Here is a 55,771-nt window from a genome sequence, read left to right as displayed (position 1 = left end):
CGCCCGCCGAAACTGACGCGGAAGCGGCCATCGGCGTGATCGACCCCGCTGACCGGAACGCCGCAGGCCATCTCCACCGCGCCCTTGGCGCATTCTTCCAGCAACAGCGCAACGATCTGCCGCGCCGACCCGTCGCAGAACAACTGGCCCAGCGTCTTTTCATGCCAGGCGATGCCGTAAGCATCGACCAGATCGATGAAATCGCGTGGGCTGAAGCGCGCCAGCGCGGATTTGGCGAAATGCCGGTTGCCCGAAATGTAGCGGTCCGGGGCGGTGTGGATATTGGTGAAATTGCAGCGCCCGCCGCCCGATATGATGATCTTGCGGCCCACTTCGGGGGCATGATCGATCACCAGCACCCGCGCCCCGCGTTGCCCGGCGGTGGCGGCGCAGAACAGCCCGGCGGCCCCTCCGCCCAGGACGATAGCGTCGAAGGCTTCGCTCACGCGGGCTGGACGGTGGCGGCGGGGACCAGTTCCAGCGCCAGCGCCTCGGCCACGCGGATGCCGTCGACGGCGGCGGAAAGAATGCCCCCGGCATAGCCCGCCCCTTCGCCCGCAGGGTAGAGTCCGCGTGTGTTGAGACTCTGGAAATCGCGGCCGCGGGTGATGCGGACGGGCGATGAGGTGCGCGTTTCCACGCCCGTCATCACCACATCGGGATGATCGTATCCCGGCACCTGCCGGCCAAACACCGGCAGCGCCTCGCGAATGGCGTCGATCGCGTAGTCCGGCAGGCAGGCCTTGAGGTCGGTCAGGTGAACGCCGGGCTGATAGCTGGGCGTGACCACCCCGAATTCGCTGGACGGCCGGTCCGCCAGGAAATCGCCCAGCTTCTGCCCCGGTGCCTTGTAGTTCGAGCCGCCGGCGACGAAGGCCAGTTCCTCGAACTTCCTCTGCAGGGCGACGCCGGCCAGCGGGTGGCCGGGGAAATCGCGCTCGGGCGTGATATCGACGACGAGGCCGGAATTGGCGTTGAATTCGGCCCGCGAATACTGGCTCATGCCATTGGTGACGACGCGGCCTTCCTCGCTGGTGGCGGCGACCACGCGGCCGCCGGGGCACATGCAGAAGGAATAGACGGTGCGGCCGTTGCTCGCCTGATGGCTGATCGCATAAGCGGCGGGGCCGAGGATCGCGTTGCCGGCATGGGGGCCATAGCGGGCCACATCGATCCAGCTTTGCGGGTGTTCGATGCGCACGCCGATGGCAAACGGCTTGGCCTCCACATGGACGCCGCGATCATAGAGGACCTGGAAGGTATCCCGCGCGGAATGGCCGACCGCCATTACCACGTGGCTGGCGGGCAGGAATTCCCCGTTCGACAGATGCAGCCCGACCAGCCGCCGCTCGCCGTCACTGTCCTGCGCGATCTCGAAATCATCGACGCGGGTGCCGAAGCGGTATTCGCCGCCCAGCTTCTCGATCGCTTCGCGCATGCTCATCACCATGGTGACAAGGCGGAATGTGCCGATATGCGGGTGCGCTTCGGTCAGGATGTCTTCGGGCGCACCGGCCTTGACGAACTCGGTCAGCACCTTGCGGCCGAGATGGCGCGGATCCTTGATGCGGCTGTAAAGCTTGCCGTCCGAGAACGTGCCGGCACCGCCTTCGCCGAACTGGACGTTGCTTTCCGGGTCCAGCACCGAACGCCGCCACAGCCCCCAGGTGTCCTTGGTCCGCTCGCGCACAGCCTTGCCGCGTTCGACGATGATCGGGCGCAGGCCCATCTGCGCCAGCACCAGCGCCGCCAGCAGACCGCAGGGCCCGGCCCCGATCACCACCGGACGCGGGCCGGCATAATCGGCAGGCGCGCGCGTGACGAAGCGATAGCCGGTATCGGGGGTACGACGCAGGTGCGCATCGCCTGCCTGCCGGGCGAGCACCGCTTCCTCGTCGGCCAGTACCAGATCGAGAGTGTAGACCAGCCGGATCGCGTTCTTGCGGCGAGCATCGTTGCCGCGCCGCACCACCGTCAGGCGTTCCAGCTCTGCGGGTTGCAGGCCGAGCCGGTCGCACACCGCGCGATCGAGGTCAGCCGGCGCGTGGTCCAGCGGCAGGGTCAGGTCGGAAAGGCGAAGCATCGGGGATGCCCATAGCCGCGAAGTTGCCCGGGGGCCACTCCCCCCAAGCGCACGCCCACCGGTCGGCCGGGCCGACCGGTGGCGCGGCGGGTTATTCGGCCGCTTCGGCCTTTTCGGCAACGGCAGCCTTGCCGCTGTCGTCGGTCAGGTCCTGCACGGCCTGATCGGCGTTGACGAAAACGTCTTCGCCCTTGGCCTTGCGGCCGATCGAATATTTGTAGATCACATAGACCGAGGCGCCTCCGACGGCCCACCGAAGCAGCTTCATTTCTTATTCCCTTCGTTTCACTCGCTGCCCCGTTAAGCGGCAATGGCCCCTGACCGTTCCCGGCAAGGGCCTGCCATACGCCACAGACAGCAGTTCGTCACGCTTGCCGCCGTGGGCGACCCGCCCGGCCATCAGACCGGACACCCCACGGCATCTGCGCAGCACTTTAGTGCATTGCAACAAAACCGCCACAGGTTTCAAGTACCCCCTGCGCGCGCCCTCCTGCGACGGGGATTACGGCCGCACTTGTGTTTCGCCCCCGGGCCGGGTTAAAAGCAATCGCCTGAAGTACCGGGAAAAATCGCCTGGGTGTCAACCGCAGTCCCAAATGTGAACCAAGTTTCAACAAAGCGGTTTGCCAATCTCGGCCGAAGGGTTTAGCACAGATGCTTGTGGCAGAAATCGACGAAACCGAACCGAACGAGCCGTCTGCGGACGACAAGATGCCGCGGACAGAGCGCGGCCGCAGGACCGCGCGCAAGCTGATCGATGCCGCCGCGCTGGAGTTTGGTGAACACGGTTTTCACGACGCCTCGATCACTGGCATCACCCGCCGCGCCGGCACCGCGCTCGGCAGCTTCTACACCTACTTCAGTTCCAAAGAGGAAATCTTCCACGCGCTGGTCGAGGATCTGACCAGCAAGGTCGTCGAAACCTCGGCCATAGAGGACGAGCCCGCGCGCCCCATGCTCGACCGCGAGCGCGAGATTTCGCTGCGCTATCTGGCGTTCGCGCGCGAGCACAAGGAAATCTACCGGATCATCGACCAGTGCGAATTTGTCGAGCCCGAAGGCTTTCGCAACCGCTATGAACTGATCGCCCAGCGCATCTTCGAACGCCTGCAGGACGGCATCGCGCGCGGCGAACTGCGCAGCGACCTGACCGAGGCGCATGCCTGGGCAATCATGGGCATGTCTTCGATGCTGGGGCTGCGCTACGGATCGTGGGGCAACGATGAATCGCTGGACGAAATCGCCGATATCGCCAATTCCCTGCTCCGCGACGGTATCGCCCTGCCCCAGGGCAAGGCGGATTAACTCCCTCCCCCGGCGCAGTCCTCTTGCGGGACAGGCGCGGGACGGCGCTGGCATCCGATGCGGATGTGGGCGACAACCGGACACTTGCTCATGAAACCTGGGTCCAACGCCAAGTGAACGCTCGCATCCTGCTGTTTTCCGGCATAGCCGCGCTGGCGGCGATCGCTGCCGTGCTGTTCGTCGCGGCGCGGCCCGAAGCGCCGCTGCCCGCCTCGCTCGCCGAAGCCGGGCTGAGCCGGAGCAAGGCGCCTGCCGCGCCGCAGGCTGCCGCCACCCCTGCTCCCAAGCCGGTCGATACCGGGTTCGTGATCAAGCGCATCCTGCCGATCTCGGGCCCGATCAAGTATGGCGACTGGCACTGGGACGAGGAAGGCGTACCGGCCGGGCCGATCGTGCTGACGGTGGATCTCGATGCCCGCGTTCTTTCGGTTTTCCGCGCCGGTTATGAAATCGGCGCCACCGCCGTCCTGCTCGGCACCGAGGATCATCCCACCCCGCTCGGCGTGTTCCCGATCACCCAGAAGGAGAAGGTCCACTTCTCCAGCATCTATACCGGCGCGCCCATGCCCTACATGCAGCGGCTGACGAATGACGGCATCACCCTCCACGGCTCGCAGGTCGAACTGGGCTATGCCAGCCACGGCTGCATCGGCATGCCGGAGAAGTTCGCTGCCAGGCTGTTCGCCACCACCCACATCGGCGACAAGGTCTATGTAACGCGCGGCAAGCAGGTGGGTGTGGGGGATTCGCTGGTCGGCGGGTGAAGCCGTCAGTCGCGCTTGCGGGCAGCGCGAACGGGGGCCTTGGCAAAGCTCCAGCCCGATGCGTTGGGCCGCACCACCAGATTGCCGATCGACGATGGCCGGCCATCGACCAGCGCATCGAACAGCCGCGCCACGGCCCCGCCGCGCGGTTCCTCGCCATCGAGTTCGCGCACGATCCGGCCGATCACCCGCAGCACGATCGCGCGCGGGGCATAAGGCCGGTAGAGCAGGCCGAACGGCTCCTTCTTGACCATCTGGCGATATTCCATTGCCGCCGCCCATTCGATCGCGGCGTCGGCATCGGCGAGGTGCCCGGCGCTCTGGGCGATGGCGGCGACATCCAGCCAATCGGCCCCCGCCAGCGCCGCGCGGATGCGGGCGCGATCGAAGCGGGGATCGGCGTTGGACGGGTCCTGTGCGGCCGCAAGCCCCGCGCTATCGACCACCGCGCCAAGATCGCTGCGCCGCCAGCCCAGCACCGGGCGCAGCAGATCCAGCCGCGCACCCGGCACGGCTCCACGCGCCCGCGCACCCGCAAGCCCGGCGACGCCGCTGGCGCGGTTGAGCCGCATCACCAGCGTTTCGGCCTGATCGTCGGCATGGTGCGCGGTGGCGATGGCGGCAAGACCGCGATCCGCCGCCCACCCCGCCAGCGCCGCATAGCGCGCACTGCGGGCTTCGGCCTGAACATTTCCCTCCGCCACATCGACCGGCAATGTGGCGTGAGGCACCCCCAGCCGCGCGCAGACCGCAGCGACTTGCGCAGCCTCCTGTGCACTGGCCGCGCGCAACCGGTGGTCGACCGTCGCCGCCTCGACCCGCCCCGGCAAGGCCATCGCCGCCAGCAACAGCAGCGCCAGACTGTCCGGCCCGCCCGAAACCGCGATGCCCAGCCGCGCGGTCTCGGCATCGATCGCCCCCGGCCAGATGGTGCCGAGATCGGCGCGGAAGCGGGAGACGCTATCCGACGAGGGGATCAGCGCGGGATCAGGAACAGGAGAGGCCACTGCGGGTGGAATCGTATAGGCCCTTCAGACGCCCCGCCGCTTCGCTGGCGTAAGTCTCGCTGAACTCGGCCAGCGCGATGCAGGCGCGGTTGGTGTCCTTGAGCTGCTTCATCGACACGGCCAGGTACAGCAGGCTGTCCGACGCACGATCGCCGCGCTTGTCGGCCAGATAGTTCTGCCAGAACCACTTGGCCGCCTCGCTCGCATTGCCTTCATCGAGATAGGCACGACCGAGCAGGTTGCGGGCATAGCTGACGCGGGCGTGCTTGGGATACTTTTGCAGATAGGCTTTGAGCTGCTGTTCCGCCTCCGGGTAGAACTTGGCTTCCCACAGGCGGAAGCCGTAGCTGTACTCATCGTCGCCCGCATCGGCCGTCTGCGGCTTGACGATGGCCTTGACCGCTTCGACGCGGGCCGAACTCGGGGCGACCGGCTTGGCGGCCGGAGCCGAAGCGGTGGGCTTGGGCGTCGGTGTGACGACCGGGGCGGGCACCGGAGCGGCCGCAGGCGTGAAGCCGGGCCCCACCGCGCTGGTCGCCGCAGGCGTGGAGGCGGGCGGGCTGGTAGCAGCCACACCGGCCTGAAGCTGGCTTCCCATGCGCGCTTCGATCAGGTTGATGCGGTTGGTGTTCTGTTCGACCTGCGAGGTCAGTTGCCGCATTTGCGCTTCGATCGAATCCATGCGGGTCAGCAGGTCAGTCACCGCCGTGGTGGCGGGCGGCGGCGTACCGGTGGCGGGCGCAGCGGCCTGACCGGTGGTCACCTGCGGTTCGAAATACTTGCCGTCAGGGCCGGGGAAGACCTTGCGCTGCAACGCGCGGACTTCGGATTCCACCTTGTCCAGCCGTGCCTCCGGGGTGCCCTGGGCCAGCGCCGGATGAGCGGCCAGCGTCAGCGCCACGATCGCCGCGCCCGAAGACGGGGTTCGGGCGGTCAGCCATCGCCGCGCGGGTCTGCCGTTGAAGGTCATCGCCAAACCATCTCCATTCTATCGTGCGGTGCGTCGCCTTCTGGCGTCGGGCGACCGTACCGGACCTTAACCATATGAAACCGGTCCGGACGCCATGCCCGACCGGTGGGTGCATTGTCGAGCCGTGGCTATGGGGTTTCGGTGGAAACCGCCGGAGCCGCAGCCGGGGGTTCGGCTGCCGGCGGGCCAACCGGAGCGGCCGCCGTCGGCTCGGGGGCCGGGACGGTCCGCTCGCTCACCGTCGTGCGGGGGCGCGACGGCGTCCGCAGGGTCTGCGGCAGGGTGTAGATCGGCGGCACCGTCGGCGCGGCGGAAGGCACCGCGGCGGGACCGGAGGACTTCGCCAACAGCGCCTGCGGGGCAAGCGAGACGTTGCTGATCGTCATCGGCTTGTCCGCCAGCGGCGGCAGGGTGCGGCCGCCAACGCGGATCAGCAGTGCGTCGGGCCGCCCGGTTCGCAAGGCCGCGCCTTGCGCGCCGGCGGGAACCGCCCAGACTTCGCCGCTTTTGAGTTCCCGCTCGATCAGCTTGGCACCGCTGCCATCGGTCACCTGAATCCAAATGCCGTCGGCGATGGCGGTGATCGATACCGGATCGGCGGGTGTGACCGGCGCGGCCGCTGCGGCAGGCGCAGGCACGGCCGGCGGCGGCGCGGCGGGGGCATCCGACAGCAGATCGGGCATCTGCGCCTCGGGCGAGAGCAGTCCGCTCCAGAAGGTGCCCAGGACCGCCAGGACGAGCGCGCCGACACCGGCAGCGAGCAGCGCCAAGCGGCGCGGCGGCACCCGGGCCGGATCGCCCGGCTCGAAATTGGACGGCATGCGCACTTCGCGCGGTTCCTGCGCGTCCATCTGCCGCTTGACCCGCGCGGCGATCTCGCCCTCATCCAGCCCGACATGGCGGGCATAGGCGCGCGCGAAGCCGACCGCATAGGTGCGCCCGGCAAGATCGGCGAAACGGCCCTCCTCTATCGCCAGGATATGGCGTTCGGCAATTTTCGTCTGCGCCGCGATATCGGCGCGCGTCAGCCCCGCAGCCTCGCGCGCCTGTCGCAAATCATGCCCGACCCCGGAACTGACCGACTGCACTTGTGACTGTTCCATCCCGCTCCTGGTGCACCACGATCCGCCCGAACCCTGACCTTAATGACTTGCAAGGCATACGCAAGCCGCGCGTAAGGCCGGATGAAGGCGGCGAACGCAGCGCCGCCTCGCCCCACCCCGCAAGCCCGCGCCGGGGAAACTTCAATCGATTGGCAGGCCCCGCGCCGTCGCCCATTCGCTCATCGTCGCGCGCATGTCGGCGGGCGGGTGGTCGAGCCAGCCGGAGACCGCCGTCTGCAACTCGGCCAGGTCGATCATCCCGACCAGTTCCTTGATCGGGCCGACCGACGCCGGGGTGATCGACAGGCGATGAATGCCAAGGCCCATCAGCGCCAGCGCCTCCAGCCGGCGTCCGCCCATTTCGCCGCACACCCCGATGTCCACCTTGTGCCCTTCCACCCCGCGCACCACGCGGCGCACGAAGCGCAGGATCGCCGGGCTCAGCCAGTCATAGCGCTCCGCCAGCTTGGGGTTGGACCGATCGGCGGCGAACAGGAACTGGGTGAGGTCGTTCGTGCCCAGCGACAGAAACGAAATCTTCGGTGCCAGCAGATCGAGCTGTTCGGCCAGCGCCGGAACTTCCAGCATCACGCCATAGCGGATCGCTTCGGGCAGGGTCTTCTTCTGGCCGCGCAGGTACTGGATCTGGCCGTCGAACACGGTCTTGGCGGCATCGAATTCCCACGGTTCGGCGACCAGCGGGAACATGACGTTGAGCGTCCGCCCCGCCGCCGCCTCGATCAGCGAGCGCGCCTGGACCTTGAGCAGGCCTTCGCGTTCAAGCGCCACTCGCAGTGCGCGCCAGCCCATCGCGGGATTTTCCTCACCCTCGCCATCATCGTGGCGCAGGTACGGCAGGGTCTTGTCGCCGCCGATATCGACGGTGCGGAACATCACCGGCTTGTCGCCCGCCGCGTCCAGCACGTCGCGATAGAGCCGGGTCTGGCGTTCGCGCGCAGGGAGCGTGGCCGAAACGAGGAACTGGAACTCGGTGCGGAACAGCCCCACCCCGTCAGCGCCCGTCAGGCTGAGGTTGCTCATGTCCTCGCGCAGGCCGGCGTTCATCATGATCGTCACGCGCTTGCCATCGCGGGTGACCGGGGCGACATCGCGCAGTGCCGCATAGGTCGCCTGGCGTTCGCGGCTGCGGGCGAACCGTGCCTCGAACGCCTCGACCGCGCCGGCGGAGGGGCGGACCATGGCCAGCCCCTGGTCGGCATCCAGCAACAGGGGATCGCCTTCGCGCACCATCGCCCGCAGCGAGCGGACCCGGCCGAGCACCGGCACGCCCATCGCCCGCGCCACGATCACGACATGGCTGGTCAGCGAACCTTCCTCCAGGATGACGCCCTTCAGCTTGCGCCGATCGTATTCGAGCAGTTCGGCGGGCCCCAGGTTGCGGGCGATCAGGATCGCGTCGCTGCGCAGGCCCAGGCTGGCGGCGGTGCCGATCTGGCCCGAAACGATCCGCAGCAGCCGGTTCGCAAGGTCTTCCAGATCGTGCATCCGATCGGCCAGCAACGGATCGTCGATCTGGCGCATGCGCATGCGGGTGCGTTGCTGCACCCGTTCGATCGCGGCCTCGGCGGTCAGCCCGGAATCGATCGCTTCGTTGATCCGCCGGGTCCAGCCTTCATCGTAAGCGAACATGCGATAGGTCTGGAGCACTTCCTCATGCTCGCCGCCCACGCCGAACTCGGCCTGGTTGGCCATGCGGTCGATCTGTTCGCGCATCTTGTCGAAGGCGTGGATCACCCGGCTGCGTTCGGCTTCGGTGTCCTCGGCAACGATATGCTCGATGTTGACGCGCGGCTGGTGATAGACGGCGGCACCGATGGCGAGCCCCTTGACCAGCGTCAGCCCGGACAGTTGCTGCGGCCCGCTCATCGCCGCGCTCAGCGCCCGCGCATCGTCCTCGTCGATCAGGTCGGCATTGGTAATCAGTTCGGACAGCACCATCGCCACCGTCTGCAACGCCTCGATCTCGACTTCCTCGTAGCGGCGCGGTTCGACATGCTGGACGCACAGCACGCCCACCGCACGTTCGCGGTGGACGATGGGAACGCCCGCGAAGGAGTGGAACTTGTCCTCGCCCGTTTCGGGGCGATACGAAAAGTCGGGATGCGCGGCCGCCTCGGCAAGGTTCAGCATGCCGGCCTTTTCGGCGATAGTTCCCACCAGCCCTTCGCCCACGCCCATCCGGGTAACGTGGACGGCTTCCTGGGCCAGCCCGCGCGTGGCGAACAGTTCCAGCATCCCTTCGCGCAGCAGGTAGATCGAACAGACCTCGCTATCGAGGCATTCGCCGATCACCTCGACAACGGTGTTCAGTTTCGCCTGCGCATTGCTGCGCGAGGCCATGACCTCGTGGAGGCGGGTAAGAATGTTTCTTGCTGCGGCAACGGCACTGCTCATGCCCAAAGGCCTACCCTAAAGTGCCCGAAATGCAAAACCGCTGAATGCCGTGAGCGACCGGATCGCCGACAGGCCGTGTACTCAGGCCGTCAGACCCGTGTGCCGACCCCGCTTCGCGGGGCCGGCGTTATATGGGGGGTGTCCCGCCCTCCGGGCGGGATCAGGCCGGGTCAGTGCCGGCCGATTTCATCCTTGAGGCGCAGCTTCTGCTTCTTGAGCGCCTGGATTACCGCATGGTCGGGCATAGGTCGGCACATTTCCACGTGAAGCTGCCGATCGATCCCGGCGTGCTTGAACTGAAGGGCGCTGACATGCGAACTATCCATGGATGGTTCTCCTCTTTGTTATGGGGCGCGCCGCATCTCCGGCTTGCCAAAGTCACGACCCTTCGTTTTCCGAAGGGCCGGTCTTTTCGAGGCAGTGTTTCGTGCAGCCCAAGCCTTGCGAAACATTATGTCCCGAAAAGGCGACTCGGCATCTTTTGAGACCCGGCGCAAGGATGATGGAAACACAATCGCGCGCTCTTGCGAAGAGGGAGAATGGTTCATATCGATAAGTCGCGTTATCGCTGCGCCGGGCGGGATTCGTCGCCGCCGCGCCGATGGCCGGCGGTGGGTGCCGTTTTTGCCCGACATGAATGCTGAGGAGCCGCCGGGTTGACCGAAGAGGAGATGCGCAAGCGGCTCGAAATTTTGCGGGTGGAGCATCGCGACCTCGACGCCGCGATCGAGGCGCTGGAGAAGGCCGGGGCATCGGACCAGTTGCAGATCGCCCGTCTCAAGAAGCGCAAGCTGCGCCTGAAGGACCAGATCGCGCTGATCGAGGACTATCTGATCCCCGACATCATCGCCTGAGATTCCGTAGAATTCCGAGGTTTTCTGCCGGTCCGGCACTCCGGCGCGCGCGCGCCCGAGGCGGTAATCGAGTCTGCCCGCCGCTTGTGAGTCCTAGTGGATATTAACCAAAATCTGTGTCATCCCGGCACGGCGGCAATGTTGCGGCGGATTGTTCATTTTTTAAGGTTGCCGCCGAGTCGCCGTTAAGAAATATGAACCTCCATGGCACACCGGCTGACCATCTCCCCGCGCATCATCGAAGCGCTTTATTGCGAGGCTCTCGTCCTCTCGGACGACGTGCGCAACGTGTTCAGCTTGTCCGGCCGGCTCGACACCGCCCGCACGGATGAGGACCTCGCGCGCATCGCCCTGTCGAGCGAGGGTCTGCGCACCACCACCCGGATGATGCACGCGATCGCCTGGCTGCTGAACCACCGGGCCTATCACATGGGCGAGATCAGCGCCTTTCAGTTGCGTCATCATGGCCGCCTCTCGGCCGAAATGCGCGAGTCCGATCCGCGCCAGTTCGACCTGATCGACGCCGACGTGCAGGACCTGATCGAGCGCACGCGCCGCTTCTATGACCGGCTGCTGCGGCTTGACCGGGGCTGGCGGCAGATGCCCGAGCCCGCCCAGACCAGCGCCATCCAGCGCCTGCGCGACCGGATCGAACGCCGCCTCGCGGTGTGACCGCGCAGGCGATGCGCGGAGCGTCCGCGAAGCTTACCCGACAAGGTTAACGGCTTTACCGCCGCGCGCAGCAACACCGAATGGCTCGACACGCCGGGCCGCAATCGCCATATCGCCCCGATGGCCGATAGCCCCAAAGACCCCCGCGAGATCGCCGCGCCCTATGCCGTTGCCGAACAGGTCGGCCCGCTGGTGCGCCGCGTGCTGGCCCACAATCCGTCGGCGTTCACCTATACCGGCACGCAGACCTATCTGGTCGGCGGGGCCGGCGATGTCGCGGTGATCGATCCGGGCCCGGACGAAGTCGAGCATCTCGATGCGCTGATGGCGGCGATCGGCAGCGACCGGGTGGCGGCGATCTGCTGCACCCACACCCACCGCGATCATTCACCCGCCGCCGGTCCGCTCAGCCTGCGCACCGGCGCGCCGATCATCGGCTGCGCACCCTTGACGCTGGACGATGACGGCCCCCGCGCCGATGCCGCCTTCGACCCCGACTATGCCCCCGCGCGGGTGCTGGCCGATGGCGAGCAGCTTTGCGGCAATGGCTGGACGCTCACCGCGGTCGCCACGCCGGGCCACACCTCGAACCACCTGTGCTTTGCGCTGGAGGAAACCGGCGCGCTGTTCACCGGCGATCACATCATGGGCTGGTCGACCACCGTCGTCTCCCCGCCCGATGGCGACATGACCGCCTACATGGAAAGCCTGGCCCGGCTTTACGAGCGAGAACAGGACACGGTCTACTATCCGGCGCACGGCCCCCAGGTCGACAAGCCGCGCCAACTGGTGCGCGGGATGATCGGCCATCGCCGCAGCCGGGAAAAGCAGATCCTGCGCCAGATCGAGGCCGGCCATACCGCCATCCCGCAGATGATCCCGCAGATGTACAAGGGCGTGGACCAGCGCCTGTGGCCGGCCGCCGGACGGTCGGTCCTCGCGCACCTCATCGATCTCGAAAAGCGCGGTTTGGTCCGTCAGGCGGACGCCGACTGGACGCTCGTCGGCTGACCGCATTTTCCCCTTGGGTCCGGGGCGCTCCATCCCTAGATAGGCGCGGTTCGGGGCTTCTGCGCCAATCACAGGACTTCAGGGGATATCCGCCATGACTGCCATGCCCGCCAACCTTTCCGGTCTCGACCTGCGTGCCGAGATCGAACGGCTGCGCAAGGAACGCAACGCGGTCATCCTCGCCCACTATTACCAGAAGCCGGAACTGCAGGACCTTGCCGATTTCGTCGGCGACAGCCTGGAACTGTCACGCAAGGCGGCCGAAACCGATGCCGAGGTGATCGCGTTCTGCGGCGTCAAGTTCATGGCGGAAACCGCCAAGATCCTTTCGCCGAACAAGATCGTGGTGCTGCCCGACGTGGAAGCGGGCTGCAGCCTTGAAGATTCGTGCCCGCCGGAAAAGTTCGCCGCCTTCCGCGCCGCGCATCCCGATCACATCGCCCTCACCTACATCAACTGTTCGACCGAGGTGAAGGCGCTGTCGGACATCATCGTCACCAGTTCCAGCGCCGAGACGATCCTGTCGCAGATCCCGGCCGACCAGAAGATCATTTTCGGCCCTGACCGTCATTTGGGCGGCTACCTGTCGCGCAAGTTCAACCGCGAGATGCTGCTGTGGCCCGGCGTCTGCATCGTCCACGAGGCGTTCAGCGAGACCGAACTGCTCAAGCTCAAGGCCCAGCACCCCGGTGCCCCGATCGCCGCGCATCCCGAATGCCCGCCGACGATCATCGATCACGCCGATTACGTGGGATCGACCAGCGGCATCCTGCAGTTCGCCAAGACGATGCCGGGCGATACCCTGATCGTGGCGACCGAACCGCACATCATCCACCAGATGGAAAAGGCGGTGCCGAACAAGACTTTCATCGGCGCGCCGGGGGCCGACGGCAACTGCAACTGCAACATCTGCCCCTACATGGCGCTCAACACGATGGAGAAGCTCTACATCGCCCTGCGCGACCTCGCCCCGCGCATCGAGATCGACGAACAGCTCCGTCTCGACGCCAAGAAAAGCCTCGACGCGATGCTGGCGATGGCCAGCGGGACGGTGGGCAAGGGTGACTTGGGGGCGCGGTGAGGGGATAGCCGGGCGCGCTTATCCGGCAATGACGCGGCGCACCATCTCCGGCTCCGCTTCTATCACCTTGAGATAGGCGCGCACGGCCGGCGGCGGCATGTGGCGCGCCAGTTCATATTGCCGCAGGTTTGCCACGGGGATGCCGTAAACGGCCGCAAACTCCGTTTGGCTCAAGCCGAGACGATGGCGCAGGATGCGAAAGCGCCGCCCCATGCGCGCGCGTTCGAGACCAGCGACCGAGACATCGAAATCCTCAGGGTCATTCGGATCGGCCGGGATCGCTATAGTAGTCTCTTTGTTCACCTGCATTGCTCCTGCGCACCGAAATCAGCCGGATAACGCCGTTTCGCCTCATACCAAGTCTCGATAATTTTGACTCATGTCGCTCTCTCCCCTTCAGGGGAGAGATACGCAGGCTTGGCGGCTTGTCCGCCTAGCCGGAGTAGAGAGGGGGCGAAGTGGCACCATCCCCCCTCTCCCAACCCTCTCCCCTGAAGGGGAGAGGGCTACGAGTTCGGATCAACGAGCCTTGGATCACATAGACAGTCGTAATCAGCTTCCGGTCCACCAGTCCGATCGCCTTGTAACGGTCTTCACCGTCGCTCGGCCGGAACGAGGGGACAAGTTCGTGATACGGATCCTCGAACACCCGCATGCCGAACGCCAGCCGCAGGCCGTGCTTGAACCGGTTGGCTTCGTCCTTGGCGGGATCGAACGTGAACTCCATGCCGCGTGACTATGTGAATCACATATAGCATGGCCAGTTAACTTGCGTCCATCGCGGTCCCGTTTTCCTACAGCCCGGGTTTCGTGCGATCGTGGCGGAACCGCTCATTCTCACCGTGAAGCCATTCGTAGAGGAAATAATCCGGGAGGAGTGTAACTTTCGAAAATGACAATTATAGTTAGTATTTTCAAATGGATAATGGCCAATCTTAAAGTTTACATGGTGTAACCTTTGTAACCTTTGGCCCGCCTTTTTCACGCCCGGTCACCGGCCCGCGCCATCACCAGCGCTGTCGCAAGCAGCACCATGCCGATCACGTCCTGTACCGAAAGCGTCTCGGCAAAGGCGATCCAGCCGACCAGCGCCGAGATTGCCGGCTGGGTCAGCAGCGCCACGCCGATCATCAGCGGCGAGAAATAGCGCAGGTAATTGATGAGCAGTCCCTGCCCCACGATCTGGCTGGAAAAGGCCAGCAGGATCAGCGGGGTCCAGTCATGCGGCAGGATCGCCTCTCCGCGCAGGGTGGCGATGGCCAGCAGGACCGGCGCGCTGGCCAGCATGGACCCGGCCAGCACCGTGACCGGCGGCAGTTCGCGCCGCGCGGAATTGAGCAGCAGGACGTAGACGGCGAACAGCAGCCCGGCGAGCAGGCACATGAGATCGCCGGTCAGGTTGGCATGGCCGATCTCCAGCGACCCCACCATCAGCAGCGCCGCTCCGCCCAGCGCCGCGCCAATGGCCAGCAGTTCCGGCAACCGGGGCGGACGGCGCGCGGCGATGACGCCCCAGGCCATCAGCACCAGACTGCCGGCATTGCCGAACAGCGCCGCATTGCCCAGCTTGGTCTTATCGATACCGATGTGCCAGGCGGCGATGTTCAGCCCAAATATCCCGCCCGCGCAGAGCAGGACCACCAGGCGGCGCGGGGCGATGCGGGCAAGGCCGCCGGGTTCGCGCCAGGCGACCAGCAGCAGGATCGGCAGCGCCAGCGTCACCCGCCAGAAGCCGGCGGCGACCGCGCCGGTATCCGCCCAGCGGACCAGCAGGCCGCCGCAGGCCAGCATCATGTTGGCCACCAGCAACGCCACAAGCTGGCGGGTCTTCCAGGTGCGTGGCGGCGGAGTGTTCGTGCTCATCGCGCCGCCCTAGCCGCCCCTGTTCCGGCAAACCATCGGTTTTTCGCAGATGGCCGACTGTGCCTGACACGGCAGCCTTGCCGTGCCTTGCGCGTTGCGGCATCCGGGGCAGGCAAGGGGAACCCGTAAACGATGCTCGCCAGACTGCGCTCCGACTGGTTCGCGATTCGCGCCAGCTACTGGTTCTGGCCGGCGCTGTTCGCGCTGGCCGGGTTGTTGCTGGGATTCGGGATCGTCCATGTCGATCGCAGCGGGGCGAGCCAGTGGCTGGCCGAACGGCACTGGATCGTGCCCGCACGGCCCGACGGCGCGGCCAACATGCTCTCCGTCCTTGCGGGGTCCGTGATCGGGGTCGCGTCGACGGTGTTCTCCATCACGATCGCCGCCGTCGCCTATGCCAGCGGCACCTTCGGCCCGCGGCTGCTGAACAACTTCATGGAGGACAAGGGCAACCAGTTCAGCCTCGCGACGTTCGTCGGCACCTTTGTCTATGCGATCACCGTGCTGCAAAGCGTGCGCAGCGGCGATGGCGACCAAAGCGCGTTCGTGCCGCAACTGGCGCTGACGATCGCCTGGCTGCTGCTGCTGCTCAGCGTCGCGGTGCTGGTCTACTTCCTGCACCACGTCCCCGATTCCATCCGCATCAACTCGGTCCTCGAAGCGATCGGCACCCGGTTGCTGCGAGAGATCGTGTCGCGCTTCCCCGACGAGGGCACCGGCGAGCCGCAGGCATTGGGATGGCCGGGCGGGGCGCAAGTCGAGGCGCAGGCCGCCGGCTATATCCGGGTGATCGACTTCGGGGCGCTGGATACGCTGGCGCGGCGGCACGGGTTCACCATCTGGCTGACCGCGCGGCCGGGTGATTTCGTCCACGCCGGGATGCCGCTGGCGACGATCAGTGACGACGCGGCAGTGGCGCAGGCGGCCCCGCACATCCGCGCGACCTTTGCCTTGGGCGGATCGCGCACGCCCGAACAGGACCTCGAATTCTCGATCGACGAGCTGGTGGAGATAACCCTGCGCGCGCTATCGCCGGCGGTGAACGATCCCTTCACCGCGCTCAACGCCCTCCACTGGCTCGGCGCGGCGACCGTGCTGCTGGGCCAGCGCGACCTTGATCGCGATGCCTGGAACGAGCCCGGCCGGCACTGCCCGGTGCAGCCGCTGCGCGACGGTTTCGATCACTTCGTTTCGCGCGGTTTCGGTTGCGTCCGGTCCGGCGTGGCGACTTCGCCGATTGCCTGCCTGGTGGCGTTCGACACCTTGCGATCGATCCTGCTGGGGCTGGATGCCGAACACCGGCGCAAACTGGTGCTGGCGGAAGCCGACCTGCTGCTGGAACAGGCGCTGCTGCACCTCGACGGGCCCAGCCGCGATCAGGTGATCGAACGGCACGCCAGCGTGCGCCGGGGCCGTTCGACCTGACGATCAGGCAGGCGTCGCGGGCCCTTCGCCCTTGTCACCCCGCGTGCTGAGCAGCGACCAGCCGACCCCGCCCGCGATCAGCGCGAGGGTGACGCCAAGGCTGATCAGCGGCGGGAACTTGGCCCCGCCCAGCACGAAATCGGCGATCAGGATCTTGCCGCCGATGAACACCAGCACCAGCGCCAGCGCATACTTGAGGTAGTGAAAGCGGTGGACCATCGCCGCCAGCGCGAAATACAGCGCCCGCAGGCCCAGGATGGCCATGATGTTGCTGGTGTAAACGATGAACGTATCATCGGTGATAGAAAAGATCGCCGGGACCGAATCCACCGCGAACACCAGATCGGCCAGGTTGATCACCACCAGCGCCAGGAACAGCGGCGTCGCCGCCCATGCCACCCGCCCGGCGGCATCCGGTGTCTTCACGAAAAAGTGCGCGCCGTGGTGCTCCTTGGTCACGCGCATGTGGCGCGAAATCCAGCGCACCGCCGGGTTGTTGCCGATATCGGGATCGTGATCGGAGGTGAACAGCATCTTCACGCCGGTGAAGATCAGGAACGCCGCGAACAGGTACATGACCCAGTAGGCATGGCTGATCAGTGCCGCGCCACCTGCAATCATCGCCCCGCGCAGGACAATCACCGCGACGATACCCCACAGCAAGGCGCGGTACTGGTATTTCGGCGCGATCGCGAAGAAGCCGAAGATCATCGATATGACGAAGACATTGTCGATCGACAGCGCCTTTTCGATGAAATAGCCGGTGAAATACTCGACCGCAGGCGTGCTGCCCTTGGCCCACCAGATCCAGCCGCCAAAGGCCATTGCAACGGCGATGTAGAACACCGAAAGCTTGAGCGATTCGCGGATGCCCATCGCCCGGTCGTCCTTGTGGAGGACGCCGAGATCGAACACGGTCAGCAGCAGGACAAGGCCGGCGAACGCCAGCCAGAACCAGGCCGGGGTACCCAGCCAGTCAACAAACAGGAAAGTCATCGGAAGCGCTCCGGATGAAGGAGGGAAGTGCGCCGGCGGGTGCACGGGGGACACACACCGCCGGCGCGGGGATCCAGGCGGTCAACTTGCGTCGCGGGGGCTACGACTGAACCAGCCCGTCCCTGAATCTTGACCCTGCCATCCGGCGTTTCCTCTCAAGCCCCGCGATCTCGAACGGATCGGGCAGCTTTCTGCTGCGTGCCAGATCCAGCAGGCGGTCTACGCGCTGGAGAGCTTCGAGCAGACGATACATGCGTTCGGTCATTTCATTTCCCTATCGACCTAGAGTTCAGGTTCGATCGGAAGAGTGATGCCGTCTTGCGCTTGTGGGGTTCTGTTTTGCCCCGCGACCAATCGTCAACCAGCATCGGCCTCAACCGATGCGGTCCGACATCACGCCAGGCGGATCATGATAATCCACCGCTTGGCGCCAGAGGGGCCCGGCCCGCCCTGATTTTTTATGACGCATCCGGGAGATTTTCAAGGGTTTCGGGTCCGAATAGGCGGAATTTGTCACGTGCGGCGCTCGCTTCGTCGCATGGTTTCCACGGCCGGTCGCCGGGTTAACCGGGCAACTGACTGGAAGGATGGCCAAACCCCGGCTGGCCGCGCGTTCTTTGCCAGGCGCTGCGAACGAGGCGATTATTGGCAGATCAGACCCTTCGGCTGTCCGAATCGTCCACCCGCGCCGTCCCCGCCCTGCGGCACCTGCCTCGGAACCGGGGATTGCCCGCTACGAACGGTGCCAAACCGATTCTTTGCGCCGTGGGCGCTTGCCCCTCAGTCAAACTTCCCATAGCCTAGAAGCCATGACCCCGGTCTTGTCCTCCCTGTTACGGCTGCGCCTTGCGGCGCTGATGCTGCTTGCGGCCATTGGCCTGCAAGCGGTTGCGCCCGCGCAGGCCGGGGTACTTGATCGTCAGGAAGGCCCGGTGTGGAGCGTTTGGACAGTGGGCGTGGCGATCGCGCCCGTCCGCAAGGTCCAAGCCGAAGCGGCTGTGCGAACGCTGGTCGATCCGCTTGTGCCAACGGCGCAAATGCCGCTTCAGCCGGTTGAGTTCGTATCCCCGCGGGCCTGTGCGCACCCCGCGTTCATCCGTCCGCAAACGCGCGGGCCGCCGCCCCGGCAGCATCCTGCCCGCGTCCCTGACTGCATGGCTCCTCCCCTCTCCTGAATGACAGCCCGGCGCTTGCGCTTTTCGCGCGAGGGCCCCGTTTGCATGCATTCAGGAAAGGTCGGCCGATGCCGAAACACTACAAGTCTGCCGGGAGCGATCGCGATGCCATCGCGGCGCTGCTGGCGCGCTATCCAGCTATCGATCAGGAGGAACTGCAGTTCCTGCGCCGCTGGTTTCTGAAGACCGCCTCTGCCCAGGAAGTGGGCCTGCTGGCTTCGGAAGCGTCCATCCAGCCGCAATATCGCGCCTTTCGCGCCGAGCACATCGATCGTCTGAACGCCCGCGATTTCGGGGTTGCGGCGCTGTGGCTCGGTGCCATTACATCCGTCCTTGGGTCTATCGCTTATCTAGCGCCCTGAGGACGGGGCCGGGACGCGGGGTCCCCCCCCCAATACCCCTCCCGCGTCCCGGCCAACACCTGTCACGGACATGCGCAACCGCGCATGAGTCACCGTCTGCCGCCCGCCTGATTCCCGTGCGACGTTCCGCCATTGGGTTGTCGAAGCGTCGGGCGGGCCGGCAGGCGGTGGCGCTTACAGCAGGTGGCCGGTGCGGTCGCGCTTGGTTTCAAGATAGCGGGCGTTGTGCGGATTGGGTGGCAACTGGTGCGGCACCCGCTCCAGCACATGCACCCCCACTTCCTGCAGCGCAGCGACCTTGGCGGGGTTGTTCGTCATCAACCGGATCGCCCGGACGCCGAGCAGGTCCAGCATCCGCGCGGCGACCGGAAAGTCCCGCGCCTCAGTCGGCAGGCCGAGGCGGTTGTTCGCGTCCACTGTATCGAAGCCCTGATCCTGCAGGCGATAGGCGCGCAGCTTGTTGATAAGGCCGATGCCGCGCCCCTCCTGCCGCAGGTACAGCAGCACGCCCCAGCCTCCGCACGATGCCTCGTCAGCCATCGCCCGCAGGGCCGCATCGAGCTGCGGGCCGCAATCACACTTGAGACTGCCGAGAATGTCGCCGGTCAGGCATTCGGAGTGCAGCCTGACCAGCGGCGCGCGATCGCCGTCCTGCCGGCCGATGACCAGCGCGACATGCTCACGCAGATCATCGCGCGCCCGGAACGCGACGATTTCCGCTTCCTCGCAGGCAGCAACCGGCAGGTGCGCGCGCGAGGCGACCAGCAAGTGACGCGGGTCCTTGAAATCGTCCAGATCGGCAGGCGCAACGCGCTGCGCTGCGACTTCCGGCAGGTCGGGACCGACCAGAAACGCCGGCAGGATACCGGCCAGGCGGGCCAGTTCCATCGCGGTGCGGGCGGCGGCCGGATCGGTGAGCGGCTGGGCCAGGAACGGCCCTTTCATCGGATGCAGCAGATCGAGCGCGGGATCGGCGACCGCGCGTGCGGTTTCCAGATCGAACGGCGCGCCGCCCCGGATCAGCACCGGCGCTTCGGGCACCGCCGCCTCGCGCTGGTTCGCGAGCTTGAGGGTGATCGCCCGCGCCGCCGAGATCAGCATCCGGGGGGCCGATGCACCGGGCGCGAAGCCGGTTTCCGCCGGGAGCAGCAGCGGCCCCTCGCCCACGGCAATCGGCCAGCCGTGACGCAAGGCGTCGATCGCCAGCGCCACCCGCCGCGCCGGATCGCCGGGCAGGTCGCCGCTCAGAGGTCGAACTCGGTGATCAGCGGCACGTGATCGCTCGGGCTTTCCCAGCGCCGCGTCTCCTCGATGAAACGGTGCGCCCGCGCCTGCGGTGCGAGGTCGGGCGAGGCCCACATATGATCCAGCCGCCGCCCCTGGTCCTTTTCGCGCCAGTAGCTGCGATAGGACCACCAGGAATAGTTGCGTTCCGGGGCCGGGATGAACCGGCGGCCCAGATCGACCCAGCCGTGGGCATCGCGAAAAGCGCCCAGCGCCTCCACCTCGATCGGGGTGTGGCTGACGACCTTGAGCAGCGCCTTGTGATCATAGACGTCGCATTCGAGCGGGGCGATGTTGAAATCGCCGACGATCAGGGTGGGCCGATCGATCTTGTCGGCCCAGCGGGTCATCCGGCCAAGAAAGTCCAGCTTCTGCCCGAACTTCGGGTTCACCGCGCGGTCGGCGATGTCGCCGCCGGCGGGGATATAGACGTTTTCGAGGATTAGCCCCTGCCCCGCACCGTGCAGTTCGACGCCGACGTGGCGGGCCTCTCCGTTGTCCTGCCAGTCATGGCGGCTGAATTCGGTGAAGGGGATCTTCGAGACCGTGGCGACGCCGTGATACCCCTTCTGGCCGTGGATCGCGCGGTGGGTATAGCCCAGCCGTTCGAACATTGCGTGCGGGAACAGCGGTTCGGCCACCTTGATTTCCTGGAGGCACAGCACGTCCGGAGCCTGCTCGGTCAGCAGACGCTCCACCTGATCGATGCGCAGGCGGACGGAATTGATGTTCCAGGAGGCGATCTTTACCATGCAGCGGGCTTTAGGGATGCGGGCCCGGTATCGCAAGGAGATGGGCCGAGCGGAAGCCGCACGAGCCGAAAAGAAAAAGGCGACTATGCGGTAGCCGGTAAATGTCAGCGCCTTTCAGAGGCTGTTTTTGGCGGTTCCATTTTTATGTTATGGCCCCGGCCATGACCGGTTCTAAAGCCACCCAGTCCACCATTTCAAGCAAGCTGTCTGCGAGTACGAAGCCCGCTGGGATAATTGGCTGGGCAGGATTGCGCAGGTGAAACCCGTGCCGGAGAAGCCGGAGTGAAGACTTGGGTCAGCCCGATTGGGGGCACCATAGCCACTTACGGGATCGTCGCCAATTTCGGTTGGCTGGGGCTACTGATCTCGCTCCCCATCTTCTTTGCGCTGCCATTCGTCTGGCATTGGGCGAAAGAGCGATGGGACCGGAGAAATTCAATCCGCTGATCGCGAGCTTGCAATGTATCAATCGGCAAAGAAAAACCCTCGAGCCGGGGGCAGGGGCTCGAGGGTCCTTCTCGCGTTCGTCACGCTTGTCAGGCGACTTTTGGGTGACATGGGCAACAGGGGGGAAACCAGTCACCAGCCGTTCTGACAAGACCTATTTAGGTACTCGCGGCTTTCTGCCAAGTGAACGAAATCCGCCGCTTTGTACCAATTTGTCGCACGCCCGCCTCAGGCAGCGACGGGGCGTTCCGCATCATCGACGAATGTTGGGGCGCGGGTCTGTCCAGCGAAAGGTGCTGTCAGGAACGGCAGCGCCGTAGCGCTGGTTGGCGAGCTGGATGGTGGTGCGCTGATTCTGCGAATCCAGCGCCACCCAGTACGACAGCTCCAGCCCGCCCGGCGCGGCGGCATTGCGGGTGAAGATCAGGGTGATGATGCCGTATTCAGGGTGCGACTTGTCGCGCACTTCGATGCTGGTGACGTTGGCGCTGCCGGTCGGCACCACGCGGCCATACTTCGACACGTCGCGGCCGGGATCGAGCAGCGCGCCCAGCGGGCTGTTCTTGATCGGCCAGCGCTGCACCTGACGCACATCGTAATCGACGAAGGTCAGCGCCCGGCCATCGCCGACGATCAGCATCTTGGCCGAAGGTTCGTACTGGAAGCGGATGCGGCCGGGGCGTTTGAGCGTCAGCTTGCCCTTGACGGTGCTGCCGTTGCGATCGGTCTGGATGAAATCGGCGGTCATCGTCGAGATGCCGCGCAGCGCCGCCACGGCCGCATCGAGCTGCCCCGAGGCGGGAGCGGCCACGGCCGGCGCGGCGGGAGCGAGTGCCGAAACGCCCAGCGCGGCCGCCGTCATCGAGAGACAGGCAGCCGCGCCGGCGATCTTGCGAAAGAGAGGAGTGTTCGGTTTCATGCAATCTCCGCTACGGCCACGGCGTTGAACCGCCCGTTAACCCGCGAAGTCGTGAACCCGCAAAGACGCGAACCCGACGGGCCGCGGCCCTTCGTTACTTGATCTTGGCTTCCTTGAACTCGACGTGCTTGCGCACGACGGGATCGTACTTGCGAAAGCTCATCTTCTCGGTCGTGTTCCGGGGATTCTTCTTGGTGACGTAGAAAAATCCGGTGTCGGCGGTCGAGACCAGACGGATCTTGACGGTTGCGGGCTTCGCCATGGCGGTATCCTGTACTCTCGTTTCAGCCGCCGTGGCTGGCGGGCCGGGAAAAACAACGGGCGGCAACAGCGCGCCGCCCTTCAAGGCTGCGGCCCATGCTTCAGCGGCGTGGCAAAGTCAAGCCGGACCCGCCGGTCAGGGCACCGGAAACGGCTTGATCGGCGCAATAATGCCGAACTTCTCTTTCGCCGGCTTTTCGTCCAGCGGCTTCATCTCCAGCGCGGGCGGATCGACGCGGGTATCGGGCAGGCGATCGAGCAGGTCGCGAATCAGGGTCAGCCGGCCAAGGCGCTGGTCGTTGAAGTCCACCAGGGTCCACGGCGCGTGCCTGGTATGCGTCGCCTCCAGCATGGCTTCGCGCGCCTTGGTATAGGCCCCGTACTGCTCGCGCGCGGCCAGATCGATGGGCGACAGCTTCCACCGCTTCAACGGATCGTCCAGCCGTTCGTGCAGGCGCTTTTCCTGCTGCTCCTGATCGCAGGCCAGCCAGTACTTGAACAGCAGCATGCCGTCATCGATCAGCAGCTTTTCGAACACCGGGGCATGGCGCAGGAACGCGTCCACGTCGGGCCCGGTGGCAAAGCCCATCACCTTTTCGACCCCGGCGCGGTTGTACCACGAACGATCGAACAGCACGATCTCGCCCGCCGCCGGCAAGTGCGCGGCATAGCGCTGGAAGTACCACTGCCCCTTCTCCCGCTCGCTGGGGGCGGACAGGGCGACGACGCGGCACTGGCGCGGGTTCAGCACGTGGGACATCGCCTGGATCGCCCCGCCCTTCCCGGCGGTATCGCGCCCTTCGAACAGGATGCAGATGCGCGCGCCGGTGGCGGCGACCCAGCGGGCCATGGCCACCAGCTCTTCCTCCAGCGGTTCGAGCAGGGCCTCGTATTCCTTGCGTTTCAGCCCTTCTCCCACCGCGTGCCCCTTTCCGGTCAGCCGGCGACCTGGCCGAGCAGGTACAGGCCCAGCGCCCCGGCGACGATGCGGTACCACGCGAACGGTGCGAAGCCGGAGCGGCTAACGAAGGCCATGAACGCCTTGATGACCACCAGCGCCACCACGAACGAGACGAAGAAGCCGATGCCGATCTGGGTCCAGCCGACCGGCCCGGTGCCCGCCATCAGTTCATGGCGCGCGCCGAGCAGTTCAAGCGTGGTCGCACCCATCATCGTCGGCACCGCCAGGAAGAAGCTGAATTCTGCCGCCGTGCGCCGCTCGATGCCCATCGCGAGCGCGCCCATGATGGTCGCGCCCGACCGGCTGACGCCCGGCACCATCGCCAGACACTGCGCCGCGCCGACGCCCAGGCACTGGATCGCCGGCAGTTCGGCGACGCCGGTCAGCGGCCCCGGCTTGGCCACCTTCTCGATCGCCAGGATGCCGATGCCGCCGATAATCAGCGCCCAGCACACGATCGAGGCGGAGCCGAGCATGGCTTCGATCTGGTCCTTCAGCGCCAGCCCCAGCACCGCCGAGGGCAGGAACGCCAACAGCACATTGCGCACGAAGCGCAGCGATACCGGCTGCAGCTTCAGCAGCCCCATGCCGACCGCCCAGAAGGTGCGCCAGAACTGGACGATGACCGCCAGAATCGCGCCCAACTGGATGACGATGTTGAACGTCGCCCATTGCGCGGCATCGAAACCGAAGATGCGGGTGGCAAGGATGAGGTGCCCGGTCGACGAGACCGGAAGGAACTCGGTGAGCCCCTCGACGATGCCGAGGAGGATTGCGGTTGTGTTCAGATCCATCGCGCAGAGGTCATGCCGCAGTGGCAGGCCAAGTCAAGGCGCGGCATGCTGCGTCCGCGAAATATACCGTGGGTGGAACTTGTGATTGGGGCTCTCGCGTTTCGCTTCGTCGTCGCCGGCCAGCCTTTTGCCTTGGCGGGGTGGACGAGTTCAGTGGTCAGGGGAATGAACGAGTGGGGGGGAGCGGACTGGCAGGTTGGGTGCAGATGAAACGGATTATCGGACTTTGAGTGATCGGGCACTAACTGCCCTTCGCATCTTCGGGCTTCTCATTGCTTCAGCAAATTTGCTACAGCCCGAGCTTGTAAACCGCGGATATTCACCGAATAATTTTGTGTGAAGGCGCGCCATAAGCCCGGTATCAGGTGGTATTTTCCGGAGATCAAGTCTAACCTTCTCGCCGACATGGGGATTCAAATCGCAGTTTGTCTGACTGTCAATCCGATATTCTTTTAGTCGTTCGCCAAACCATATGTGAGTTGGCCTAATTATAGCCGTTGTTGTAGAACCGAAGATGGAAGTCGAGGAACTAATCACTTCTCCGTCCAAGGCTACAGATGCGCTATCGAGACGATTGATTTCCGCCTCCACCATCTCCGCGTTGCTGGGGTAGAAGACACATTCGCAAGCGAGCGCGGGCGTTTGAACAAGCACGCCCGCAAAGATGAGCATCCACAGTTTCAAGCCGTCATCTCCTCTGGCGAAATGTTCGCAGTTGATGAATAAAACTTGGGACATCTTTGGCAACATCTGGGCGAGAACGATCGATCAAATTTGTCCACACCGCTGAGTTGGCCGGCCGGAGCGAAAGTGACGAAGGTTACACGGTGTAAATTTCGGATTGCGCAATTTATCGTTTTTTATCAATAGTTAGTTCGCCAAAACAACGAAAGTTACACTTTACGGGCGAAAACTTTCTTCGACTGCCGGAATTTGGCCATGACCATGGGAACGACCCGCACGGATCATGCCCCAAAGCGCAGTTTGTAGGAAAGAGCGATGCCGCCTGCGCATCGGCCTGTCGCTAGAGCCAAGCGCGTGAAATCTGAATCACTCTCCGTTCGGAAATTGTGGTGCTGATTAAACGCACGATGCTCTGGCTGTTTGGGCATGCGGCCGAAGGTCGGGCGGCAATCCAAGGCGGTTTGAGCCGCTCTAGATTGCTTCACCCGCTGCGCGGGTTGGCAATGGCGAACGCTGAAATCGTGGACTTTGGCGCTTACCAGATCCGCACGCGCTGTTCGGGCGGCAGGTACAGGGCATCGCCCGGCTTGATGTCGAACGCCTTGTACCATTCATCAAAATTGCGCACGATGCCGTTGATCCGGTAGTGCGGCGGCGAGTGCGGGTCCATGATGAGGTACTGGCGCGCCAGTTCCTCGCGCACCTTGGAACGCCACACCTGCGCCCACGACATGAAGAAGCGCTGATCGCCGGTATACCCGTCGATGACCGGAGCCTCTTTGCCGCCGAGCGACAGCTTGTAGGCGCGGTAGGCGAGACTCAGGCCACCCAGATCGCCAATGTTCTCGCCCATGGTCAGGTGGCCGTTGACGCAGGTCTTGCCATCATCGAACGGGCAGAACTTGTCGTACTGGGCGGCCAGCTTTTCCTGCAGCTTCTCGAAATTGGCCTTGTCGGCGGCAGTCCACCAGTCGCGCAGGTTGCCCTGCCCGTCGGCCTTCGCGCCTTCGTCGTCAAAGCCGTGGCCCATCTCGTGGCCGATCACCGCGCCGATGCCGCCGTAATTGACGGCCGGGTCGGCGGTCAGGTTGAAGAACGGCGGCTGCAGGATCGCGGCGGGGAACACGATCTCGTTATAGGTCGGGTTGTAATAGGCGTTGATCGTTTCGGGCAGCATGAACCACTCGGAGCGATCGACCGGCTTGCCGATGCGGTTCATGTCGTAGCTGGTCGACCAGCGCGACGCGGCGATATCGTTGCCAACCGGATCGGTGGCCGAGAAGGCCAGTCCTTCGTAAGTCTTGAACTTGTCCGGGGCGCCGATCTTGGGGGTGAAGGCTTCCAGCTTGGCCTCGGCCTGCTCTCGCGTGGCCGGGCCCATCCAGCTCAGCGTCTGGAGGTTGCTGGCCATGGCCTTGCGCAGGTTGGAGACCAGATCCTGCATCGCCGCCTTCTGCGCCGGCGGGTAATACTTGGCGGCATAGATTTTGCCGAGCAGTTCGCCCGCCTGCCCTTCGACGGCGGCAATGCCGCGCTTCCAGCGCGGGCGCTGGACCGGCTGGCCGGTCAGCGTCTTGTTGAAGAAATCGAAGGTGGCGGCATCGATGTCGCTGGGCAGGACCGAGGCATGATCGCGCACGAAGCGCATGGCGAGCCAGGCCTGCCAGGTCGCCACCGGCTGCGACTGGACCAGCCTGAACGCCGCCGGGAGCCCGCCGCCGATCAGCCCCTTCGCCTGCGCCGGATCGATCTTGGCGGCCTTCAGTTCCTCAGCCGTGGGCGGCAGGTCCAGGACCAGCACATAGGACGGCTTGTTGGCGCCCATCCCGTTCAGGAAGGCATCGAACAGCGCCGGATCGGCCAGCGTGGCGAAGTCCTTGGCTTCCACCTTGTTGTAGGTCAGATCGCTGTTGCGCGCGACGGTGCGGTCCCAGTCGGTCTGGGCAAGCTGCGTCTCCAGCGCCAGCACCGACTTCGCGGCCCCGGCAGCATCGGCATAGCCGAGCTTGCCGAACACCAGCGTCATGTAATCGACGAACTTGGCGCGGATGTCCTGAAAGCGCTGGTCGTTCTTGAGGTAATAATCGCGATCCGGCAGCGACAGCCCGCTCATCCCCATGTTGAGCGCGTAGATATCGCTCTGCTTCTCGTCGGCTCCGACATAGGCCCCGATCGGCGAGGCGAAGCCGGGCGTGGCGAACAGGGCGATCAGATCCGCAGGAGTCGCGGCCGCATAGATGCGCTTGAGATAAGGCGTCAGCGGCGTCATCCCGGCGGCGTCAATCGCCTTGGTATCCATGAACGCGCTGTAGGCAGCGGCCACGCGCGCCTCATCGGTGCCCGGCTTGGGCTTGGCGGCGACCAGACCATCCAGGATACCGCGCAGGCGCTCTTGCGAGAGGTCGTTCAGTTCGTCGAACGAGCCGATGCGGGTCTTGTCGTCCGCCAGGACGGTGGCCTTCTTCCAGCCACCGTTGACGTACTCGTCGAAATCATCGCCGGGCTTGACCGCGCTGTCGATCCACTGCGTCTGGACGCCGAACGCGCCCCATTCGACCGGCTTGGCGGCATCGGCGGTCGCCTGCGTCTCAGCCGTAGCCGGGGACTCGGCCCGGGCGGCTTGGGTACCCAGAATCAGGGCGCAGGCGGCCACCGAGCCGAGGCAGGACTGGCGGAAAAATCGGGTCATCGAAAAATCCCTTGGCAAGGCAAGGCGGCGCACGGCGATGCGGCGCGGCGTTGCGGGCAGCGAACCGCGCGCAACATAATTACCCCGCCGGGTAACGCCAGCCTAAAAGTGAACCGGATTTCAGATTCATCGCCCGCCGCCCCCGGAAGGTCCGGTCAGTCCAGCGGCGGGATGTGGTGATGGTCGAACTGCAGCGACGCAAGGCGGGCATAAAGGCCGCCGGCAGCGAACAGGCTTTCGTGCGTGCCTTCCTCGACGATCCGCCCTTCGTCCATCACGATGATGCGATCGGCCTTGCGCACGGTGGCAAGGCGGTGCGCGATCACCATGGTGGTACGATGCTCCATCAGCCGTTCCAGCGCGCCTTGTACCAGCATCTCGCTCTCGGCGTCCAGCGCGCTGGTCGCCTCGTCGAGCAGCAGGATCGGCGCATCGCGCAGGATCGCGCGGGCGATGGCGATGCGCTGGCGCTGGCCACCCGAAAGCCGGGCCCCAGCCTCACCCAGAAAGGTGTCGAGCCCGTCGGGCAGCGCGCGCAGGAAGTTTTCCGCGTTGGCGGCGCGCGCCGCCTCCCAGATTTCCGCGTCGCTGGCGTCCCATTTGCCGTAGCGCAGGTTGTCGCGCGCGTTGGCGGCGAAGATCACGTCTTCCTGCGGAACCAGCGCGGTGCGGCGGCGGATGGCGGCGGGATCGGCCTGGGCCAGCGGCACGCCGTCGATCTTCACCACGCCCGCCTGCGGATCGTAGAACCGCTCGGCCAACTGGAACAGCGTCGATTTGCCCGCGCCCGAGGGCCCGACGACCGCGACGGTCTCACCCGGCTCGATCGTCAGGCTGAATTCGTGCAGCGCCGGCAGGTCGGGGCGCGCCGGATAGCGGAAGGTGACCTTTTCGAACGCGATCTTGCCGCGTGCCGGTTCGGGCAGTTCGAGCGGCCGCGCAGGGGCCGCGATCTCCGGGGTTTCGGACAGCAGTTCGGCCAGCCGGCTGGCCGCGCCCGCGCCGCGCACCAGATCGCCGTAGATATCGGTCAGCGCGCCGAAGGCCCCCGCCACGATCACGGCGGTGGCGACGAACGCGGCCAGCGTGCCGCCGGTGATGTTGCCGCTGATGACGCCCAGCGTGCCGTACCACAGCACCAGCGTGATCGCGCCGAAGATCAGCAGCATGACCACCGCCGTCATCACCGCCCGCACCCGCACGCGATAGCGCGCGGTCAGGAACGACTGCTCCACCGTGGTGCCGAACCGGTCCAGCTCGCGCCCTTCCTGGTTGAACGCCTGGACGATGCGCAGCGCCCCCAGCACTTCGGAGGTCAGCGCGCCGATATCGGCGATGCGGTCCTGGCTCTGGCGCGATGCCGCGCTCAGCTTGCTGCCGAACCAGGCGATCGGGCCGATGATCAGCGGGATCGCCACCAGCAGCGCCAGCGTCAGGCCGGGGGCCAGCGCGAAGAGATAGATCGTCCCGCCGATCGCCAGCACCGCGTTGCGCAGCGCGATCGAGACGGCGGTGCTGATGACCTGTTCGATGATCGTGGTATCCGCCGTCATCCGCGAGGCGATTTCCTTGGGGCTGTTCACCTCGAAGAAACTGGGGGCCAGCCCCAGCAGGTGGCCCTGCACCCGGCGGCGGATGTCGGCGACGATCCGTTCACCCAGCCAAGTGACCGAATAGTAGCGGATCGCGGTGGCGATCGACAGCACGATGACCACCGCCAGCAGGGTGAAGAACCAGCGGTTGACGATCCCGGGATCGGACCCGCGCGACAGGCCTTGATCGATGATGTGGCGGAAGGCGTAGGGAATGGCGAGCGTGGAGGTGGAGGTGACGACCATCGCCAGGAACGCGGTGGTGGCGCGGCCGGGATATTGCAGCATCTCCGCCACGACCATCCGCAGCGGGCCAAGGCTGGGCCGCTTCTTGACCGCTTCGGCCCCGTCAGGCGCGATTTCGGCGGCGGCGGGCTGAGCGGGGGGCGTTTCCAGGCTGGCCTGTGCGTTTGTCATGCCGCGCCCTCTACTATCCCGTCCCGATCAGGGAAAGAGCCCAAGGTGCCCGGCAAGCATAGTGCAATGGATTTAATGCCATAGCGGTTTCAAGACCCTGCCGCGAACCCGTCGGCCCTGTTTGCGTTGCACAATCGGCTTGGGAAGCCCACATAGCTTCCCGAAATCCGGCGCAACGGACAGAGTCGCCCAGGAGATATTGCTTGCTTTACAACGCCTATGAATTGCAGCGCACCATGCTTGGCAACGCCGCCGCATTCGCTTCGGTCGGTGCGGAGCTGCTGACCAACCCGGCGCTGCCGATCGGCTACTTCGGTTTCGGCCCATATCTCGCTTCCGCGCTCGACGTGTTTGCCCACGCTGCCGCGCCGCGCGGCAAGCCGGCGTTTGATATCGAAGCGGTCACGGTCGGCGGCAAGACCCACACCGTCACCGAATCGATCGTGCTGCATCGCCCGTTCGGCAACCTGCTGCGCTTCGACCATGCCGGCCTGCCCGAAGACGCGCCGCGCCTGCTGATCGTCGCCCCGATGAGCGGCCATTTCGCGACCCTGCTGCGCGGCACCGTGGCGCGGATGGTGGAAAGCTGCGTGGTCTACATCACCGACTGGGCCGATGCGAAGATGGTGCCGCTTTCCGAGGGCACGTTCGACCTCGATGACTACATCGATTACGTGATCGGCTTCCTCGAATTCATCGGTCCCAACACGCACATGCTCGCCGTCTGCCAGCCGTCAGTGCCGGCACTGGCAACCGCCGCGATCATGGCCGGGGCCGAAAACCCCTGCCGCCCGGCCTCGCTGACGATGATGGGTGGTCCGGTCGATACCCGCGAAGCGCCGACCTCGGTCAACGACGTGGCGATGGACAGGCCGCTTTCGTGGTTCGAACACCATGTGATCACCACGGTGCCGATCACTTATCCCGGATCGGGCCGCAGGGTCTATCCGGGGTTCCTGCAACTGACCGGGTTCCTGGCGATGAACCTGGGGTCGCACATGATGAGCCACTACGCTATGTTCAACCACCTCGTCACCGGCGACGGGGAAAGCGCCGCGGCGACCAAGGCGTTCTACGACGAATACCGCTCGGTCTGTGACATGACCGCGGACTATTACCTGCAGACGGTGGAGCATGTGTTCCAGCGCCATTCGCTGCCCAAGGGCGAACTGATCCATCGCGGCAAGCGGGTGGACCTGGGGGCTATCCGCGACACCGCGCTGCTGGCGGTGGAGGGGGAGCGGGACGATATCTCGGGCATCGGCCAGACCCGCGCCGCGCTGCACCTGGCCACCGCGCTGCCCGAAGCGCGCAAGAAGTACTATCTGGCCGATGGCGTCGGCCATTATGGCATCTTCAACGGATCGAAGTGGCGCAACGCCATCGCCCCGGTGGTAGAACAGTGGATCGCGGCCCATCGCAACGCCGTCCCTTCGCCCAACTGAGCGGTCGCGGCGTCCCGCCTGACGCAGCTATCTGGAAATCCTGCCACAATGGCGCTATCTTGAAGCGATGGATCGCAAACTGGAACGGCGGACAGTCTTGGCGCGGGGGCTGGCACTTGGTGCCGGGCTGACCGTTCCTGCGCTGTTTCCGGGCCGGGCGCTGGCGCAAGTGGCAAGCTGGGACCTCGTCCCGGCAACCCCGCCGCAACCGGGTTTCGGCCCCGATGTGACCGCCGTGCCGCCGGCCGACGTGCCACCGCCGATCATGGCGCCGATCGCCAACGATCCCGCCTATCTGCGCCGCGTGCTGGAAGTGGCGGCACGCGAACGCGATCGCATCGGCAGCCGCCTGTGGCGGACCGACGTGGTCGGCGTGGCCGATTTCGCACGCCCCTCGTGGCTGCCGCGCCTGCATTTCGCCAATCTGGAAAACGGCACCGTGCGCTCGTTCCTCCTCGCCCATGGCCGGGGATCGGACCCGGACCACAGCGGCTGGTTGCAGCGGTTTTCGAACACCCCCGGTTCCGAGGCAACCTCGCGCGGGGCCTATCTTACCTGCCAATGGTATCAGGGCAAATACGGCACCTCGATCCGTCTCGAAGGGCTGGACGGCGATAATTCGATGGCGCTCGATCGCGCGATCGTGATGCACCCGGCCTGGTACGTCGATCCGGCCATGATCGAAAAGTGGGGCAAGATCGGCCGCAGCGAAGGCTGCTTCGCGATGGCACCGTCCGATTTCAACGAAGCGCTGTGGCACCTTTCGGGCGGTCGCCTGCTGTTCGCCGACCGGATCGGCGAAGCTTGAGACGAAGGCCAGCGGCGACTGAAGCAATGCGTAAAAGCTGTTTCATTCTCCGTTCGTGTCGAGCGAACGGGATGTATGGGGCTGATTGAACGAACGATATCCTACCCGCACAGTTCGGTGCGCGCGCCGCTATGTCCGTCAGGACCATCGCCGATCGTCATCAGCCCGTGCAGGAACAGCTTTACCGCGAACCGGGTGTGCCGTTCGACATAATCGGGCGCGAATACCAGATCGGCCGCCGCTTTGCTGCAGGGCCCGCGCGCGATGACATCGATGAACAGTTCGGCCACCAGCCGCGAATCCTCAACCGCAGCCTGACCCAGAGCGGTGCGGCGGCGGAACAGATCGGCCAGGAAGGCAGTTACCGGGTCCAGCGTCCGATCCGAAAAGTCGCCGACGATTTCCGGGACCGCGCCGGCATCGGAGCGGATCAGGCGCAGCAGGCGGATGCTGTCGGGTGAAACGACGCTGGCCACGATCGCATCGGCGATCCGGTCCATCGTTTCGTCCATGTCATCGGCTTCCAGCGCGCTGAGCCGGTCGAAAGTGGGCTTGAACCGGTCCAGCCCGTGCGCCACGGCGGCGCGAAACAGGCTCGCCTTGTCACCATAGCGGGCATAGATGGTGCGCTTGGCCATGCTGGCGGACTGGGTAATCGCGTCGATGCTGGTGCCGGCAAAGCCGTGGTCCAGAAAAAGTTCGAGCGCTTTATCCAGCAGGGCTTCGTTACTGATGCTGGGACGGCCGGGGCCGCGACGCGGCTCCTCGCCGGCGGAAGCCGGAACGGATCGACCTGGACTGGGTTCGGACATCGCCAATACCCTCCCGATATTCAGGTTCTACTTTTTAGTGCCCGAAATGTACATAAGTGCACAAAAGCTGGCAATACCGGAGCGGTAGCTCCGTTGCCGGCACATTCTCATTTCGAAACGCGACCTGCCCGCCGGTCTTTCCCCGGTCAGGCCCTGCCAATATCGGGCGAAAGTGCTGCGGGATCAATCCCCTCTGCGGCCCATGCGGCCAGCCAGCGCGCTTCTGTCGCAGTATCGAACACCACGGCGGCCCGCCCTTCGGCCGCATACCAGCCGTGCTGGCGCATTTCGTCTTCCAACTGGCCCGCGCCCCAGCCGGCATAGCCCAGCGCCATGAGCCACTGCCGGGGCCCTTCGCCAGCGGCAATCGCGCGCAGCACTTCGGACGTGGTGGACAGCGCCCCGATTGCGGGCACCGGGATCGTGCCGGGCCCGTCCCAGTCGGTCGAATGCAGCACGAACCCGCGCCCCTGCTCCACCGGCCCGCCATCTAGCACCGCGCAATCGGGGGCCTGCCCGGGGTCTATCCCCATCTCCGCCAGCACGGCGTGGAACGTCACGTCCGACCGGGTCCGCCCCAGGTTGAGGCCGAAGGCCCCGTTTTCATCGTGGATGCACAAGGCGTTGACGGAATGGTCGAACCGGGGATCGAACATCCCGGGCATCGCCAGCAGCAGCCGGCCGGAGAGATATTGGGCGTCGGTCACGTAGTTGAACTTAGCCACCCCACCGCCCCCGACAAGGGGACGAGGGACACCGGCCATGCCTTTTTGTCCTTCACCTTGTCGCACCGCTGGTCCAAGAGCGGTGCCGAACCGTCCGTCCGCCGCAAGGGCTTCACGATGCCGCGCATGATCGTCAACGACCGCCCCGTCGATATTGCCATGGACCCGCGCACGCCGCTGCTGTGGGCCCTGCGCGACGCGGCCAACCTGACCGGCACCAAGTACGGCTGCGGCGCAGGCGATTGCGGGGCCTGCACGGTGATGGTCGACGGCGCGGCGCTGCGCGCCTGCCTGGTGACGCTGAGCGAGTGCGAGGGGCGTTTCATCACCACGATCGAGGGTCTTTCGCCCGACCGGTCGCACCCGGTGCAGCAGGCGATGGTGGCCGAACAGGCGATCCAGTGCGGCTTCTGCACCCCCGGCATCGTCATGGCCGCCGCCGCGCTGCTGGCGCGCAACGCCAATCCTTCCGACGACGATATTCGCGATGCGATCCCGAACCTGTGCCGCTGCGGGGTCCAGCCCCGGCTGCTCGAAGCCGTCCGCCGGGCGGCGCGGGTGATGCGCCGCGAAACGACCCTTCACGCCGCGCCCGTGCCCGGCATCGCCCCGGCCGACGCGGCCCGCACGACTCCGGCGCTCTCCCCCGCACCGTCCGGCGATACCCCGCGCTGACCGTCACGAAAGGATATCTCCATGAAGGCCACCATCTGGCACAATCCTGCCTGCGGCACATCGCGCAAGACGCTGGCGATCCTTGAGGAGGCACCGGGCGTGGACGTGACGGTGATCGAATACCTCAAGACCCCGCCGACCGCCGCGAAGCTGGGCCAGCTTTATACCGATGCCGGGATCACCCCGCAGCAGGGGTTGCGCCTGCGCGGAACCGACGCCGCCGAGCGCGGCCTGCCCGCCGCAGATGATGAAACGGTGCTGGCGGCGATGGCGGCGGAACCGGTGCTGATCGAGCGGCCGCTGGTCGAAACCGACAAAGGCGTCCGGCTGTGCCGTCCACAGGACAAGGTGCATGAAATTCTTTAAACCGGCGGGTGGCTTGCTTGCCTTGCGGGGATAATTCTGTCACCGGGAGGCGAGGAAGTCGCGGTAATACGCAACGAATTGTAGGGGTTCCCTGAAGCATGTCCGGCACCGAGCTTGCCCGCGAGGCATGGTCACACAAGATCAAGCGCCGGGTACGGAACGCGATGGGCCCCTGGGGCGTATTTATCGAAGGTTTTGTGCGCAATCCGGTGATGGTCGGCTCGATCGTTCCGTCCTCGCGCTTCACCATCAACCGCATGCTGGCCCCGGTGGACTGGGGCAACTGCAAGCTCTTCGTCGAATACGGGCCGGGCGTTGGCACCTTCTGCCGCCCGGTGCTGGATCGGCTGGCGCGGGACGGCATGCTGCTGGTGATCGACACCAACCCGCTGTTCATCGACTATTTGCGCCGCACCATCACCGACAGCCGCTTTCGCGCGGTGCTGGGATCGGCCGCCGATGTTGAGGATATCGTCCGCCAGCACGGCTTCGAAAAGGCCGACTATGTGCTGTCGGGCCTGCCCTTCTCCACCCTGCCCGATGGCGTCGGGCCGGCGATCGCCGCCGCCACCTGGCGCGTGATCCGGCAGAACGGGGCGTTTCTGGTCTACCAGTTCACGCCGCGCGCGCGCGATTTCATGGCGCGCCATTTCCGCCGGATCGACAATGCGCTGGAACCGCTGAACGTCCCGCCCTGCTTCATGTACTGGGGCTGGAAAGACGCCGCCGACGGTCAGGTCGCGAACGACTGACCCGCCGCACGGCGGCCGCTCATGCGGCCACCCCGGCCTTTTCCGTCAACTGGCGATAGGCGCGGTAGAGCACTGCCGTCAGAAGCAGCCACTTTGCGAGCGACACCAGCCCGTTGAGCACGCCCGCCAGCAGGTAGAACACCATGCCCTGCCCGGCCACAGCCAGCAGCAGCGGGCCGAACAGCAGCATCGTGACGAGGCCGACCATCCCGAACGCCATCGACAGCAGGAAATAGAACAGCGCCAGCGCCACGCCGTTGCCCCGGGTGACGCGCCAGGACCACAAGGCAGCGCGCAGCGGATTGATCTGCCCTTCCAGCACCAGGGCGGGCGGAGCCATCGACAGGCGAGCCAGCGGGTAAAGACCGCCCACCGCCAGCGCGACGACGGCGGTCACAATCCCGCCCACCGCTTCGCCCAGCACCGCGATCAACAGCGATCCCAGCGTGATCGCCACCACCGTCAGCGCGGCAAGGAAGATGAGCATCAGCAGCGCGGCGATGCCCACCAGGCCGGGGATGCCCTGCAAGGCCGCGAGCAGCGCCTGCCCCACGGTGGAGCGGTACCGGTCCGACAGCAGGCGCAGCAGTGCCAGCATGCCGAAGGCATTGACCAGCAGTTCCGCGCTCGTCGCCAGAACCAGAGTGGAGCCGTGCTGTTCGACGAAGGCCTTCATCGCCTTGGCATTCTCCATCGCCTTGGCGAGGCCGACCTGGAGATCGGCGGTCAGCACCAGTGAAACCAGCGTCGGCAGCAGGAAGAAAAATGCCCCCACGGTCAGCAGAAGATCGCGGTTGGCCCTGATATCGGCGAGCGCCTCCATCCAGCACCGGTTACTGTCGAATTTCATGAGTCGCTCCAGGCGCGCCGCGAACCGGGCACGGAAAGGCACTTGATAACCGCATGGAATGCCGCCACGCAACGCGCCATGACCGGCGATCCGCAACTTGGCTCCGATATCGAATGGCGCGTGTCCACCAGCCCGGTGCCGTACCGCGTCGCGCTGGAAGAAATGGCCGCGCGCAACGCCGCCATCGCCGCCGGTGAGGCGCGCGAGCTGATCTGGCTGCTGGAACACCCGCCGGTCTACACCGCCGGCACCAGCGCCGCGCGCGCCGAGCTGCTGGATCCGCGATTCGAGGTCGTCGATGCCGGGCGGGGCGGGCGGTATACCTATCACGGCCCCGGCCAGCGGGTCGGCTATGTCCTGATCGACCTGCGCAAACGCGCCCGCGATGTGCGGGGCTTCGTTCACGCGCTCGAAGGCTGGGTGATCGATACGCTGGCGGACTTCGGGATCGAAAGCTTTCGCAGCGAAGGCCGGATCGGCATCTGGACGCAGGATATCGACGGCCGCGAGGCAAAGATCGGCGCGATCGGCGTGCGCATCCGCAAGTGGGTGACGATGCACGGTTTTTCGGTCAACATCGCGCCGGATCTGGCGCATTTTTCCGGCATCGTGCCCTGTGGCATCGACGAATTCGGCGTCACCAGCCTGCAGCGGCTGGGGCGCGATGTCAGCCTTGCCGCCTGGGACGCAGCGATGCTGGCGCGCGCCGGGGCGTTCCTCGCCGCGCTCGACCGGCCCTGCCCGCCCGCACAGACCTGCCCCGCTTCCCCGCAGCCGCCGGAGTTTCCCGCATGATGAGCCACCGCCTGTCCCGTCGCGCCAGAATCGCGTTGAGCATCGCGGCCTGCGTCGTCCTGAGCGGATGCGGGGACAAGAAGGACGACGGCGCGGTCCAGGCGGCCAAGGGCGGCGAAGTGCTGCCCCGGTCCATCACTGACGACATGCTGCCGTATGACACCGTCCGCTCGCAATCCGGGCCGGACGCCGTGGTGGGGGCACCGGCCCATCCGGCCGGCAGCGCCAGCGACGCCGCGTCAAGCGAAGCACAAGGGGCCGAAGCGGACAAGGCAGAGCCGGCCGAGGCGGCAGAGGCTACGTCGAGCGCAGAATAGGCGCGCGCCGGATCAGTCCGGGCATGAGGCCGGGCTGGACCTGAGCGGCGACCGACGGCGCTGCGGCGGCGCTGACCTGCGGGATCGCGGCGACGTGATCGGCTGCGGCGGTTACCACCGGCATCGTGAAGGGATCGTTGGAGAACGCGGCATTGATCGCCGGCACTTGCGCCGGATGGATCGCGAACATCCCGGTAAACCCGTCACGCCGCGCGGACATGATCGCACCGCGCAGGACCGCCTCGTCCTCCCAGGTTTCGCACGGCGCGTCGAGCGCGGCGAGATCGGTGGCGCGGGCGGTGAGGAGGCAGGTCGCGCGGACATAGGCGAACGGATCGCCGAGGGCACCGGAGCCCGTATCGCGGCCGATACCCAGCGCATCCGCCAGGCCATCGGGCCGCCAGGTCAGCCCGGCCAGGCGCGGATGGACCGCTTCGGCATAATCGGCGATCCCGAGCGCGGTGCGCGGCGTTTCGCCGACAATCGGCAGGATCAGCGTGGAATTGGCCGGAACGCCCAGCTTCTGTTCGAATTCATAGAGTTCGATGCCCAGTTGGCGGACCGCCTCGGGCCCTGCTGCATGCGGCAGGATCACGCCATCGGCTGCGCCGGCCAGCGCCGCCAGCAGGTCTTCGCGCCACAGCCCCGAATCGAACGGCGAAATCCGCACCCAGCGGGCCATGCCCTGCCCGCCCGATACCGGTTCGCGAAAAGCCCGCAGCCATTCGGCCGACAGTGCCCGCGCCGCCGCCTTTTCCGCCGCCGGCACCGTGGCGCACAGATCGACGACGACCACATCCGCCCCGGCGCGCGGGGCCTGGGCCAACTGCTTTTCGCTGTGCCCGGGAACGATCAGCCAGGATCGAAGTGTCATTGCCTATGCCAGCCCTTGCGTGCCGGCGCGTCCTTCGCACCCGTCGCACCGCCATAGGCTAGGGGCAACGACTTAACGAATTGCGACCAAAACGGTCAGAATGGCGGCAATGCGGGGCAATTCGCTGGTCAAAGCGGCTTTTCATAGATCGCGTATTCGCGATTCACCTTGCTCTCGATGGCTTGGGCGATGCCCACCATGCCTTGGTTGTCCTCAAGGACCCAGCCGATCTCCGCCCGCGTCGTCTTGAACTGGGCGATGGCCGCGACGCGAATCGTCTCGATCATCATGAAGGCGAGCTGGCTGGCCATCCGCGAGGATTGCAGTTTCTTGCGCACCCCCATCAAGGGCACGCGCATGTCTGCCGAGCGGGGCTTGCGCAACCATAGTGCCAGCTTGAGCCAGCCGAGCAGCGATGGCTTGCCGGTGCGCCCGTTCACCCGCGCCTGGATCTGGTTGAGATCGGGCAGCGTCATCATGAACGCGACCGGCTCGCCATCGTATTCGGCGATGCGGATCAGCGATTCGTGGACCAGCGGTTTCAGCTTCTTGCCGGTATAGGCGATCTCTTCCGGGGTGAACGGGACGAAACCCCAGTTGTCCGACCAGGCATCGTTGATGATGTCGCAGATCAGCGCCGCTTCCTTGGCGAAATCCTTCATCCTGGCATCGCGCACGGTGATGCGCTCGTTCTTTTCGCCCGCACGGACGATCCGCTGGACCAGCGGCGGGAACGGCGATGTCACGTCCAGATCATAGGTCCGCAGGGTCTTTACGCGCTGATAGCCCGCGCCTTCGATCCATCCCTGATAACGCGGCGAATGGTGCGCCATCATCACCATCGGCGAATGATCGTGTCCGGTGACCTGCAGCCCCGGCTCTTCCCACACCGACAGGTTCATCGGCGCGAGGACCCGCGTCATCCCCTCATCGCGCAGCCACTGCTCGGCCCGCGCTATCAGCGCCTGCGCCGCGCCCTCATCCTCTGCCTCGATCGCGCCCCAGTTGCCGGTGCCCGGCCCCATGCCCTGTTCGACGGGCTGGCTCAGCGCCAGTTCATCGATATGCGCCGATATCCGGCCAACCACCCGAGCGCCGCGCTTTGCCAGGAAAAGCTGGCAGCGGGCGTGCGCGAAGAAAGGGTTCTTGCCGGGCGTGAACTTCTCGATCTCCTCCATCCGCAGGTTGGCCACCCAGTTCGGGTCATCCGCGTTGAGGCGATAGGCGCAGTCCACGAATGCATGGAGATCGGCCTTGTTGGAAACGGGGACAATGACTAGTTCGGCTTCGGCCACGATGCTGCCTTTGTTTGGTATTAAGCGCCTGCCCGTTACGGACCGGCAGGTTGCGCGTGGTGTGGCGCGTTGGGGTGCGATGTCAAGCGGCCCGCCGTCCGCAAAGCGCAAAGGCCACGGTACGAATGGCCGCAAGATTTTCGACGCGGGGAAGACGGCCGGCAAAACGGCATGGCAATTTTGGATTTGAGTGCATGACTGCGCAAAACGTGATCGAAACGCCCTTTTCTCCGCTGGCCGGCCCAGCCACGGCCGCGCCGGGCCCGCGCGCGGGTATTCCCGATGACCGGGAACTGCTGCGCGCCGCCGTGGAACTGACCCGTGACCTCACCACCGCCCGCGCCGCGATCTACTGGCCCGACATGCTGGTTTCGGCAGCCCTTGGCTATGGCGGGGTTGCCGGCGCGATCCTGTTCACGCACCCCCCGGCCGCGATCCTTTGCGCCGTGGTCGGCGTGCTCGGCCTGTATCGGGCGATGCTGTTCATCCACGAACTGACCCATATCCACCGCGATGCCCTGCCCGGCTTCCGCTTCGGCTGGAACCTGCTGGTCGGCATTCCGTTGCTCACGCCCTCGTTCATGTACGAAGGCGTCCACACGCTGCATCATGCCCGCACCCGTTATGGCACCGTGGAAGACCCTGAATACCTGCCGCTGGCGCTGATGAAGCCGTGGACCTTGCCGCTGTTCGTCGTCACCGCGCTGCTGCTGCCTGTGGCACTGCTGATCCGCTCGGCGGTGCTGGTGCCGCTGGGCACGGTCGTACCGCCCCTGCGCCGGCTGGTGTGGGCGCGCATTTCGGCACTGTCGATCAACCCGGCGTTCCGCCGCCGCCCGCCCGAAGGCGAATTCGCGCGGATGGTGTTCTGGCAGGAACTGGGGGCCAGCATCTGGGCGATCACGCTGATCGCCAGCGTGTTCGCGTTCGGCCTGCGTCCGCTGCTGATCGCGCTGGTGATCGCATCGGGCGCGGCACTGCTCAACCAGATCCGCACCCTGGTGGCGCACTTGTGGGAGAACGAGGGCGAGACGATGACCGTCACCGCCCAGTACCTCGATTCTGTCAACGTGCCGCCGCCGGCGCTGCTCGCTCCGCTGTGGGCCCCGGTGGGGCTGCGCTATCACGCGCTGCACCACCTCCTGCCCAGCATGCCCTATCATTCGCTGGCAGAGGCCCACCGCCGGCTCAGCGCGCATATCGGCGGGCGGGATACCTATGCCAAGGCGAGCTATCCGGGTCTGTTCCCGCTAGTCGCCCGGCTGGCACGCAGCACCATGGGTGGCCGCTGAGGGCTCCGCCAAGCGCTGTGCCAAGAACTGCTGAACCAAACCTTTGATTTCATTGGTCGTTGCGAACCCGCGAAGCGGGCGAAGCAATCCAGGGCCGCGTAAACCGCCCTGGATTGCCGCGCGACCTGCGGTCGCTCGCAAAGACGGAGCAGAGGGTTGAGACCGGCAGAGTGCCCGTCGGCGAGCCCTACTCTTCGGTGCGGACCAGCACCGCTTCGCCGATCAGGGCGAAGAGGATGAACGGGGCCCAGGCGGCCACCATCGGCGGGTATCCCCCGAAGCTGCCCATCGCCAGCGCCGCGTTATCGATCACGAAGTAGGCGAAGCCGAGCGCCATGCCGATCACCGCGCGGATCAGCAACTGGCCGCTGCGGGCCAGACCGAACGCGGCGATGGCTCCCAGGAGCGGCATCAGGACCGATGACAGCGGCCCCGAAATCTTGTGCCACCACACCGATTCGAGCGCATCGGTGCGCCGGCCGGCTTCGCGCATCTTGCCGATGGTGGCCCATAGCGTGACGATGTTCTGTTCATCGGCGTCCACCGAGGCGAGGCTGACCTTCTCGGGCGTCAGTTCCGGCCCGACGACGAGCGGGGCGAGCGCCGCCGTGCTCGAATCGGCCACGCGGAACCGCACCGGCTGCTCCAGCGTCCAGCCGGCGGCCCCGTGGGTCGCCCGCGGCGACTGCACCTTTTCGACGATCATCCCGGTCGCATCGCGGCGATACCAGGTCACCCCGGTCATCGTCATCGCCTCTCCCACTCCCGCCACCGATCGCGCCAGCAGCAGATTGTGGCCATCCGTCAGATAGACGTTGGTGCGCACGCCCGAATCCTTTGGTATCGGGCCGTAATCCGCCTTGTCCCAGGCATCGAGCGTGGCGGTCGCGCGGGTGACGACGCGTTCGTTGAAGCCGAAGCTGAACAGCGAGAACAGCGCGGCGGTCAGGATCAGCGGGGCCAGCACCTGGTGCGCCGAAAGCCCGGCCGATTTCATCGCCACCACTTCGCTGTTCTGGTTCAGCGTCGCCAGTGTGAAGATCGTGGCCAGCAGGACCGAATAGGGCAGGAACCGCGCCACCAGTTGCGGCAGCCGCAGCGACACGTAGTAGAGCAACTGCGCCTGCCCGTTGCCCGGATAGGCCAGGATATCGCCGCTCTCGCCCAGCAGGTCGAGCGTCTGCAGCACCAGCACCAGCATGATCAGCACGGCAACGATGCGCGTGAAGAACAGCCGCGCGAGGTACAGCGTCAGCGTGCGCGAGGGGAAAAAATCCATCTGCATCAATGCACGTCCGAGGGAGCGGGAAGGATCGGCCCGCGCCGCTTGCGGCGCAGCAGCGATTTGAGCCGCTTGACGAGGCGGCCCGATGCCGTCTCCAGCCAGCCGATCGCCTGGCCGCCGGGCACATAGGCGACGCGGTAATACATCCACGCGATCAGGATGCCGAAGATCACGAACGGCCCCCACAGCGCGATCCAGGGATCGACCCGGCCCAGCGTCGCCACGTCCTGCGCGTATTCGTTGACCTTGTGATAGGCCACCACCATCACGATCGAGACGAACACACCCAGCGCCGATGTGGAGCGCTTGGGCGGGATCGCCAGCGCCACCGCCAGGAACGGCAGCATCAGCATCATGATGACCTCGACCATGCGGTAATTGAAGTTGGCCAGGCTCGACACCCGCTCAGCCTTGGGCAGCGCATCGTTCCAGCTCAGCCGCAGCAGTTCGGGGAGCAGATATTCGCGGTCCTTGCCGCCGCGCTGACGGAACTTTTCCACCTCCGGCAGGTCGATCGGCATGTCGTGGCGGCTGAAGGTCAGCACCCGCGATACCTTGCCCGGTTCGTCCTGGATGATCTGGCCGTCGATCAGGCGGAAGATGATCGTATCGGGCTGCCCCTGCAGCGCCAGGAACTGGCCCTGCCGCGCCGAGATCGACAGGACCTGCCCTTTCTTGTCGGCCACCCGGGCGAAGATGCCGATCAGCTTGCGGCCGTCGTCCTGGCTTTCATCGATGCGCAGCGCGATGCGATCTTTCAGCGTGGTAAACTCGCCGACCTTGATCGATGCGCCCAGCGCGCCGGACTTGAGCTCGTAGTTGAGCTCCTCGTAGTAATACCTTGAAAGCGGCTGGAGATAGCCGACGATCGCCAGATTGGCCCCGGCCATCACCACCGTCAGGATCAACGGTACCCGCAGCAGGCGGGTATAGCTGAGGCCCACCGCGCGCATCACGTCGAGTTCGCTGCTGGTCGCCAGTTTGCGGAAAGCGAGCAGGATGCCCAGCATCAGCCCCAGCGGAATCGCGAGGCTGGCATATTCGGGCAGCATGTTGGCGAGCAGACGGAACACCACGCCGACCGGGCCGCCTTCGGCAGCGACAAAATCGAACAGGCGCAGCATCTTGTCGAGGATGAGCAGCGAAGCCGCCAGCAGGAAGATGCCAACCATCGGCATCAGCACAAGGCGGAAGATGTACCTGTCGATGGCGCTGAAAAATTTCACTGGGATCAGTCGTTAGGGCACCTTAGGCCTCATCCCTTAACGGCAAGCGGTGCCGGGGCAAAGCGCATAATGGCAGCTTTACACGGGCCCGCGACAGGCGGCAGGCGATCAGGCCTTTTCCAGCGTGCACTGCAAGGGATGCTGGTTCTGCCGGGCGAAGTCCATCACCTGGTTCACCTTGGTTTCAGCGATTTCATAAGGGAAAATCCCGCAGACGCCGACGCCGCGCTGGTGAACGTGGAGCATCACCCGGGTCGCCTGTTCCATGTCCATATGGAAGAACCGCTTGAGGACCATCACCACGAATTCCATCGGGGTGTAATCATCATTGAGCATCAAGACCTTGAACTGGCTCGGCTTCTTGGGGCGGGCGCGGGTCTTGGTGGCGACGCCCACTTCGCCGTCGCCTTCCCCTTCGCGGGGGGGCTTGCTGCCGGCGGCAAGGCGCACGGGAACCGCATCGCGCACCATGCGCGCAATCGGCGCGCGGCCGGAAAGGGAATCACGAAACTGGAGATGCATGTGGGTCAGGATACCGCAACCGGGCCCATTCTCACAAGATGGCCCGGATCGATTGTCAAATCCGGCGACAGCGGCCGAGGCCCGGCCCGTCGCAGTCTGCACGAAACCAAGTCTTTGCACCGGAAAAACGCATCCGGCCGGACGGGCGATCTGCCCATCCGGCCGGACACGGTACCCATTAGAAAGGATCAGACCGAAATGGTGCGAGCCTTTTCCATCGCCAGGCTGACGCGGCCCGAAATGGGGGCAATCACGTCGCTGGCGAGCTTGAGCATGGTTTCGCTGCTCTTCGAGCCATAAGCCACGGCACTGTCGAAGTTCTTGCGCATCAGGTCACCCTGGAGCTTGAAGAAATCGGTCGGCGACTTGGCTGCGGCCAGTTCCTTGATGTCACCGGTCATCGTTTCGAAAGCGCTGCGGCTTTCCGAAACGATCTCGGTGCCCAGACCCTGCACGCCTTCGGCGAGGATCTTGCCCGATTCGATGATCGCTTCGACGTTGCCCTTGGTGAAGTCGCTGACTTCGCCCAGCATCGAGGTGCTCTTGTCGAACGCGGCCTTGGCCTTGGTCTGGGCTTCGGTGATCGCGTCCTGCATGCCGCTGAAGTTGGCGTTGAAATCCATGGTTCTGTCCTCGGAGAAAAGATTGAAAGAAAGTCCTGCGAAACGTGGTTTTTCAGTAGGGACGGTCTTTGGTGCCGCCTTGGGAACGGGTGGAACGATCGCTGCCGCAACGACCGGAGCCGGAGCCGGAGCCGGGGCCGCCGGAGGTGCGATCTCGGCCGGGGCCGGGATCTTTGCCGGCACTGCCACCGCGGCCTTGATGGCCGCAGGCTTGGCCGGCTTTTCAGCCTTGACCGGAACCGGAGCAGCGACAGGCGGCGTAGGCTTGGCCACAGCGGCCGCGACCTTCGGGGCCGGCGCGGGCTTGGCGGCAACGGGCTGGGGAGCACGGACCGCCGGCGCTTTCGCAACGACTGCCTTCTTGGCTGCGGGAGCCTTGCGCGGGGCGCGCCCGGCAGGCACGGCCTTCTTTGCCGATCCCGTCACTTTGTCCTTATCGACCATCCCGACATTCCCGCATTGCAAACAGTGGGCCACACCGTGGCACAGCCGCAATCTGAACCCTGAACCCGACCGGACGCGAACTTTTGTAACGGATCATCGCGACCGGATCAGCGTTCGACAGCACTGATTACGCTTGTTGCATTGCAAAATACGATTCCGCGAACGCGAAGTCAACCCGTTATGTTGCAGTGCAGCATGAAAAATTTGTAAGGGTTTCCGGGCCCCGGACTGTCTGGCCGGAGACGGTGCTCATCGCCGCAGCGTTATCGTTTCAGCAACGCATTTGCGCAGCGATTGGTTGCACTGCAGTGTCAGCGCGTGGCGACGTAACGCCCCGGCGCATCCTCGATCACCCGATCGCCACGCCCGCCGGGTCGGCGCTTGCCGCGCGCAGGCACCGTTTGTGCGTCAAGGCTCCGGATCCAGCCGATCCAGTGCGGCCACCAACTGCCCGGATGCGCGACCGCGCCCGACTGGAACTCGGCCAGCGAGCGCGGGGCATCGTCGTTCGTCCAATACCCGTACTTGTCGGAGGACGGTGGGTTGACCACCCCAGCGATATGGCCCGATCCGGCGAGCAGGAACGTCCATGGCCCTTGCAGATAGCGGGTCAGCTTCCATACGCTGTGCGTCGGCGCGATATGATCCTCGCGCCCGGCCTGGATGTAGCACGGGGTATGAATGCGCCTGAGGTCGATCGGCTCGCCGCAGGCCTGCAGCGAATCGGGCACCACCATGCGGTTGTCACGGTAGAGATCGCGCAGGTAATCGCGGTGCCACCTGGCCGGCAGGTTCGTGACATCGCCGTTCCAGTGGAGCAGGTCGAAAGCCGGATAGGCTTCGCCCAGCAGGTAGTTCTTTTGGACCGTGCTCCAGATCAGATCGTTGCCGCGCAGGATATTGAACGTCGCAGCCATGTACCGGCCGTCGATGTAGCCGTCCGTAGCCAAGCGGCCGATCGCATCGATCTGCTGATCGTCGATGAAGTTCTTGAGATCGCCGGCTTCCTCGAAATCGACCTGCGCGGTGAAGAAGGTGCCGCTGGCGACCTTGTCGGCCGTGCCCTTGCGCGCCATCACCGCCAGCGTCGCCGCCAGCGTGGTCCCGGCCACGCAATAGCCGATGGTGTGCGTCGCGGGCACGGCAAGCCGGGTGCATACCGTGTCGATGCAATCCATCTGCGCCTGGATGTAATCGTCCCAAGTCACGTCGGCGAGCGTGGCATCGGCCGATTTCCACGACACCATGAACACGCTCACCCCCTGCTCCACCGCCCAGCGCACGAAGCTTTTCTTGGCGTTGAGATCGAGGATGTAGAACCGGTTGATCCACGGCGGGAAGATCAGCAGCGGCGTCTTGAGCACCTTGTCGGTGGTCGGGGTGTACTGGATAAGCTGGTACAGCGGGGTTTCGAGGATCACCTTGCCGGGCGTGGTGGCGATATTCTCGCCGATCACGAATGCGCCGGGCGCGGTGTGGGTAAGCTGGCGCTTGCGCAGATCGCTCACCAGATGCTCGAACCCGCGCACCAGACTGTCACCCTGCGTCTCGCCCGCCTTGTCGAGAGCGACGGGGTTGGTCAGCGGGAAATTCGCCGGGCTCAGCGCATCGAGCAGGATGTTGGTGGCGAAGATCAACTGGGCCTTCTTGCCCGGCTCCATCCCTTCCACCGATTCGGCCAGCGCCGTCACCTGTCGCGACAGCAGCAGGTAGACCTGATGCAGCAGCGCGAACACCGGCTGACGCCGCCAGCGGGGATCGGCGAAGCGGCGATCGGCCAGCGGCAGCGCGGGATCGTCACCGGCGGATTGTTCGCTTGCGCGCGGGCCCAGGCCGTATTGCCCCATGACGGTGCCGATCAGGTCCAGCACCTCGTTCCACAGCCCGGCCTGCACATCGGGATCGGCCAGCGGCAGTTGCCGCAGCACCGCTTCCACCGTGGCGATCCAGCGCACCGGATCGCTGAGGTGCGAATTCGGGGCCGCCGCCTGCCCGATCTGCTCCACCTGGAAATCGGTCCAGATCGACTGCATCCGCCCGGCAACCTGGGCCCAGTGGACAATCTTCTCGGCTTCGGTGGCGCCGGCAGCGGGCATCATCTTGCCCATGATCGTGGCCACGCCTTCACCTTGCGCCTGGAACAGGCTGGACATCATATCGGCCACGTCATGCGCCATCGGCACCAATTCCCCTCGCGATCCGCTGCGCCCCGCGCCCACCGGACGTTTGCCTTAGTGGACCCGTCGGCCCGCCCCTGTCGAGTCCGCTAAGCCCGAAATCGGGATCGATCCGCCGACAGCATGCGCGGCACCGTCGATGGCCACGCTGAAGCCGGCGCAACTCCCATTTGCGCGCCGCGCGTAATCTTCTACAGGAGCGGCGCGGCACATTCCGCCGCAAGCATGGAATCAACACAGGTCATGGAAGACGAGTTCTACCGCATCAAGCGACTGCCGCCCTATGTCATCGCCGAAGTGAACGCGATGCGCCATGCGGCACGCCAGGCGGGCCGGGACATCATCGACCTGGGGATGGGCAACCCGGACCTGCCACCGCCCGCCCACGTGATCGACAAGCTGTGCGAGGTGGCGCAGAAGCCGGACGCGCACGGTTATTCGGCAAGCTCGGGCATTCCCGGCATCCGCCGCGCCCAAGCCAACTATTACGCCCGCCGCTTCAACGTGGAACTCGATCCCGAAACCGAAGTGGTGATGACGATGGGATCCAAGGAAGGGCTCGCCAGCCTTGCCACCGCGATCACCGCGCCCGGCGATGTGGTGCTGGCCCCCAACCCCAGCTATCCGATCCACACCTTCGGCTTCATCATCGCCGGGGCGACGATCCGCTCCGTGCCGACGACGCCCGACGAAGGCTACTGGCGCTCGCTCGACCGGGCGATGGCGTTCACCGTGCCGCGTCCATCGATCCTGATCGTCAACTACCCGTCCAACCCGACCGCCGAAACGGTGGATCTGGCATTCTACGAACGGCTGGTCGCCTGGGCGAAGGAAAACAAGGTCTGGGTCCTCTCCGATCTGGCCTATTCCGAACTTTATTACGACGGTCAGCCGACCCGCTCGATCCTCGAAGTGCCGGGGGCCAAAGACATCGCGGTCGAATTCACCTCGATGTCCAAGACGTTCTCGATGGCGGGGTGGCGCGTGGGCTTTGCGGTCGGCAACCCCAAGCTGATCGCCGCGCTCAAGCGGGTGAAGTCCTACCTCGATTACGGGGCGTTCACCCCGATCCAGGCCGCCGCCTGCGCCGCGCTGAACGGTCCGCAGGACATCGTCGAGAAGAACCGCGAACTCTACCAGAAGCGCCGCGACGTCATGGTCGAGGCGTTCGGCCGGGCCGGCTGGGACATCCCGAGCCCCAAGGCGTCAATGTTTGCGTGGGCCCCACTGCCCCCGGCGCTCAAGGACATGGGCAGCCTCGAATTCTCAAAGCAGTTGCTGACACATGCCGAAGTGGCGGTCGCCCCCGGCGTGGGTTACGGCGAGGATGGCGAAGGCTTCGTCCGGATCGCCATGGTGGAGAACGAACAGCGGCTTCGCCAGGCCGCCCGCAACATCAAGAAATATCTCACCTCGATGGGTGTAAATAGTTCTGCCGCCTGAATTAACATATTGAAATGTTGGAAAATCACAGCCCTTCCCTGTAATTAAATGTGAGTTGTGGGTGCTGTCTTATCGCCGTTAGCTGACCACGAAGGCCGGGGTTCCTTGGGGAAGGAAACCCGGTCAACGTGGGGCAAAGCGTGACAGATATGCACATACGGGCAGCTCAGGATCAGACTGGCAAGACAGCAGAGGATCACCCGGAACTGCGGTTCCGGCCTTTGGGAAAAATCGTCCCGGAGCGGGATTTGCGCCGGTTCGGATGGACTCTCGACGATAGTTCTTTTCGCACCGGACGGGTCAGCCTGTTCGACGCGGCCGGGATGGACAGCGCGGCGATGATGTGCGCGCTGGTCGGCTTCAGCGAGGCGGAGCGCACCATGGCCATAGTGCTGGGGGTAACCGCATCGAGCCAGCGGGCCGTGCTGGTCGGCATGGGTTTTGCCGAGGTTCTGGGCGACGACGTGACACTGGAGGAACTGGCGGTGCGCGCGAAGCGGCTGGTGACGCGATCAGCCTACCTGCCCCGGTTTCGCACGTTTGGCCGCCTGCGGATCGACCTACTGGGCCGTGATGCCTATTTCGCCGGCAGGCCGCTCGATCTCAACCCGCGCGAATTCACCCTGCTGTGGCGACTGTCTGACAGTCCCGATGTAACGGTGAGCAAGCCGGATTTGATCCGCGACGTGTGGAACATGGGCTTCATCCCGGAAACCAACAGCATCGCCGTCCATATGTCGCGGCTGCGGCGCAAACTGTCGGACGTCGGCCTGCCCCGGATCATCGAGACGTGCAACACCGGCGGCTATCGCCTGTGCGTGCGCGATCTGGCCCACTGCCACGGAACAACGCTCTACGCTGTCCCGGACCCGCTGCCGCAAGAACCAGGGGTCCGCAAGGCGAACGGCCGGGGAAACCCGCAGACCGGCATCTGACCGTCAGCGCGGCGGCTGCAAACCGGTCAGCGCGGCCAGGTCCTGCGGCGTATTGATGTTGGGGATCGCGCCTGCGATCCGCACCTCTCGCGCCCCGCACAGCTCGGCGAAATGCCGCATCGAATGGCGCTCGTCGGACAGCAGCAGGCGTTCGAGCACGGAGGCGGCGCTGGCCGGCCACAGGCCGATCACCGGCTGATCGATCAGGCAGGCGGGCCCCGGCTGCAACAGCCCGGGCAGATCATCGGGCAGCCGCCCCGCGTCCACCCCGCAACTGAGGACATGCTCGTAGCCTTCGTCGCAGGCATGGCGCAGCGCCGCCGCCAGCCCGCCGAGCGGCCCCATCCCGGCCCGCGGCCAATCGGGCAGGGTCGGCGCGGGTGCCTGCTCTCGCCCGCACACCACCACCCGTTCGCACCAGCCTGACAGCGTATCCACCGCCAGCGCCAGCAGCGAATGGCCATCCAGTTCGGCCAGCGCCTTGTCACTGCCGAAGCGCGACGATTTCCCGCCAGCAAGTACCACGCCTAGCAACAAAAGCCTTCTCCGCCGCTGCCCTCCGGTTCATTCCGGTGGGCCGGCCATCATGTCAGACGTGACAGGGAGGCCTCAAGCGGAGAAAGCCGCCTGGGCCGCCAAGCGTTCCCGCCCTCTTGCCAAGCAGGCCCCCATGCGCTCCACTCGCGCGGATGAAGGCACTGCGCGATCCCGACCGGCTGCTGACGCAGGGCCTTGCGCAAATCCGCGAGGAATTCTCCGTCCCCGCCGGCTTCCCGCCGGAGGTGACCGAGGCGGCCACGGCCGCCGTCGCCCGCGCGGGTGCACCGCCGCCGGGTGAATACACGGATCGCACCGCCCGCCCCTTCGTCACGCTCGACCCGGCGGGCGCGGTCGATCTCGACCAGGCGTTCTGCATCGAAGCGGCCGGGGCGGACTGGCTGTTGCACTATGCCATTGCCGACATCGGTGCTTTCGTCCGCGATGGCGACGTCATTGATCGCGAAGCCTGGGCGCGCGGGGAGACGACCTATCTGCCGGACGGCAAGGCCAGCCTCTATCCCCCGGTGCTGAGCGAAGGCGCGGCCAGCCTGCTCCCAGACGGTGATCGGCGCGCCGTGGTGCTGACGGTGCGGGTGGACCCGGCCGGCGCAGTGCAGCTCGATACGGTGGAGCGCGCGGTGATCCGCAGCCGAGCGAAGCTGGCATACGAAACCGTGCGCGACACCGATCTGCCCGATGGTTTCGCCCCGCTCGCCGCCCGGCTGGCTGCGGCCGAGCAGGCGCGCGGCGCGGCGCGGGTCGATCCGCCCGAGCAGCAGGTCGAAAGCAACGGACGCGGCGGCTTCGCCCTCGCCTTCCGGCCAGCCCTGCCCGCCGAACAGCGCAATGCCGCGCTGTCGCTCGCCGCGAACATGGCGGTGGCGCGGGCGATGATGGACGCGCGGACCGGGCTGTTCCGGACCATGCCCGAACCCGACGCGCGGGCGCAGGAACGCCTGCGCGCGACTGCGCCGGCGCTGCACATCGACTGGCCGGCCGGGCAATCGCTCGACCAGATCGAAGCCACGCTCGATCCCGCGAAGCCACCGCATGCCGCCTTCATGATGGCGATCCGCCGCGCCGCACCGGGTGCCGGCTACAAGCCGTTCGACCCGGCCGAACCGCCCTGGCACGCCGCCGTCGCCGCGCCCTATGCCCACGCTACCGCGCCGCTACGGCGGCTGGCCGATCGCTTCGTGCTGGAAGCGGTGCTGGCGATCGCCGGGGGACGGCCAATGCCGCCGGGCATAGAAGAGGCCTTCACCCGCCTCCCCGCCGTCATGTCCCGCGCCGCCGCCCGCGACGGGCGGATCGAACGCGAGGTCATCAACCTCGCCGAAACCGCGATGATGGCCAACCTCGAAGGCTGCCGCTTCCACGCGACGGTCACCGACGTGCGCGGCGACAAGGCCTCGCTCCACTTGCGTGACCTGCCGGTGATATCGACCATGCTCGCGCCCGAGGTATTCCCCGGCGACGACGTGGAAGTCATCCTCACCCACGCCGACCCGGTCCACCGCACCCTGACCTTCACCCCCGCCTGACCGCGAGACGCAAAACGAGTTGCACCCGGCAGGGACAGTTGTTAGGGGGCCCCTCTCCACACGGATGGCCCGATGGCGGAGTGGTGACGCAGCGGACTGCAAATCCGTGCACGCCGGTTCGATTCCGGCTCGGGCCTCCAAAGTTTGCGCATCTCAGCATTTCCGTCTTTCGGCCGTGATGTCGTTCCGGCCTCCCCCCTGCGCCATCCCAGGCCAATCAGTTTGCCGACATAGCCAGGTTCACGCTGAGGCCGGGCGCTGGCGGTGGCGCCTCCGAATCCGCTCAGTCTACCCGGTAATCGATCGGTTTGAAGCTGCCGCCGTTGCTGTCATAAGCCGAGCACGCGGTCAGGCCGATGACCAGATCCCGTTCGGCGCGGAAGCGGATGCTGTCGCCGGGGCGGGTATCGGGGGGCAGGACTTTCAGCTTGCCGCTGCCGTCCACCGGCACCTGCATGAAGCAATTGAAGGCGACCGGGATATCGTCCGGCACGATCCCCCAGGGGGCCAGCGCGGCGGCAAGGTTGCCGAAGCAGCCGCGATGGACCGGCTGGGTGGGATAGAAGTGGCGAAAGGTCGCCTCGCTGCAGGGGGTCAGCAGGAAGTCGTGGCGACCCACGGTATCCTCTTCGATCGTCAGCAGTACGTTCGAGCGATTGGACCATAGCCGGTTGCCGGTCCCCAGATGAATGGTCTCCTCGTAATCGAAGGTGCGTCCGTTCGAGATCACCTCGCGCACATCGTCGCTCGCGAAGGCCAGCAGGTCGGCGACCTGACGGCCTTCGGGGTCTATCACCGTCAGCGCCTGCCCCCGACGCAGTTCGAAGGCCACCCCGGAACGCGGCGCGATGCGGTGGGGAGCGGCCATCAGCCCGCGCTCCGCTTGTCGCGGAACGGGCAGCGCCAGTCCTCGCTCACCGCCCGGCCGGAATATTGCGACGCCTCGCTGCGTTCGCCGTGGCGCGCCAGCATGGGGTTGACCGAACCCGCCAGCGCCAGATCGCGTTCCAGGATAGTCTGCCGGATCGGCTCGTACCGCTCCTGCGCGCGCAGCGTCTCGAACTGGTCGTGCAGGTTGAAAACCAGCACCGGCGTATCGAACCGGCGCGCCGGGCGCGTGGCGTGGGGATGCAGGCCGACCACGAAATAGGCCTCGCCGCCGAAGCTGAGCGAGAAGTGCGGATCGTCGGGGTCGGAGCTGACCCGGCTGTCGTAAGGCTGCTCCAGCCAGGCATCCTTGTCGGCGAGTGACTGCACCCGCTCCCACATCGCCCGTTCGAACTGTGCCTCGCCCAGATCGTCAGGCCCCTCGAAAACGAAGGCGAGCGACCGGAACAGCCCGGGCTCGCGGCGGTAGTCCAGCGACCATTGCGCCAGTTCACGATGAATCTGGACATCGTTCCAGGCGCTGGTCAGAAGCCGGCACGGCACGATCTTGAGAGTACCCCGCGCCAACGCGCTTTTCGCGCCGACGCAGGGGAAGGCACGGTCGGTGATGAAATCCTTGAAACGATCGGCGAGTGAGGGAGGCATCCTGATTCCACGTAATCAGCCCGAGCGGGCGAGTGTAATCAGGAACTTGATCCGCACTGCGAAGTTCCGCTCACTTCTGTACGCGAGACGCAAATCGCGCTGATATCTGTTATTTCATCACAAATCTTCGACCCGCTACCTGACACCATTCAATACGAGGTGACCAGCCGATATCCGACACCGGGCTCGTTGCGGATCAGCGAGGGGCGGGCGGGGTCGTCTTCCAGCTTTCGCCGCACGCCCCTTGCCGCGACGCGCAGGTATTCGACGTCGGTTTCGTGGCCCGGTCCCCACACTTCACGCAGCAGACTGCTGTGGGTGACGACCTTGCCGGGGCTTTTCGCCAGCTCCGCGACGAAGCCGTATTCCTTCGGCGTCAGGTGGACCTCGCGGCCCGCCTTGCGCACCAGCCGCAGCGCCAGATCGATCTCCACATCGCCCTGGCGGACCACCGGATCGCTGGTGGTGCTGGCGAGGCGATGGCGCAAGGCGGCGCGGATGCGGGCAAGGACTTCCTCGCTGTCGAACGGCTTGGAGACATAGTCGTCCGCCCCCAGATCGAGCGCGGCGACCTTCTGGTCGGTCGCATCGCGCGCCGATACGACAATCACCGCCGCGCCGGCAGCCTTGATGATCGGGATCAGTTCCAGCCCGTCCCGGTCCGGCAGGCCGAGATCGAGCAGGACGATATCCGGCTTGTCGATCTGCACCGACGTCAGCGCCTCCCGCGCGGTCCCCGCCTCGACCACGCGATAGTCGGCGCGCACAAGGCCGGCGTGGAGCAGCCGCCGGATCGCCGGTTCATCATCCACCACCAGCACGGTCAGCGGGGTCTTCATAGGCCGGGCAGCTCCCGCAACTGGTCCGCCGCAAAGCGGATGGTAAAGGCGGCACCTGGGCGATCGGTGCGGTTGGCGGCCGAAACCTGAAGCCCCATCGCTTCGGCGAAGCCCTTGACGATCGCAAGGCCAAGGCCGGTCCCGCCACGGCGATCGGACCCTTCGATCCGTGCGAAAGTCTCGAAAATGCGCGTCTCCTGCCCTTCCGGGATGCCCGGCCCTTCATCCTCGATCGACAGCGCCAGCCCGGTGGCATCGCCGCTCGCCCTGACGGTAACCGGAGCCCCGCTGTTGCCGTACTTCGCCGCGTTTTCAATGAGGTTGATCAGGCAGTGATGGAACAGTTGCGGATCGACGAGGACCAGCGGCAGGTCGGGCGGGATGACAATCCGCGCGGGATGGTCCTTCAGCGCCGCACCAAGGTCGTGCAAGGCGCTGGCGACCGCTTCCGGCAGATCGACCGGCTCGATGCTCTGGTGCAGCGATCCCGCTTCTATGCGAACCATGTCGAGGAGGTTGGCGACGAACCGGTGCAGCCGTTCGGCCTCGGTCCGGGTCGCGGCGAGCTGGATGTCCTGTTCCGGCGACAGCGGCGTGATTTCCTGCAACGAGCCGAGAATGGTGGTGAGCGGGGTGCGCAGATCGTGGCTGACCGAGGACAGCAGCGCGTGACGCAGCCGGTCGCGCTCGCGCACCTGGGCGAGGCTCAGCATCTCGTCCTCCAGCACGATCCGTTCCAGCGCCAGCCCGGCCTGGTCCAACAGACTGAGCAACAGCGGCAACTGGTCCGCCCGCACCGGAGCACGCGCATCCGGCCGCGCCACGCCGAATACCGCCAGCACCTCGTCCGCCGTGCCCAGCGGGTAGAACAGCCATTCGGATGCGGTCAGCGTGTCCGACCCCCGGCCGGCGGGCCTGCGGTTATCGAAGCACCAGCGCGCGGCGGCGGCGTCCAGCACTTCAAGCTGGCAGCCGGGCGGCTGCGATGATCGCACCGGCAGGCCGTCCCCGTCCGGCACCAACACCAGAGTGTTGATCCCGAACAGACGACCGACTTCCGCACACACCAGCCGCGCGAATTCGTCGGTGCTGCTGATGCCCGTCAACTGACGCGCGAATCCGGCCAGCGAACTGTTCTGTGCCGAACTGGCGCGGGCCAGCACCGCCTGATCGCGCAGCCGGGCCGCCAACTGGCTACCCACCACGGCAACCCCAAGTAGCACCAGCACGGTGATGATGTTCTGCGGATCTTCGATGGTGAACGTGTGCGTGGGCGGGATGAAGAAGAAATTGTAGGCGAGCGAGGATACCAACCCCGTCACCACGCCTGACCGCAGGCCATAGCGGGTTGCCGCGAACAGCACCGGCAGCAGGAACAGCAGGCCGATATTGGTTATATTGCCGCGCGCGAACAGCGCTGCGCCGAGGAGGGTGACCAGCCCGGTCATCCCCAGCGACAGCAGATAGCCCTCAAGCGAGCCCCACGCGCCCGATCGCCGCTGCGGCCGGGCGGGCCGGGTGCCGGAGCCGGGCGGCAGCGGCACGACATGCACCGCCAGCTCCGGCGTTTCGCGCACCAGCCGATCGACGATCGAGCCGTGGCGCAGCTCGAACCAGCGCGAGCGGATCGATTTGCCGACGATAAGCTGGGTGGCGCGCGCCTCCGCCGCGAACTGCATGAGGCCCTGCACCACGGTTTCGGCGGGCACTGTGGCCACCTGGGCACCAAGCTGCGAGGCGAGGTGCATGGTTTCTGCCAGTTGGGTGT

Annotated in this window: 56 protein-coding genes and 1 tRNA gene (2 of these 57 running past the window's edge); 20 read left to right on the top strand and 37 right to left on the bottom strand. The window is 65.8% G+C overall.

From position 1 onward, the window contains the following. The 3 genes from IE122_RS03715 to IE122_RS03705 form a co-directional block, all read right to left on the bottom strand. Positions 1-446: the 5' end (the start) of a BaiN/RdsA family NAD(P)/FAD-dependent oxidoreductase gene (locus IE122_RS03715; RefSeq protein ID WP_189619689.1), read on the bottom strand. Its footprint begins 769 nt before the window's first position; only the first 446 of its 1,215 coding nucleotides appear in the window; the start codon lies at positions 444-446; the stop codon falls past the left edge of the window. Continuing rightward, a complete protein-coding gene (locus IE122_RS03710) occupies positions 443-2,083 on the bottom strand; it encodes an NAD(P)/FAD-dependent oxidoreductase (RefSeq protein WP_189619688.1) in 1,641 nt (546 codons plus the stop codon). The genes IE122_RS03715 and IE122_RS03710 overlap by 4 nt, the downstream gene beginning before the upstream one ends. Before the next feature lie 91 nt (positions 2,084-2,174). After that, entirely contained in the window at positions 2,175-2,351 is a 177-nt protein-coding gene (locus tag IE122_RS03705) for a hypothetical protein (protein WP_189619687.1), read from the bottom strand. A gap of 392 nt (positions 2,352-2,743) precedes the next feature. On the opposite strand from IE122_RS03705, the gene IE122_RS03700 reads away from it, so the two are divergent. Then, positions 2,744-3,388 (top strand): TetR/AcrR family transcriptional regulator, encoded by a 645-nt coding sequence (locus tag IE122_RS03700; protein ID WP_373299099.1) that lies wholly within the window; start codon positions 2,744-2,746, stop codon positions 3,386-3,388. A gap of 113 nt (positions 3,389-3,501) precedes the next feature. Further along, positions 3,502-4,152 (top strand): L,D-transpeptidase family protein, encoded by a 651-nt coding sequence (locus IE122_RS03695; RefSeq protein WP_189619685.1) that lies wholly within the window; start codon positions 3,502-3,504, stop codon positions 4,150-4,152. A gap of 5 nt (positions 4,153-4,157) precedes the next feature. Here IE122_RS03695 and tilS read toward each other — a convergent pair whose 3' ends face one another. The 5 genes from tilS to IE122_RS03670 all read right to left on the bottom strand — a co-directional run bounded on the left by tilS (position 4,158) and on the right by IE122_RS03670 (position 9,973). Then, positions 4,158-5,159 carry a tRNA lysidine(34) synthetase TilS gene (gene tilS, locus IE122_RS03690; RefSeq protein ID WP_189619684.1) on the bottom strand — a complete coding sequence of 334 codons (1,002 nt, stop codon included), beginning with the start codon at positions 5,157-5,159 and terminating at the stop codon, positions 4,158-4,160. Beyond that, on the bottom strand, positions 5,140-6,129 hold the full coding sequence (locus IE122_RS03685) for a hypothetical protein (protein WP_229813694.1): 990 nt from the start codon (positions 6,127-6,129) through the stop codon (positions 5,140-5,142). The genes tilS and IE122_RS03685 overlap by 20 nt, the downstream gene beginning before the upstream one ends. A gap of 128 nt (positions 6,130-6,257) precedes the next feature. Then, positions 6,258-7,232 carry a helix-turn-helix domain-containing protein gene (locus tag IE122_RS03680; RefSeq protein ID WP_189619683.1) on the bottom strand — a complete coding sequence of 325 codons (975 nt, stop codon included), beginning with the start codon at positions 7,230-7,232 and terminating at the stop codon, positions 6,258-6,260. Positions 7,233-7,373: 141 nt separating this feature from the next. Next, entirely contained in the window at positions 7,374-9,647 is a 2,274-nt protein-coding gene (ptsP, locus tag IE122_RS03675; RefSeq protein WP_189619682.1) for a phosphoenolpyruvate--protein phosphotransferase, read from the bottom strand. A 170-nt stretch (positions 9,648-9,817) separates the two neighbouring features. After that, on the bottom strand, positions 9,818-9,973 hold the full coding sequence (locus tag IE122_RS03670; protein ID WP_189619681.1) for a YdcH family protein: 156 nt from the start codon (positions 9,971-9,973) through the stop codon (positions 9,818-9,820). A 330-nt stretch (positions 9,974-10,303) separates the two neighbouring features. Here IE122_RS03670 and IE122_RS03665 point away from each other — a divergent pair, with 330 nt between their 5' ends. The 4 genes from IE122_RS03665 (at position 10,304) to nadA (ending at position 13,265) form a co-directional block, all read left to right on the top strand. Beyond that, positions 10,304-10,501, top strand: coding sequence for a YdcH family protein (locus IE122_RS03665; RefSeq protein ID WP_189619680.1), 198 nt, complete (start codon positions 10,304-10,306; stop codon positions 10,499-10,501). 204 nt (positions 10,502-10,705) lie between these two features. Then, positions 10,706-11,173 carry a DUF1465 family protein gene (locus tag IE122_RS03660; protein WP_189619679.1) on the top strand — a complete coding sequence of 156 codons (468 nt, stop codon included), beginning with the start codon at positions 10,706-10,708 and terminating at the stop codon, positions 11,171-11,173. A 120-nt stretch (positions 11,174-11,293) separates the two neighbouring features. Next, positions 11,294-12,184 carry an MBL fold metallo-hydrolase gene (locus IE122_RS03655; RefSeq protein WP_189619678.1) on the top strand — a complete coding sequence of 297 codons (891 nt, stop codon included), beginning with the start codon at positions 11,294-11,296 and terminating at the stop codon, positions 12,182-12,184. A 94-nt stretch (positions 12,185-12,278) separates the two neighbouring features. Further along, a complete protein-coding gene (nadA, locus tag IE122_RS03650) occupies positions 12,279-13,265 on the top strand; it encodes a quinolinate synthase NadA (protein WP_189619677.1) in 987 nt (328 codons plus the stop codon). A gap of 18 nt (positions 13,266-13,283) precedes the next feature. Here the strand turns inward: nadA and IE122_RS03645 are convergent, their stop codons facing one another. The 3 genes from IE122_RS03645 to IE122_RS03635 all read right to left on the bottom strand — a co-directional run bounded on the left by IE122_RS03645 (position 13,284) and on the right by IE122_RS03635 (position 15,128). Then, on the bottom strand, positions 13,284-13,568 hold the full coding sequence (locus tag IE122_RS03645) for a helix-turn-helix domain-containing protein (RefSeq protein WP_229813693.1): 285 nt from the start codon (positions 13,566-13,568) through the stop codon (positions 13,284-13,286). Positions 13,569-13,698: 130 nt separating this feature from the next. After that, entirely contained in the window at positions 13,699-13,992 is a 294-nt protein-coding gene (locus IE122_RS03640; protein ID WP_189619675.1) for a BrnT family toxin, read from the bottom strand. A gap of 254 nt (positions 13,993-14,246) precedes the next feature. Beyond that, positions 14,247-15,128: a DMT family transporter gene (locus IE122_RS03635; protein WP_189619674.1), complete on the bottom strand. Its 882-nt coding sequence runs from the start codon at positions 15,126-15,128 to the stop codon at positions 14,247-14,249. Positions 15,129-15,260: 132 nt separating this feature from the next. Here IE122_RS03635 and IE122_RS03630 point away from each other — a divergent pair, with 132 nt between their 5' ends. Further along, the gene (locus IE122_RS03630) at positions 15,261-16,553 is read left to right on the top strand and encodes a DUF2254 domain-containing protein (protein ID WP_189619673.1); all 1,293 of its coding nucleotides are present in this window, start codon (positions 15,261-15,263) and stop codon (positions 16,551-16,553) included. 3 nt (positions 16,554-16,556) lie between these two features. On the opposite strand, the gene IE122_RS03625 is transcribed toward IE122_RS03630, so the two are convergent. The 3 genes from IE122_RS03625 to IE122_RS03615 all read right to left on the bottom strand — a co-directional run bounded on the left by IE122_RS03625 (position 16,557) and on the right by IE122_RS03615 (position 18,634). After that, positions 16,557-17,549, bottom strand: a complete 993-nt coding sequence (locus tag IE122_RS03625; RefSeq protein ID WP_189619672.1) for a TerC family protein — start codon at positions 17,547-17,549, stop codon at positions 16,557-16,559. Positions 17,550-17,649: 100 nt separating this feature from the next. Then, positions 17,650-17,814 carry a DUF465 domain-containing protein gene (locus tag IE122_RS03620; RefSeq protein WP_189619671.1) on the bottom strand — a complete coding sequence of 55 codons (165 nt, stop codon included), beginning with the start codon at positions 17,812-17,814 and terminating at the stop codon, positions 17,650-17,652. 568 nt (positions 17,815-18,382) lie between these two features. After that, complete coding sequence (locus IE122_RS03615) at positions 18,383-18,634, bottom strand: hypothetical protein (RefSeq protein ID WP_189619670.1); 252 nt, start codon at positions 18,632-18,634, stop codon at positions 18,383-18,385. A 158-nt stretch (positions 18,635-18,792) separates the two neighbouring features. Here IE122_RS03615 and IE122_RS03610 point away from each other — a divergent pair, with 158 nt between their 5' ends. Next, the gene (locus tag IE122_RS03610; RefSeq protein ID WP_189619669.1) at positions 18,793-19,086 is read left to right on the top strand and encodes a hypothetical protein; all 294 of its coding nucleotides are present in this window, start codon (positions 18,793-18,795) and stop codon (positions 19,084-19,086) included. Between the two features lie 174 nt (positions 19,087-19,260). Here the strand turns inward: IE122_RS03610 and ribA are convergent, their stop codons facing one another. The 8 genes from ribA to IE122_RS03570 form a co-directional block, all read right to left on the bottom strand. Beyond that, entirely contained in the window at positions 19,261-20,298 is a 1,038-nt protein-coding gene (gene ribA / locus IE122_RS03605; protein ID WP_229813692.1) for a GTP cyclohydrolase II, read from the bottom strand. 32 nt (positions 20,299-20,330) lie between these two features. Then, positions 20,331-21,122, bottom strand: coding sequence for an exodeoxyribonuclease III (locus IE122_RS03600; protein ID WP_189619668.1), 792 nt, complete (start codon positions 21,120-21,122; stop codon positions 20,331-20,333). 700 nt (positions 21,123-21,822) lie between these two features. After that, positions 21,823-22,488: a LolA family protein gene (locus IE122_RS03595; protein ID WP_189619667.1), complete on the bottom strand. Its 666-nt coding sequence runs from the start codon at positions 22,486-22,488 to the stop codon at positions 21,823-21,825. A 94-nt stretch (positions 22,489-22,582) separates the two neighbouring features. Next, on the bottom strand, positions 22,583-22,750 hold the full coding sequence (gene rpmG / locus IE122_RS03590) for a 50S ribosomal protein L33 (protein ID WP_054945942.1): 168 nt from the start codon (positions 22,748-22,750) through the stop codon (positions 22,583-22,585). 135 nt (positions 22,751-22,885) lie between these two features. After that, entirely contained in the window at positions 22,886-23,668 is a 783-nt protein-coding gene (gene ppk2 / locus IE122_RS03585; protein WP_189619666.1) for a polyphosphate kinase 2, read from the bottom strand. Between the two features lie 17 nt (positions 23,669-23,685). Then, positions 23,686-24,504, bottom strand: a complete 819-nt coding sequence (locus IE122_RS03580) for an undecaprenyl-diphosphate phosphatase (protein ID WP_189619665.1) — start codon at positions 24,502-24,504, stop codon at positions 23,686-23,688. A gap of 1,219 nt (positions 24,505-25,723) precedes the next feature. After that, on the bottom strand, positions 25,724-27,877 hold the full coding sequence (locus tag IE122_RS03575) for a M13 family metallopeptidase (RefSeq protein WP_189619664.1): 2,154 nt from the start codon (positions 27,875-27,877) through the stop codon (positions 25,724-25,726). 155 nt (positions 27,878-28,032) lie between these two features. Beyond that, complete coding sequence (locus tag IE122_RS03570) at positions 28,033-29,886, bottom strand: ABC transporter transmembrane domain-containing protein (RefSeq protein ID WP_189619663.1); 1,854 nt, start codon at positions 29,884-29,886, stop codon at positions 28,033-28,035. A 203-nt stretch (positions 29,887-30,089) separates the two neighbouring features. Here IE122_RS03570 and IE122_RS03565 point away from each other — a divergent pair, with 203 nt between their 5' ends. Together IE122_RS03565 and IE122_RS03560 are read left to right on the top strand one after the other, a co-directional pair. Beyond that, the gene (locus IE122_RS03565; protein ID WP_189619662.1) at positions 30,090-31,331 is read left to right on the top strand and encodes a polyhydroxyalkanoate depolymerase; all 1,242 of its coding nucleotides are present in this window, start codon (positions 30,090-30,092) and stop codon (positions 31,329-31,331) included. Positions 31,332-31,398: 67 nt separating this feature from the next. Beyond that, positions 31,399-32,139, top strand: coding sequence for a murein L,D-transpeptidase catalytic domain-containing protein (locus IE122_RS03560; protein ID WP_229813691.1), 741 nt, complete (start codon positions 31,399-31,401; stop codon positions 32,137-32,139). Between the two features lie 101 nt (positions 32,140-32,240). Here IE122_RS03560 and IE122_RS03555 read toward each other — a convergent pair whose 3' ends face one another. After that, positions 32,241-32,951, bottom strand: coding sequence for a TetR/AcrR family transcriptional regulator (locus tag IE122_RS03555; protein ID WP_189619661.1), 711 nt, complete (start codon positions 32,949-32,951; stop codon positions 32,241-32,243). 146 nt (positions 32,952-33,097) lie between these two features. After that, complete coding sequence (locus tag IE122_RS03550) at positions 33,098-33,616, bottom strand: YqgE/AlgH family protein (RefSeq protein WP_505831037.1); 519 nt, start codon at positions 33,614-33,616, stop codon at positions 33,098-33,100. A 177-nt stretch (positions 33,617-33,793) separates the two neighbouring features. Here IE122_RS03550 and IE122_RS03545 point away from each other — a divergent pair, with 177 nt between their 5' ends. From IE122_RS03545 to IE122_RS03535, 3 genes are all read left to right on the top strand, one after another. Further along, positions 33,794-34,351, top strand: a complete 558-nt coding sequence (locus IE122_RS03545; protein WP_189619778.1) for a (2Fe-2S)-binding protein — start codon at positions 33,794-33,796, stop codon at positions 34,349-34,351. Between the two features lie 21 nt (positions 34,352-34,372). Next, on the top strand, positions 34,373-34,717 hold the full coding sequence (locus IE122_RS03540; RefSeq protein ID WP_189619660.1) for an arsenate reductase family protein: 345 nt from the start codon (positions 34,373-34,375) through the stop codon (positions 34,715-34,717). A gap of 98 nt (positions 34,718-34,815) precedes the next feature. After that, positions 34,816-35,469, top strand: coding sequence for a class I SAM-dependent methyltransferase (locus tag IE122_RS03535; RefSeq protein WP_189619659.1), 654 nt, complete (start codon positions 34,816-34,818; stop codon positions 35,467-35,469). A 19-nt stretch (positions 35,470-35,488) separates the two neighbouring features. On the opposite strand, the gene IE122_RS03530 is transcribed toward IE122_RS03535, so the two are convergent. Continuing rightward, positions 35,489-36,319: a hypothetical protein gene (locus IE122_RS03530; RefSeq protein ID WP_189619658.1), complete on the bottom strand. Its 831-nt coding sequence runs from the start codon at positions 36,317-36,319 to the stop codon at positions 35,489-35,491. A 78-nt stretch (positions 36,320-36,397) separates the two neighbouring features. Between IE122_RS03530 and lipB the strand changes: the two genes are divergently transcribed. Together lipB and IE122_RS03520 are read left to right on the top strand one after the other, a co-directional pair. Beyond that, entirely contained in the window at positions 36,398-37,114 is a 717-nt protein-coding gene (gene lipB / locus IE122_RS03525) for a lipoyl(octanoyl) transferase LipB (protein ID WP_189619777.1), read from the top strand. Then, positions 37,111-37,431, top strand: a complete 321-nt coding sequence (locus tag IE122_RS03520) for a hypothetical protein (protein WP_229813690.1) — start codon at positions 37,111-37,113, stop codon at positions 37,429-37,431. Before lipB ends, IE122_RS03520 begins: the two co-directional genes overlap by 4 nt. Here IE122_RS03520 and IE122_RS03515 read toward each other — a convergent pair. Next, the gene (locus IE122_RS03515; protein ID WP_189619657.1) at positions 37,412-38,305 is read right to left on the bottom strand and encodes an HpcH/HpaI aldolase/citrate lyase family protein; all 894 of its coding nucleotides are present in this window, start codon (positions 38,303-38,305) and stop codon (positions 37,412-37,414) included. The genes IE122_RS03520 and IE122_RS03515 overlap by 20 nt on opposite strands. A 128-nt stretch (positions 38,306-38,433) precedes the next feature. Further along, on the bottom strand, positions 38,434-39,600 hold the full coding sequence (locus IE122_RS03510; RefSeq protein ID WP_189619656.1) for an N-acetyltransferase: 1,167 nt from the start codon (positions 39,598-39,600) through the stop codon (positions 38,434-38,436). A gap of 194 nt (positions 39,601-39,794) precedes the next feature. Here IE122_RS03510 and IE122_RS03505 point away from each other — a divergent pair, with 194 nt between their 5' ends. Then, positions 39,795-40,892 carry a fatty acid desaturase family protein gene (locus tag IE122_RS03505; protein WP_189619655.1) on the top strand — a complete coding sequence of 366 codons (1,098 nt, stop codon included), beginning with the start codon at positions 39,795-39,797 and terminating at the stop codon, positions 40,890-40,892. Positions 40,893-41,079: 187 nt separating this feature from the next. On the opposite strand, the gene lptG is transcribed toward IE122_RS03505, so the two are convergent. From lptG to IE122_RS03480, 5 genes are all read right to left on the bottom strand, one after another. Then, entirely contained in the window at positions 41,080-42,177 is a 1,098-nt protein-coding gene (lptG, locus tag IE122_RS03500) for an LPS export ABC transporter permease LptG (RefSeq protein ID WP_189619654.1), read from the bottom strand. Further along, positions 42,177-43,403, bottom strand: coding sequence for an LPS export ABC transporter permease LptF (gene lptF, locus IE122_RS03495; RefSeq protein WP_189619653.1), 1,227 nt, complete (start codon positions 43,401-43,403; stop codon positions 42,177-42,179). Before lptF ends, lptG begins: the two co-directional genes overlap by 1 nt. Positions 43,404-43,511: 108 nt before the next feature. Then, on the bottom strand, positions 43,512-43,874 hold the full coding sequence (gene clpS, locus IE122_RS03490) for an ATP-dependent Clp protease adapter ClpS (RefSeq protein WP_229813719.1): 363 nt from the start codon (positions 43,872-43,874) through the stop codon (positions 43,512-43,514). 239 nt (positions 43,875-44,113) lie between these two features. After that, on the bottom strand, positions 44,114-44,992 hold the full coding sequence (locus IE122_RS03485; protein WP_189619652.1) for a phasin family protein: 879 nt from the start codon (positions 44,990-44,992) through the stop codon (positions 44,114-44,116). A gap of 311 nt (positions 44,993-45,303) precedes the next feature. Continuing rightward, the gene (locus tag IE122_RS03480) at positions 45,304-47,169 is read right to left on the bottom strand and encodes a PHA/PHB synthase family protein (protein WP_189619651.1); all 1,866 of its coding nucleotides are present in this window, start codon (positions 47,167-47,169) and stop codon (positions 45,304-45,306) included. A gap of 243 nt (positions 47,170-47,412) precedes the next feature. Between IE122_RS03480 and IE122_RS03475 the strand changes: the two genes are divergently transcribed. Both IE122_RS03475 and IE122_RS03470 read left to right on the top strand, forming a co-directional pair. Beyond that, positions 47,413-48,612 (top strand): LL-diaminopimelate aminotransferase, encoded by a 1,200-nt coding sequence (locus tag IE122_RS03475; RefSeq protein WP_189619774.1) that lies wholly within the window; start codon positions 47,413-47,415, stop codon positions 48,610-48,612. A 248-nt stretch (positions 48,613-48,860) separates the two neighbouring features. Further along, positions 48,861-49,547, top strand: a complete 687-nt coding sequence (locus tag IE122_RS03470; protein WP_189619650.1) for a winged helix-turn-helix domain-containing protein — start codon at positions 48,861-48,863, stop codon at positions 49,545-49,547. 3 nt (positions 49,548-49,550) lie between these two features. Here IE122_RS03470 and mobA read toward each other — a convergent pair whose 3' ends face one another. Beyond that, positions 49,551-50,084 (bottom strand): molybdenum cofactor guanylyltransferase, encoded by a 534-nt coding sequence (gene mobA / locus IE122_RS03465; protein WP_189619649.1) that lies wholly within the window; start codon positions 50,082-50,084, stop codon positions 49,551-49,553. Positions 50,085-50,236: 152 nt separating this feature from the next. Between mobA and IE122_RS03460 the strand changes: the two genes are divergently transcribed. Both IE122_RS03460 and IE122_RS03455 read left to right on the top strand, forming a co-directional pair. Beyond that, the gene (locus IE122_RS03460; protein WP_189619648.1) at positions 50,237-51,631 is read left to right on the top strand and encodes an RNB domain-containing ribonuclease; all 1,395 of its coding nucleotides are present in this window, start codon (positions 50,237-50,239) and stop codon (positions 51,629-51,631) included. 66 nt (positions 51,632-51,697) lie between these two features. Further along, a tRNA-Cys gene (locus IE122_RS03455) sits at positions 51,698-51,771 on the top strand. A gap of 143 nt (positions 51,772-51,914) precedes the next feature. Here IE122_RS03455 and IE122_RS03450 read toward each other — a convergent pair. The 4 genes from IE122_RS03450 to IE122_RS03435 form a co-directional block, all read right to left on the bottom strand. After that, positions 51,915-52,499: a DUF1989 domain-containing protein gene (locus tag IE122_RS03450; protein WP_189619647.1), complete on the bottom strand. Its 585-nt coding sequence runs from the start codon at positions 52,497-52,499 to the stop codon at positions 51,915-51,917. Further along, complete coding sequence (gntA, locus tag IE122_RS03445; RefSeq protein WP_189619646.1) at positions 52,499-53,164, bottom strand: guanitoxin biosynthesis heme-dependent pre-guanitoxin N-hydroxylase GntA; 666 nt, start codon at positions 53,162-53,164, stop codon at positions 52,499-52,501. The genes IE122_RS03450 and gntA overlap by 1 nt, the downstream gene beginning before the upstream one ends. A gap of 149 nt (positions 53,165-53,313) precedes the next feature. Beyond that, positions 53,314-54,003, bottom strand: coding sequence for a response regulator (locus IE122_RS03440; protein WP_189619645.1), 690 nt, complete (start codon positions 54,001-54,003; stop codon positions 53,314-53,316). Then, positions 54,000-55,771: the 3' portion of a DUF4118 domain-containing protein gene (locus tag IE122_RS03435; protein ID WP_189619644.1), read on the bottom strand. The gene runs 886 nt beyond the window's last position; 1,772 of the gene's 2,658 nt are visible here — the last part of the coding sequence; its start codon lies beyond the right edge, outside the window; the stop codon is at positions 54,000-54,002. Before IE122_RS03435 ends, IE122_RS03440 begins: the two co-directional genes overlap by 4 nt.

Origin of the sequence: Novosphingobium colocasiae (assembly GCF_014652555.1) — a bacterium.
GTDB classification, from domain to species: Bacteria; Pseudomonadota; Alphaproteobacteria; order Sphingomonadales; family Sphingomonadaceae; genus Novosphingobium; species Novosphingobium colocasiae.
Note: the sequence above shows the minus strand (reverse complement) of the source record. Positions and strands in the feature narration are given on the sequence as shown.

Excerpts from the sequence above, each read along its gene's own strand:
- IE122_RS03710 (WP_189619688.1), bottom strand. The coding sequence starts at position 2,083 with ATGCTTCGCCTTTCCGACCTGACCCTGCCGCTGGACCACGCGCCGGCT.
- IE122_RS03705 (WP_189619687.1), bottom strand. The coding sequence starts at position 2,351 with ATGAAGCTGCTTCGGTGGGCCGTCGGAGGCGCCTCGGTCTATGTGATC.
- IE122_RS03685 (WP_229813694.1), bottom strand. The coding sequence starts at position 6,129 with ATGACCTTCAACGGCAGACCCGCGCGGCGATGGCTGACCGCCCGAACC.
- IE122_RS03680 (WP_189619683.1), bottom strand. The coding sequence starts at position 7,232 with ATGGAACAGTCACAAGTGCAGTCGGTCAGTTCCGGGGTCGGGCATGAT.
- ptsP (WP_189619682.1), bottom strand. The coding sequence starts at position 9,647 with ATGAGCAGTGCCGTTGCCGCAGCAAGAAACATTCTTACCCGCCTCCAC.
- IE122_RS03670 (WP_189619681.1), bottom strand. The coding sequence starts at position 9,973 with ATGGATAGTTCGCATGTCAGCGCCCTTCAGTTCAAGCACGCCGGGATC.
- IE122_RS03660 (WP_189619679.1), top strand. The coding sequence starts at position 10,706 with ATGGCACACCGGCTGACCATCTCCCCGCGCATCATCGAAGCGCTTTAT.
- IE122_RS03655 (WP_189619678.1), top strand. The coding sequence starts at position 11,294 with ATGGCCGATAGCCCCAAAGACCCCCGCGAGATCGCCGCGCCCTATGCC.
- nadA (WP_189619677.1), top strand. The coding sequence starts at position 12,279 with ATGACTGCCATGCCCGCCAACCTTTCCGGTCTCGACCTGCGTGCCGAG.
- IE122_RS03640 (WP_189619675.1), bottom strand. The coding sequence starts at position 13,992 with ATGGAGTTCACGTTCGATCCCGCCAAGGACGAAGCCAACCGGTTCAAG.
- IE122_RS03635 (WP_189619674.1), bottom strand. The coding sequence starts at position 15,128 with ATGAGCACGAACACTCCGCCGCCACGCACCTGGAAGACCCGCCAGCTT.
- IE122_RS03630 (WP_189619673.1), top strand. The coding sequence starts at position 15,261 with ATGCTCGCCAGACTGCGCTCCGACTGGTTCGCGATTCGCGCCAGCTAC.
- IE122_RS03625 (WP_189619672.1), bottom strand. The coding sequence starts at position 17,549 with ATGACTTTCCTGTTTGTTGACTGGCTGGGTACCCCGGCCTGGTTCTGG.
- IE122_RS03620 (WP_189619671.1), bottom strand. The coding sequence starts at position 17,814 with ATGACCGAACGCATGTATCGTCTGCTCGAAGCTCTCCAGCGCGTAGAC.
- IE122_RS03610 (WP_189619669.1), top strand. The coding sequence starts at position 18,793 with ATGCCGAAACACTACAAGTCTGCCGGGAGCGATCGCGATGCCATCGCG.
- IE122_RS03600 (WP_189619668.1), bottom strand. The coding sequence starts at position 21,122 with ATGGTAAAGATCGCCTCCTGGAACATCAATTCCGTCCGCCTGCGCATC.
- IE122_RS03595 (WP_189619667.1), bottom strand. The coding sequence starts at position 22,488 with ATGAAACCGAACACTCCTCTCTTTCGCAAGATCGCCGGCGCGGCTGCC.
- rpmG (WP_054945942.1), bottom strand. The coding sequence starts at position 22,750 with ATGGCGAAGCCCGCAACCGTCAAGATCCGTCTGGTCTCGACCGCCGAC.
- IE122_RS03580 (WP_189619665.1), bottom strand. The coding sequence starts at position 24,504 with ATGGATCTGAACACAACCGCAATCCTCCTCGGCATCGTCGAGGGGCTC.
- IE122_RS03575 (WP_189619664.1), bottom strand. The coding sequence starts at position 27,877 with ATGACCCGATTTTTCCGCCAGTCCTGCCTCGGCTCGGTGGCCGCCTGC.
- IE122_RS03570 (WP_189619663.1), bottom strand. The coding sequence starts at position 29,886 with ATGACAAACGCACAGGCCAGCCTGGAAACGCCCCCCGCTCAGCCCGCC.
- IE122_RS03560 (WP_229813691.1), top strand. The coding sequence starts at position 31,399 with ATGGATCGCAAACTGGAACGGCGGACAGTCTTGGCGCGGGGGCTGGCA.
- IE122_RS03555 (WP_189619661.1), bottom strand. The coding sequence starts at position 32,951 with ATGTCCGAACCCAGTCCAGGTCGATCCGTTCCGGCTTCCGCCGGCGAG.
- IE122_RS03550 (WP_505831037.1), bottom strand. The coding sequence starts at position 33,616 with ATGCCCGGGATGTTCGATCCCCGGTTCGACCATTCCGTCAACGCCTTG.
- IE122_RS03545 (WP_189619778.1), top strand. The coding sequence starts at position 33,794 with ATGCCGCGCATGATCGTCAACGACCGCCCCGTCGATATTGCCATGGAC.
- IE122_RS03540 (WP_189619660.1), top strand. The coding sequence starts at position 34,373 with ATGAAGGCCACCATCTGGCACAATCCTGCCTGCGGCACATCGCGCAAG.
- IE122_RS03535 (WP_189619659.1), top strand. The coding sequence starts at position 34,816 with ATGTCCGGCACCGAGCTTGCCCGCGAGGCATGGTCACACAAGATCAAG.
- IE122_RS03530 (WP_189619658.1), bottom strand. The coding sequence starts at position 36,319 with ATGAAATTCGACAGTAACCGGTGCTGGATGGAGGCGCTCGCCGATATC.
- lipB (WP_189619777.1), top strand. The coding sequence starts at position 36,398 with ATGACCGGCGATCCGCAACTTGGCTCCGATATCGAATGGCGCGTGTCC.
- IE122_RS03520 (WP_229813690.1), top strand. The coding sequence starts at position 37,111 with ATGATGAGCCACCGCCTGTCCCGTCGCGCCAGAATCGCGTTGAGCATC.
- IE122_RS03515 (WP_189619657.1), bottom strand. The coding sequence starts at position 38,305 with ATGACACTTCGATCCTGGCTGATCGTTCCCGGGCACAGCGAAAAGCAG.
- IE122_RS03505 (WP_189619655.1), top strand. The coding sequence starts at position 39,795 with ATGACTGCGCAAAACGTGATCGAAACGCCCTTTTCTCCGCTGGCCGGC.
- lptG (WP_189619654.1), bottom strand. The coding sequence starts at position 42,177 with ATGCAGATGGATTTTTTCCCCTCGCGCACGCTGACGCTGTACCTCGCG.
- clpS (WP_229813719.1), bottom strand. The coding sequence starts at position 43,874 with ATGGTGCGCGATGCGGTTCCCGTGCGCCTTGCCGCCGGCAGCAAGCCC.
- IE122_RS03485 (WP_189619652.1), bottom strand. The coding sequence starts at position 44,992 with ATGGTCGATAAGGACAAAGTGACGGGATCGGCAAAGAAGGCCGTGCCT.
- IE122_RS03480 (WP_189619651.1), bottom strand. The coding sequence starts at position 47,169 with ATGGCGCATGACGTGGCCGATATGATGTCCAGCCTGTTCCAGGCGCAA.
- IE122_RS03475 (WP_189619774.1), top strand. The coding sequence starts at position 47,413 with ATGGAAGACGAGTTCTACCGCATCAAGCGACTGCCGCCCTATGTCATC.
- IE122_RS03460 (WP_189619648.1), top strand. The coding sequence starts at position 50,237 with ATGAAGGCACTGCGCGATCCCGACCGGCTGCTGACGCAGGGCCTTGCG.
- IE122_RS03450 (WP_189619647.1), bottom strand. The coding sequence starts at position 52,499 with ATGGCCGCTCCCCACCGCATCGCGCCGCGTTCCGGGGTGGCCTTCGAA.
- gntA (WP_189619646.1), bottom strand. The coding sequence starts at position 53,164 with ATGCCTCCCTCACTCGCCGATCGTTTCAAGGATTTCATCACCGACCGT.
- IE122_RS03440 (WP_189619645.1), bottom strand. The coding sequence starts at position 54,003 with ATGAAGACCCCGCTGACCGTGCTGGTGGTGGATGATGAACCGGCGATC.